This is a genomic window from Sinomonas sp. ASV322 (assembly GCF_030908245.1).
Classification (GTDB): Bacteria; Actinomycetota; Actinomycetes; order Actinomycetales; family Micrococcaceae; genus Sinomonas.
Map to the genome: position 1 here is coordinate 1 of NZ_JAVFJJ010000013.1, position 56,009 is coordinate 56,009.

The 56,009-nt window shown below is 69.8% G+C and carries 54 protein-coding genes (1 of these 54 running past the window's edge); 18 read left to right on the forward strand and 36 right to left on the reverse strand.

Annotated features, from left to right (window positions below):
* Positions 1-293: 293 nt before the first annotated feature.
* Positions 294-1,388, reverse strand: a complete 1,095-nt coding sequence (locus RBS12_RS15540) for an IS110 family transposase (RefSeq protein WP_307964926.1) — start codon at positions 1,386-1,388, stop codon at positions 294-296.
* 135 nt (positions 1,389-1,523) lie between these two features.
* On the opposite strand from RBS12_RS15540, the gene RBS12_RS15545 reads away from it, so the two are divergent.
* Positions 1,524-4,133: an HAD-IC family P-type ATPase gene (locus tag RBS12_RS15545; RefSeq protein WP_307967045.1), complete on the forward strand. Its 2,610-nt coding sequence runs from the start codon at positions 1,524-1,526 to the stop codon at positions 4,131-4,133.
* Positions 4,134-4,167: 34 nt separating this feature from the next.
* Here the strand turns inward: RBS12_RS15545 and RBS12_RS15550 are convergent, their stop codons facing one another.
* Positions 4,168-5,445: a CoA transferase gene (locus RBS12_RS15550; RefSeq protein WP_307967046.1), complete on the reverse strand. Its 1,278-nt coding sequence runs from the start codon at positions 5,443-5,445 to the stop codon at positions 4,168-4,170.
* A gap of 316 nt (positions 5,446-5,761) precedes the next feature.
* On the opposite strand from RBS12_RS15550, the gene RBS12_RS15555 reads away from it, so the two are divergent.
* Positions 5,762-6,049 (forward strand): DUF4190 domain-containing protein, encoded by a 288-nt coding sequence (locus tag RBS12_RS15555; RefSeq protein ID WP_307967047.1) that lies wholly within the window; start codon positions 5,762-5,764, stop codon positions 6,047-6,049.
* A gap of 149 nt (positions 6,050-6,198) precedes the next feature.
* Here the strand turns inward: RBS12_RS15555 and RBS12_RS15560 are convergent, their stop codons facing one another.
* The 3 genes from RBS12_RS15560 to RBS12_RS15570 form a co-directional block, all read right to left on the reverse strand.
* Positions 6,199-6,564, reverse strand: coding sequence for a VOC family protein (locus tag RBS12_RS15560; protein ID WP_307967048.1), 366 nt, complete (start codon positions 6,562-6,564; stop codon positions 6,199-6,201).
* Between the two features lie 75 nt (positions 6,565-6,639).
* Positions 6,640-8,772: a phenylacetic acid degradation bifunctional protein PaaZ gene (gene paaZ, locus RBS12_RS15565; RefSeq protein WP_307967049.1), complete on the reverse strand. Its 2,133-nt coding sequence runs from the start codon at positions 8,770-8,772 to the stop codon at positions 6,640-6,642.
* Positions 8,773-8,895: 123 nt separating this feature from the next.
* The gene (locus RBS12_RS15570) at positions 8,896-9,534 is read right to left on the reverse strand and encodes a hypothetical protein (RefSeq protein WP_307967050.1); all 639 of its coding nucleotides are present in this window, start codon (positions 9,532-9,534) and stop codon (positions 8,896-8,898) included.
* Between the two features lie 162 nt (positions 9,535-9,696).
* Here RBS12_RS15570 and RBS12_RS15575 point away from each other — a divergent pair, with 162 nt between their 5' ends.
* On the forward strand, positions 9,697-10,485 hold the full coding sequence (locus RBS12_RS15575; RefSeq protein ID WP_307967051.1) for an SGNH/GDSL hydrolase family protein: 789 nt from the start codon (positions 9,697-9,699) through the stop codon (positions 10,483-10,485).
* A gap of 9 nt (positions 10,486-10,494) precedes the next feature.
* On the opposite strand, the gene RBS12_RS15580 is transcribed toward RBS12_RS15575, so the two are convergent.
* The 4 genes from RBS12_RS15580 to RBS12_RS15595 all read right to left on the reverse strand — a co-directional run bounded on the left by RBS12_RS15580 (position 10,495) and on the right by RBS12_RS15595 (position 14,398).
* A complete protein-coding gene (locus RBS12_RS15580) occupies positions 10,495-11,244 on the reverse strand; it encodes a tyrosine-protein phosphatase (protein WP_307967052.1) in 750 nt (249 codons plus the stop codon).
* A 118-nt stretch (positions 11,245-11,362) separates the two neighbouring features.
* Positions 11,363-12,169: a 3-hydroxyacyl-CoA dehydrogenase family protein gene (locus RBS12_RS15585; protein ID WP_373886541.1), complete on the reverse strand. Its 807-nt coding sequence runs from the start codon at positions 12,167-12,169 to the stop codon at positions 11,363-11,365.
* 112 nt (positions 12,170-12,281) lie between these two features.
* Positions 12,282-13,172 (reverse strand): enoyl-CoA hydratase/isomerase family protein, encoded by an 891-nt coding sequence (locus RBS12_RS15590; RefSeq protein ID WP_307967054.1) that lies wholly within the window; start codon positions 13,170-13,172, stop codon positions 12,282-12,284.
* Positions 13,172-14,398 (reverse strand): acetyl-CoA C-acyltransferase, encoded by a 1,227-nt coding sequence (locus RBS12_RS15595; protein ID WP_307967055.1) that lies wholly within the window; start codon positions 14,396-14,398, stop codon positions 13,172-13,174. Before RBS12_RS15595 ends, RBS12_RS15590 begins: the two co-directional genes overlap by 1 nt.
* Positions 14,399-14,640: 242 nt before the next feature.
* Between RBS12_RS15595 and RBS12_RS15600 the strand changes: the two genes are divergently transcribed.
* From RBS12_RS15600 to RBS12_RS15620, 5 genes are all read left to right on the forward strand, one after another.
* Positions 14,641-15,402 carry a CPBP family intramembrane glutamic endopeptidase gene (locus RBS12_RS15600; RefSeq protein WP_307967056.1) on the forward strand — a complete coding sequence of 254 codons (762 nt, stop codon included), beginning with the start codon at positions 14,641-14,643 and terminating at the stop codon, positions 15,400-15,402.
* Positions 15,403-15,498: 96 nt separating this feature from the next.
* Positions 15,499-15,936: a VOC family protein gene (locus RBS12_RS15605; RefSeq protein WP_307967057.1), complete on the forward strand. Its 438-nt coding sequence runs from the start codon at positions 15,499-15,501 to the stop codon at positions 15,934-15,936.
* 57 nt (positions 15,937-15,993) lie between these two features.
* Positions 15,994-16,956 carry a 1,4-dihydroxy-2-naphthoyl-CoA synthase gene (locus RBS12_RS15610; RefSeq protein ID WP_373886537.1) on the forward strand — a complete coding sequence of 321 codons (963 nt, stop codon included), beginning with the start codon at positions 15,994-15,996 and terminating at the stop codon, positions 16,954-16,956.
* Positions 16,957-17,010: 54 nt separating this feature from the next.
* On the forward strand, positions 17,011-18,177 hold the full coding sequence (locus tag RBS12_RS15615; RefSeq protein ID WP_307967059.1) for an AMP-binding protein: 1,167 nt from the start codon (positions 17,011-17,013) through the stop codon (positions 18,175-18,177).
* A gap of 34 nt (positions 18,178-18,211) precedes the next feature.
* Positions 18,212-19,090: a 1,4-dihydroxy-2-naphthoate polyprenyltransferase gene (locus tag RBS12_RS15620; protein ID WP_307967060.1), complete on the forward strand. Its 879-nt coding sequence runs from the start codon at positions 18,212-18,214 to the stop codon at positions 19,088-19,090.
* 76 nt (positions 19,091-19,166) lie between these two features.
* On the opposite strand, the gene RBS12_RS15625 is transcribed toward RBS12_RS15620, so the two are convergent.
* Entirely contained in the window at positions 19,167-19,466 is a 300-nt protein-coding gene (locus RBS12_RS15625; protein WP_307967061.1) for a DUF4229 domain-containing protein, read from the reverse strand.
* A 25-nt stretch (positions 19,467-19,491) separates the two neighbouring features.
* Between RBS12_RS15625 and RBS12_RS15630 the strand changes: the two genes are divergently transcribed.
* Positions 19,492-19,752, forward strand: a complete 261-nt coding sequence (locus tag RBS12_RS15630; RefSeq protein ID WP_307967062.1) for a PLDc N-terminal domain-containing protein — start codon at positions 19,492-19,494, stop codon at positions 19,750-19,752.
* Positions 19,753-19,873: 121 nt separating this feature from the next.
* Here the strand turns inward: RBS12_RS15630 and ccsB are convergent, their stop codons facing one another.
* From ccsB to RBS12_RS15655, 5 genes are read right to left on the reverse strand one after another with little or no spacing between them, the layout of a single operon-like run.
* Positions 19,874-21,064: a c-type cytochrome biogenesis protein CcsB gene (ccsB, locus tag RBS12_RS15635; protein ID WP_373886542.1), complete on the reverse strand. Its 1,191-nt coding sequence runs from the start codon at positions 21,062-21,064 to the stop codon at positions 19,874-19,876.
* Positions 21,064-22,821: a cytochrome c biogenesis protein ResB gene (locus tag RBS12_RS15640; protein WP_307967064.1), complete on the reverse strand. Its 1,758-nt coding sequence runs from the start codon at positions 22,819-22,821 to the stop codon at positions 21,064-21,066. The genes ccsB and RBS12_RS15640 overlap by 1 nt, the downstream gene beginning before the upstream one ends.
* Entirely contained in the window at positions 22,821-23,573 is a 753-nt protein-coding gene (locus tag RBS12_RS15645) for a cytochrome c biogenesis CcdA family protein (protein ID WP_307967065.1), read from the reverse strand. Before RBS12_RS15645 ends, RBS12_RS15640 begins: the two co-directional genes overlap by 1 nt.
* 1 nt (position 23,574) lies before the next feature.
* Positions 23,575-24,183, reverse strand: coding sequence for a TlpA disulfide reductase family protein (locus tag RBS12_RS15650; protein WP_307967066.1), 609 nt, complete (start codon positions 24,181-24,183; stop codon positions 23,575-23,577).
* On the reverse strand, positions 24,184-24,852 hold the full coding sequence (locus RBS12_RS15655) for a histidine phosphatase family protein (protein WP_307967067.1): 669 nt from the start codon (positions 24,850-24,852) through the stop codon (positions 24,184-24,186).
* 211 nt (positions 24,853-25,063) lie between these two features.
* Here RBS12_RS15655 and RBS12_RS15660 point away from each other — a divergent pair, with 211 nt between their 5' ends.
* From RBS12_RS15660 to RBS12_RS15670, 3 genes are all read left to right on the forward strand, one after another.
* On the forward strand, positions 25,064-25,612 hold the full coding sequence (locus RBS12_RS15660; RefSeq protein WP_307967068.1) for a YceI family protein: 549 nt from the start codon (positions 25,064-25,066) through the stop codon (positions 25,610-25,612).
* Positions 25,613-25,864: 252 nt separating this feature from the next.
* Positions 25,865-27,097: a hypothetical protein gene (locus RBS12_RS15665; protein ID WP_307967069.1), complete on the forward strand. Its 1,233-nt coding sequence runs from the start codon at positions 25,865-25,867 to the stop codon at positions 27,095-27,097.
* Between the two features lie 18 nt (positions 27,098-27,115).
* The gene (locus RBS12_RS15670; protein ID WP_307967070.1) at positions 27,116-27,739 is read left to right on the forward strand and encodes a hypothetical protein; all 624 of its coding nucleotides are present in this window, start codon (positions 27,116-27,118) and stop codon (positions 27,737-27,739) included.
* Here RBS12_RS15670 and RBS12_RS15675 read toward each other — a convergent pair.
* Together RBS12_RS15675 and RBS12_RS15680 are read right to left on the reverse strand one after the other, a co-directional pair.
* Entirely contained in the window at positions 27,736-28,467 is a 732-nt protein-coding gene (locus RBS12_RS15675; protein ID WP_307967071.1) for a redox-sensing transcriptional repressor Rex, read from the reverse strand. The two genes, RBS12_RS15670 and RBS12_RS15675, sit on opposite strands and share 4 nt — an antisense overlap.
* Before the next feature lie 96 nt (positions 28,468-28,563).
* Positions 28,564-28,833 (reverse strand): glutaredoxin family protein, encoded by a 270-nt coding sequence (locus RBS12_RS15680; RefSeq protein ID WP_307967072.1) that lies wholly within the window; start codon positions 28,831-28,833, stop codon positions 28,564-28,566.
* Between the two features lie 48 nt (positions 28,834-28,881).
* Between RBS12_RS15680 and RBS12_RS15685 the strand changes: the two genes are divergently transcribed.
* Entirely contained in the window at positions 28,882-29,691 is an 810-nt protein-coding gene (locus tag RBS12_RS15685) for an HAD-IB family hydrolase (RefSeq protein ID WP_307967073.1), read from the forward strand.
* 386 nt (positions 29,692-30,077) lie between these two features.
* Here RBS12_RS15685 and RBS12_RS15690 read toward each other — a convergent pair whose 3' ends face one another.
* The 9 genes from RBS12_RS15690 to RBS12_RS15730 form a co-directional block, all read right to left on the reverse strand.
* Positions 30,078-30,176, reverse strand: a complete 99-nt coding sequence (locus tag RBS12_RS15690) for a 30S ribosomal protein bS22 (protein WP_003792170.1) — start codon at positions 30,174-30,176, stop codon at positions 30,078-30,080.
* Between the two features lie 152 nt (positions 30,177-30,328).
* Positions 30,329-30,541, reverse strand: a complete 213-nt coding sequence (locus RBS12_RS15695) for a helix-turn-helix domain-containing protein (protein ID WP_307967074.1) — start codon at positions 30,539-30,541, stop codon at positions 30,329-30,331.
* A gap of 138 nt (positions 30,542-30,679) precedes the next feature.
* Positions 30,680-31,819: a 3-deoxy-7-phosphoheptulonate synthase gene (locus tag RBS12_RS15700; RefSeq protein ID WP_307967075.1), complete on the reverse strand. Its 1,140-nt coding sequence runs from the start codon at positions 31,817-31,819 to the stop codon at positions 30,680-30,682.
* Between the two features lie 215 nt (positions 31,820-32,034).
* Positions 32,035-33,012: an NAD(P)-dependent alcohol dehydrogenase gene (locus RBS12_RS15705; protein WP_307967076.1), complete on the reverse strand. Its 978-nt coding sequence runs from the start codon at positions 33,010-33,012 to the stop codon at positions 32,035-32,037.
* Between the two features lie 144 nt (positions 33,013-33,156).
* Entirely contained in the window at positions 33,157-33,597 is a 441-nt protein-coding gene (locus RBS12_RS15710) for a hypothetical protein (protein WP_307967077.1), read from the reverse strand.
* Positions 33,598-33,833: 236 nt separating this feature from the next.
* Positions 33,834-35,144, reverse strand: a complete 1,311-nt coding sequence (locus tag RBS12_RS15715) for a cytosine permease (protein WP_307967078.1) — start codon at positions 35,142-35,144, stop codon at positions 33,834-33,836.
* A 31-nt stretch (positions 35,145-35,175) separates the two neighbouring features.
* Complete coding sequence (locus RBS12_RS15720) at positions 35,176-36,597, reverse strand: DUF1116 domain-containing protein (protein ID WP_307967079.1); 1,422 nt, start codon at positions 36,595-36,597, stop codon at positions 35,176-35,178.
* A complete protein-coding gene (gene fdrA, locus RBS12_RS15725) occupies positions 36,594-38,138 on the reverse strand; it encodes an acyl-CoA synthetase FdrA (RefSeq protein WP_307967080.1) in 1,545 nt (514 codons plus the stop codon). The genes RBS12_RS15720 and fdrA overlap by 4 nt, the downstream gene beginning before the upstream one ends.
* Positions 38,135-39,067: a DUF2877 domain-containing protein gene (locus RBS12_RS15730; protein ID WP_307967081.1), complete on the reverse strand. Its 933-nt coding sequence runs from the start codon at positions 39,065-39,067 to the stop codon at positions 38,135-38,137. The genes fdrA and RBS12_RS15730 overlap by 4 nt, the downstream gene beginning before the upstream one ends.
* A gap of 115 nt (positions 39,068-39,182) precedes the next feature.
* Between RBS12_RS15730 and RBS12_RS15735 the strand changes: the two genes are divergently transcribed.
* Both RBS12_RS15735 and RBS12_RS15740 read left to right on the forward strand, forming a co-directional pair.
* The gene (locus RBS12_RS15735) at positions 39,183-40,112 is read left to right on the forward strand and encodes a carbamate kinase (protein ID WP_307967082.1); all 930 of its coding nucleotides are present in this window, start codon (positions 39,183-39,185) and stop codon (positions 40,110-40,112) included.
* A gap of 7 nt (positions 40,113-40,119) precedes the next feature.
* The gene (locus RBS12_RS15740) at positions 40,120-40,737 is read left to right on the forward strand and encodes a phosphotransferase (RefSeq protein ID WP_307967083.1); all 618 of its coding nucleotides are present in this window, start codon (positions 40,120-40,122) and stop codon (positions 40,735-40,737) included.
* A gap of 27 nt (positions 40,738-40,764) precedes the next feature.
* Here the strand turns inward: RBS12_RS15740 and RBS12_RS15745 are convergent, their stop codons facing one another.
* Together RBS12_RS15745 and RBS12_RS15750 are read right to left on the reverse strand one after the other, a co-directional pair.
* Complete coding sequence (locus RBS12_RS15745; RefSeq protein WP_307967084.1) at positions 40,765-41,250, reverse strand: metalloregulator ArsR/SmtB family transcription factor; 486 nt, start codon at positions 41,248-41,250, stop codon at positions 40,765-40,767.
* A gap of 86 nt (positions 41,251-41,336) precedes the next feature.
* Positions 41,337-42,614 carry an acetoin utilization protein AcuC gene (locus RBS12_RS15750; RefSeq protein ID WP_373886539.1) on the reverse strand — a complete coding sequence of 426 codons (1,278 nt, stop codon included), beginning with the start codon at positions 42,612-42,614 and terminating at the stop codon, positions 41,337-41,339.
* 106 nt (positions 42,615-42,720) lie between these two features.
* On the opposite strand from RBS12_RS15750, the gene RBS12_RS15755 reads away from it, so the two are divergent.
* Together RBS12_RS15755 and RBS12_RS15760 are read left to right on the forward strand one after the other, a co-directional pair.
* Positions 42,721-44,133: a potassium transporter TrkG gene (locus tag RBS12_RS15755; RefSeq protein WP_307967085.1), complete on the forward strand. Its 1,413-nt coding sequence runs from the start codon at positions 42,721-42,723 to the stop codon at positions 44,131-44,133.
* A complete protein-coding gene (locus RBS12_RS15760) occupies positions 44,126-44,809 on the forward strand; it encodes a TrkA family potassium uptake protein (RefSeq protein WP_307967086.1) in 684 nt (227 codons plus the stop codon). Before RBS12_RS15755 ends, RBS12_RS15760 begins: the two co-directional genes overlap by 8 nt.
* A 136-nt stretch (positions 44,810-44,945) precedes the next feature.
* Here the strand turns inward: RBS12_RS15760 and RBS12_RS15765 are convergent, their stop codons facing one another.
* Positions 44,946-45,749 carry an alpha/beta hydrolase gene (locus tag RBS12_RS15765; RefSeq protein ID WP_307967087.1) on the reverse strand — a complete coding sequence of 268 codons (804 nt, stop codon included), beginning with the start codon at positions 45,747-45,749 and terminating at the stop codon, positions 44,946-44,948.
* A gap of 111 nt (positions 45,750-45,860) precedes the next feature.
* On the opposite strand from RBS12_RS15765, the gene RBS12_RS15770 reads away from it, so the two are divergent.
* Positions 45,861-47,372: an HD domain-containing phosphohydrolase gene (locus tag RBS12_RS15770; protein ID WP_307967088.1), complete on the forward strand. Its 1,512-nt coding sequence runs from the start codon at positions 45,861-45,863 to the stop codon at positions 47,370-47,372.
* A 250-nt stretch (positions 47,373-47,622) separates the two neighbouring features.
* Here the strand turns inward: RBS12_RS15770 and proC are convergent, their stop codons facing one another.
* From proC to RBS12_RS15805, 7 genes are all read right to left on the reverse strand, one after another.
* The gene (proC, locus tag RBS12_RS15775) at positions 47,623-48,453 is read right to left on the reverse strand and encodes a pyrroline-5-carboxylate reductase (protein ID WP_307967089.1); all 831 of its coding nucleotides are present in this window, start codon (positions 48,451-48,453) and stop codon (positions 47,623-47,625) included.
* Positions 48,454-48,994: 541 nt separating this feature from the next.
* Complete coding sequence (locus RBS12_RS15780; RefSeq protein WP_307967090.1) at positions 48,995-49,861, reverse strand: sugar phosphate isomerase/epimerase; 867 nt, start codon at positions 49,859-49,861, stop codon at positions 48,995-48,997.
* Complete coding sequence (locus RBS12_RS15785) at positions 49,858-50,877, reverse strand: Ppx/GppA family phosphatase (RefSeq protein ID WP_307967091.1); 1,020 nt, start codon at positions 50,875-50,877, stop codon at positions 49,858-49,860. Before RBS12_RS15785 ends, RBS12_RS15780 begins: the two co-directional genes overlap by 4 nt.
* A 7-nt stretch (positions 50,878-50,884) precedes the next feature.
* Positions 50,885-51,421 carry an SseB family protein gene (locus tag RBS12_RS15790; protein WP_307967092.1) on the reverse strand — a complete coding sequence of 179 codons (537 nt, stop codon included), beginning with the start codon at positions 51,419-51,421 and terminating at the stop codon, positions 50,885-50,887.
* A complete protein-coding gene (gene topA / locus RBS12_RS15795; RefSeq protein ID WP_307967093.1) occupies positions 51,418-54,216 on the reverse strand; it encodes a type I DNA topoisomerase in 2,799 nt (932 codons plus the stop codon). The genes RBS12_RS15790 and topA overlap by 4 nt, the downstream gene beginning before the upstream one ends.
* Positions 54,217-54,440: 224 nt before the next feature.
* Positions 54,441-55,229 carry a MarR family transcriptional regulator gene (locus tag RBS12_RS15800; RefSeq protein ID WP_307967094.1) on the reverse strand — a complete coding sequence of 263 codons (789 nt, stop codon included), beginning with the start codon at positions 55,227-55,229 and terminating at the stop codon, positions 54,441-54,443.
* Between the two features lie 61 nt (positions 55,230-55,290).
* Positions 55,291-56,009: the final stretch of a methyltransferase gene (locus RBS12_RS15805; protein ID WP_307967095.1), read on the reverse strand. It continues 1,018 nt past the right edge of the window; the window shows 719 of its 1,737 coding nt (coding positions 1,019-1,737); its start codon lies beyond the right edge, outside the window; it ends in the stop codon at positions 55,291-55,293.

Below are 56,009 nucleotides of genomic sequence, written 5' to 3' on the forward strand. Positions count from 1 at the left end.
CTGATATGGAGTAGTCCGCTGTCAAGTGGGCATGGCGAGGCGCCGCCGGGAGGGAGTCCTGGCGGCGCCTCTGTGCTTCGCGTGGCGGGCGCCGGCGAGCGTGTCGTTGGGCGACGCGCGGTCAGGCTGATATGCGCGGGTTGGCTACCGCAGGGCGGTGGTTCGGCTGGAGTCGGTCCGCGTGTCTAGGAGCGAACGTTGGCCCCAGGAGGGGGTCTGTTCATAGTTGCGCCGCGGGTGGCTCCACGCGCTGCCGCCGGCACCTTGCGCCGTGGCGAAGCGGCCTTCGGGAGTCAGTCGTCGTCCATGACTGCCAGGGACCAGCACCAGCCGGCCAGCTCGCGGGCGACGGCGACGTTGGCCACGGTCGGGCGCTTGCGCCGCTCGAGGAACCGCACCCACCGGGCGTGCAGGCGCTGGTTGCCCTCGTCGCCGCGGGCCCGTGCCGCGGCCGGGGCGAGCTCCCACCGGTCCCGAAGGGTCTTCCCGACCGCGTAGCGGGCACGGTGGTGCCAGGCGGCCTCGACCAGGAGGCGGCGGACGTGGGCGTTGCCGGTCTTGGTGATCGGCCCCTGCGCCCGGGACGCGCCCGAGGAATGCTCGGACGGGGTCAGCCCGACGAAGGAGCCGATGGTGGCCCCGGTGAACCGGTGCCAGTCTCCGATCTCTACCGCGAGGGCGAACCCGGTCAGCGTGCTGACCCCGCGCAGGCAGCCCAGGCGGTGTACGGCCGGGGCGAACTCGCTGCCCGCAGCGAGCTCCTCGATCGCGCGGTCGAGCCGGTCGCGGCGGGCTTTGACCGTCAGCACGGCCTCGTAGTCGGAGTCGAACGCCATCCGGGTCGCCCTCGAGCCCAGCGCCGGGGCCGCGTCCCTGCGCAGCCACGTGTCATGGGCCCCGGTCCAGGCATCGCCTCCGTCGTAGACGATCCCGTGCCGCAGCAGCAGCTTCGAGAGCCGGTGCCGGGCCCGCATCAGGTCCCCGCGGCAGTCCTCCCGCGCCCGCACCAGGTCACGCGCGGACTCCTGCTCCACGGTCGGGACCGCCACCGGGGTGACCTCGTCCAGGCGCAGCAGCCTCGCCAGGTGCACCGCGTCCCGGGCATCGGTCTTCACCCGGTCCCCCGACGGGCGCTGGAGCCGGGACGGGGCCGCAACCACGCACCTGACCCCCCGTGAGGTCAAGGCCCGCCAAAGCCCGAACCCCGTCGGGCCGGCCTCATAGACCACGGCGACCGGGCCTGGCAAGCAGGCCAGCCATGACCTGATCGCCTGCTCCGACGGGGCAAGCCTGGCCTGCACCAGCTCGCCGGTCACGCCGTCGATCGCCGCCGCGGCAACCGAACGGGCGTGCACATCCAGCCCAACACTCGTACGCTCAATGAACACCGGGGCCTCCCACGCATGTCGGATAGGCCGGGCAGGGGACTCTGCCCGGTAACCCACGAATGTGCGTGAGCGAGGCCCCGGCCCGCAACCACTCACGAAGCGGAGCGGTCACTCCATACCGTCTAGTGTTGGCCCATGGGGAATGAGGTGGGGACCAGTTCCACGATCGTCGAGCGCGGGCTGAGCGCCGACGAGGTAGCCCGGCGCGTAGCCGACGGCGCGACCAACGACGTGCCCCCTCGGGCCAGTCGCGGCACGTGGGAGATCGTGCGGGCGAACGTCTTCACGCGCATCAACGCGATCTTCGCGGTGCTCGCGGCCATCATCTTCTCCACGGGCTACCTCCTCGACGGGCTTTTCGCGGGCCTCATCGTCGCCAACAGCGTCGTCGGCATCGTCCAGGAGCTGCGTGCCAAACGCACGCTCGACCGGCTCGCGATCGTCGGGCAGGCCCGCCCGCGAGTGCGCCGCGACGGGCGCTCCGAGACCATTCCCCCGCATGAGATCGTCCTCGACGACGTGATCGAGCTCGGGCCCGGCGACCAGATCGTCGTCGACGGTCAGGTCCTCGCCGCGGATTCCCTCGAAATCGACGAATCGCTCCTCACGGGCGAATCCGATCCGATCATGAAGGGTCCGGACTCGACGGTGCTTTCCGGGAGCTTTGTCGTCTCGGGGACGGGCCTCTACCGCGCGACGAAGGTCGGCCGCGAGGCGTACGCCGCCCAGCTCGAGGATGAAGCGAGCAAGTTCACGCTCGTCAACTCGGAGCTCCGCAACGGCATCAACACGATCCTCAAGGTCATCACGTGGCTCCTGGTCCCGGCCGGGATCCTCTCCGTCTTCAACCAGCTCACCGGTCGGCAACCGCTTCCCGACGCCCTGCGCGGCATGGTCGCGGCGCTCGTTCCGATGGTCCCCGAGGGCCTCATCCTCATGACGACGATCGCGTTCGCCGTCGGAGTCGTCCGCCTCGGGCGCCGCAACTGCCTCGTCAACGAGCTCTCCGCGATCGAGGGGCTCGCGCGCGTCGACGTCGTGTGCGCAGACAAGACCGGGACGCTCACCGAGAACGCGATGGAGCTCGCCGAAGTGCGGCCCGTCGCCGCCCCAGCGAACGACGGCGCCGCCCACCTTGCGCTCGCGACGCAGGCCCTTTCGGCTCTGGCCGCAGCGGACCCTCGCCCGAACGCGAGCCTCCAGGCCATCGCTGAGGCGTTCCCCGCGTCTCCGGGCTGGCGGATCGGGACGACGCTCCCGTTTTCCTCCGCGCGCAAATATGGGGGCGCGAGCTTCGACGGTCACGGCACGTGGCTCCTCGGCGCACCGGATGTCCTCCTGCCTGCGGGGGCTGCGGCTCGCGACGAAGCCGAGGCTCTCGGTTCGCGGGGCGTGCGCGTCTTGCTTCTTGCGCGCGCGGAGCGGCTCGCCGCCGGTGGGCTCACGGGCCTCGGCGGCGGACCGGCGGGGGCGGGCTCCGCCGCCGGTGGGCTCACGGGCCTCGGGGGCGGACCGGCGGGGGCGGGCTCCGCCGCCGACGGGCTCCCGCACGGCCCCGGCGGCGGACCCGCGGGGGCGGGCTCCACCGCCGCCGGGCTCCCGCACGGCCTCGGCGAGGCGAGCTCCGCCGTCGTCGGCCCCGCGGAGCCCGGCGTCGACCCGGTCGCGCTCGTCGTCCTCGAGCAGAAGGTGCGCGACGATGCCCGCGCGACGCTCGACTACTTCGCGGCGCAGCGCGTCGCGGTCAAGGTCATCTCGGGGGACAACGCCGCGTCGGTCGGCGCTGTCGCGGGCCATCTGGGGCTCCCGGGCGCCGGCACCCCCGTCGACGCGCGGGACCTTCCGAACGACGACGCGCAGCTCGCGGGCGTCGTCGATGATCGGGCGGTGTTCGGCAGGGTAAGCCCCGCCCAGAAGCGGTCCATGGTGCGCGCGCTGCGATCGCGCGGACACACCGTCGCGATGACGGGCGACGGCGTCAACGACGTCCTCGCCCTCAAGGACGCGGACATCGGCGTCGCGATGGGGGCCGGCTCCCCCGCCACGCGCGCTGTCGCGCAGATCGTGCTCCTCGACAACAAGTTCGCGACGCTGCCGCACGTGGTCGGCGAGGGCCGACGCGTGATCGGGAACATCGAACGAGTCGCGAACCTCTTCCTCACGAAGACGGTCTACTCCGTCCTTCTCGCGCTCATGGTCGGCGTGCCGGGACTCATCGGCCTCGACGCCCTGCCGTACCCGTTCCTTCCACGGCACGTCACGATCACGGGATGGTTCACGATCGGCCTTCCCGCGTTCATCCTCTCGCTTGCGCCCAACCACGACCGCGCCCAGCCGGGGTTCGTGGGCCGCGTCATGCGGATGGCTATTCCCGCCGGGGTTGTCATCGCCGTCGCATCCTTCACGTGCTACCTCGTGGTGCGCCCCTCGGTGGCGAGCGGCGACGCAACCCAGGTCCAGGCCAGCACGTCAGCGCTCATGACCCTCATCGCCATTGCCCTGTGGGTGCTCGCGATCGTAGCCCGACCGTACGAATGGTGGAAGGTGCTCCTGGTCGGCGCCATGATGGCGGCGTCCTTCGCGATGTTCGCCCTCCCGCTCACACAGAGGCTCTTCGAGCTCGATCCGGGCAGCGCGACCTCGACCTCGGCCGCGCTCGTCTGCGCCGCGGTGGGAATCGCCGTCATCGAGCTCGGCTGGTGGGTGGACGGCTGGCTGCGGCGGGCCAAGGCAACGCGGGCCTGAACAGGAGCCGGCTGAACAGGAAGGGACGCGCGGCTCACGTCCGTGGGACCCACTCGAGCCCGGACGAACCGTAGAGCTCGGGCGGATGCGGATACTCGAGCTGTTGGCCCGAGATCAGCAGCGGTGGCGGGACGAATTCGAGGTCGCCGTACGCGCTCGCGACACGGCGCTTCGGCACCGGCGGCTCCACCCGTCCGCCCCCGAACGCGGGCGGTGCGGCGCTCAGGAGCTGGTTGGCCGTCGCGACGAGGGAAAGGTGCGCGCTCCCGCCGACGCCGCGGCGCCTCGCGGCAAGGAGCGCGACCGCGGCCGCAGCCATGCCCATCCCGGTCGCGTGGTCGAGCGCCTGGACCGGCAGCGCTCCGGGGCGCCACGCGCCGTCGTGCGTCGCCCCGTAGAGGTGCGCGATCCCGCACGCGGCCTGGACGATGCTGTCGAAGCCCCGCCCGTCCGACCACGGCCCCGCGCTTCCCCACGCGTTGAGTGAGACGACCGCGAGGTGCGGGTAGTCCCTCCGCAAGGACGCGGCGTCGAGGCCGTAGCGGGCCAGCGCGCCGCGACGATACCCCAAGAACACCGCATCGGCTGTCGACGCGAGCTCGCGGATGCTCGCGAGCTGCCCCGCGTCCGTGAAGTCCGCGAGCGCGCTGCGCTTCGCGAAACCTGTGTCGAGATGCTGGTCGAGGAGCTCCGGGAGCTGCGGCGGGTCTACGCGCAGGACGTCGGCGCCGAGAGCTGCGAGCAGCCGGGTGGCGCTCGGCCCCGCGATGACGCGCGTGAAATCGAGGATGCGGACGCCGTCCAGGGGCAAGTTCCCGTCCTGCGTCGCGGGGAGGGTGCGACGCGAGCTGACCGGGACCTCGTCGAGGGCGAACGTGATCCACGGTTCGGTCTCGGCAGCGAGGCCCATGGGCGAAGCGCCCCATTCATGACGGGTCCGGACGGCTGCCGCCACTCCGCCCGCGGCCCGCACCGTGGCCTCGACGTCGAGCGCTGTGCGTTCCCGCAGCGCGGCGTCGAGCTGGTCGGGCGCCGCGATGCCGAGCGCCGCGAGAAGCCGTGCGGCGTGGTGCGGATAGTTCGCATGGAGGCGCACCCACCCGTCCCGTGTGGAGTGGAACCCGGACATGGGCGCCCAGACTTTCGGCGGCGCGCCCGCAACGCGGAGATGGCGAATCGAGTCGAACGACGCCGCAACGAGGTCTGCCGACACGGTCACTTTGTGTCGTCGGTTCCGCGAGCGGACGACGGCGTCAAGCCCCTCAGCCAACGCGCCCACCGACCCGAGGGCGAGCGCTTCGACGTCGAGCACTCCGCCCCACCACGAGCGCGGGCCTTCCTACCAGTGCTCAGGATGGGGCCCAACCTCGACGATCGGCGCGAGCCACCGACGCAGCTCGAGCAGGTCCGTCATCACCGTTCGTCCTCGTGCATGCGTCCAGACTGGACGCGCCCGACCACTGAGGCAAGCGGCCGGCACACCACGGAGCCTCTCGCCGAGCGTGCTAGATAGTGGTTGTATCCAATTCACGACGACTCCCCAAAACGGCTTCCTCGCCAAGCGAGGCAGTGCGGCGCTCACGATCTTTTTCGGCGCGCTTGCGGGCTCGAACCAGTAAGGAACTACGTTGACTCAGCCCCCTCACTACCAGGCGCCTGATGCCCCCGCCTTCACCCCCTACGATTGGCGCGTCGGAACCAACACCCTCGCCATCGTTTCGCTCATCGGCGCGTTCTTCATTCCAATCGTCGGCGTGATCACGGGATTCATCGCGCTCGGCCAGATCAAGCGCACCGGGGAGAACGGCCGGGGACTGGCAATCGCTGGGATCATCATCGGCATTGCGGGCACGGTGCTCTGGAGCTTGGTCGTCGTCCTCAGCATCCTCGTCAGCCTCAGCACGACGACGTTCTGATCGCACCGCCCTCCTGCCGCAGATGCTCCCGCAGAAGTCGCGAGCACGCGAAAGGGCCGGGCACCCAGCCCAGCCCTTCGCCGTCGTCCGCCCCCGCCGCAACCCGCCAGAACGGGCGACCCGTCAGAACGGCGCGGCGAGGCTCGGGATCACATGTTGTACTCGATCGCTCCACCCTGGTGCAGGCAGATGATGTTGCCATCCGGATCCGCGAACCACGAGGCTTGCTCGTCGCCCATGGAAGAGATGTGCCGTGCATCCGTCTTGAGGTCGGGCAGATCGTAATCCTCGAAGCGCACGCCGTGCGCTTCGAGATCCGCCATGGCGCGCTCGATGTCATCGACGTCGAACGTCAAAGCGGTGTGGCCCGTGTGGACCGCTTGCGGGTCCACCATGAGGCCGAGCGATGCGGTTCCGTCCAGACCGAAGATTGTCATCCCGGTCGGGTCCTTGCCGCGGACAGGGAGCCCCAGCGCTCCCTCGTAGAATTCCCTGGCCCGGGCCTCGTCGGCCACTGTCAGGACTGTAGTTGTCGGGCGTGTTGCCAGATTCATGGAGCACCTCCACGAGGGGAACTGACGCCATCAATTTTAGGCTGGCCATTCCTTCGCCACGAGGGTCAGGACATCGTAGGTTGCGACAATTTCGTCGTTCTGATTTTCGATGACGGCATCCCAGCTCACCTCGCCGTACTCGTCCGTGACGCGAGGAGTGATCTGCTTCGCCGTGAGGGTCACGCGGATCGAGTCCCCGGCCGGAACCGGGGTGAGGAAGCGCAGGTTCTCGAGGCCGTAGTTCGCGAGGACCGGCCCAGGCTCGGGCGAGACGAAGAGTCCGGCCGCCCAGCTCACGAGCAGGTAGCCGTGCGCGACGATACCCGGGAAGAACGGATTCGCCGCCGCGGCTTCCTCGTTGGTGTGGGCGTAGAACTGGTCGCCTGTCTCGTTCGCGAACGCCGTGATGTCCTCGAGCGTCACTTGCCGCAGCTCGGAACGGACAGCATCGCCCACGCGGAGCTGGGCGAGAGGCTTCCGGAACGGGTGCGTCGCGGGATCCGAGGGGTCGGCAAGATGCCGGTCCGCGCCCTTGTGCCACACTCCCGTGACGGCCGTGAGCATGTTGGGCGAGCCCTGGATGGCCGTGCGCTGCATGTGGTGCTTGACCGAGCGGATGCCGCCGAGCTCCTCGCCGCCGCCCGCACGCCCCGGACCGCCGTGCACGAGGTGCGGGACGGGCGATCCGTGGCCGGTCGAGGTGCGTGCGTCCTCGCGGTTGAGCACGAGCACGCGACCGTGGTGGGACGCGATCCCAAGCGTGAGGGCCTGGGCCGTGGCCGGATCGTTCGTGCACACGGTCGCGACGAGCGATCCGGCGCCGAGCGCCGCGAGCTCGATGGCCTCGTCGATGGTCGAGTACCCGACCACCGAGGAGACCGGCCCGAATGCCTCCGTGCCGTGCAGGGCCGCGGCCCGCGCGTCGTCCCACGTGAGCACGACCGGTGACATGAACGCGCCGCCCTCGACGACCGCCTTCGAGCCACCCGCCGTCACAGCCTCGGGGGCGTCGAGCGAGCCCCACGCGATGTGGCCACCGGCCGCGACGAGCGACTCGACGGCGTCACGCACGTCGGCGAGCTGGGCCACCGACGCGAGGGCGCCCATCGTGACGCCGTCAGCGCGCGGATCCCCGATGACCACCTTCTCGGCGACGCGCGCGCCGATGGCCGCAACGACGTCGTCCACGATGTCCTGGGGCACGATCGTGCGGCGGATCGCCGTGCACTTCTGCCCCGCCTTGACCGTCATCTCGGTGACGACGGAGCGAACGAATGCGTCGAACTCGGGGGTTTCCGGCGCGGCGTCGGGCCCGAGGATCGCGGCGTTGAGCGAGTCCGTCTCGGAAGTGAAGCGCACCCCGCCGTGGACCACGTTCGGGTGGGACTTGAGAAGGTTCGCGGTCGTGGCCGAGCCCGTGAAGGAGACCATGTCGCGGTAGTCGAGCTCATCGAGGAGAGTTCGGGCGGAGCCGGAGATGAGTTGGAGCGAGCCCGCGGGGAGGATCCCGGACTCGATCATGAGCCGCACCACGGCCTCGGCCACGTAGCCGGTCGGGGTGGCGGGCTTGACGATCGTGGGGACGCCCGCGACGAACGCCGGAGCGAACTTCTCGAGCATGCCCCACGCGGGGAAATTGAAGGCGTTGATCTGCACCGCGACGCCGGGGATGCGCGAGTAGATGTGCTCGCCGACGAACGAACCGTCGCGGGACAGGACCTCCATGGGCCCGTCGACGATGACGTGGCTGTTGGGGAGTTCGCGCCGGCCCTTCGAGCCGAACGTGAAGAGGACGCCGATGCCGCCGTCGATGTCCACCATAGAATCGACCTTGGTTGCGCCCGTCTTGAACGACAGCTCGTAGAGCTCCTCGCGGCGGCCATTGAGGAACTGCGCAAGTTCCTTGAGCTTGAGGGCGCGCTCGTGGATCGTCAGCGCGCCAAGCCCGGCCTGCCCCACGGTACGGCCATGGCGGACGACGGCGGCAAGATCGAGCCCCTCGGTGCTCACCGCGGCGAGGGGCTCGCCCGTGCTCGCGTCGCGGACCTCGGCGAGCTTGCCCGCCGCGCCCTCGGCGGCCACGGCATCGTCCGAGGGTGTCCACCATGCGTCGAGCACGTAGCTCGGGACAATCGTGGCCTTCACTGGTGCTGCGGCGGCAGTGGTCATCGTCGACAGGTCCTTCCGATGCGGGGCTCGGGCCGAGGCCGGGTTCCAAGCGAAATTACTGACCGGCCGTTCGGTAACGTGTCTAGGATACACAACGGTTGTCGGCTCCGCGAGGATTGGCCGTCAGGTCGTATGCACGGCAGCCCCGCTCGCGGGCGGGCCCGGATCGCGGTCGAACTTGAATCGGTCGACAATTCCGCTCACCAGGCGAATGAGCGGCAGGACCGGCAGGAGGAGCACCTCCAAGACTGACCGTACTGAATCCTCGAGGATGGACGACGGCAAATACCACTGGCGTCCGTAGCCGTCGGTCCCTGTGCCCAGAGCGGCAACACCAGCGAGCGTTGCGTGGGCCCCGAGATTGATCACTCCTGCCCAGAAGAACACCCAGCCGTCAAGGCTCACCGACGCCGCCAAAAGGAGCACCCACGCTATCTCCGGACCGAAGACCCTCCATCGGATGGGGGCCAGCGCAGCGACCACAACGGCGCCCACCGCCAACTGCTGAGATTCCGGCCGATTGAGCCAGGCGATGAGCGCTTCAAGCCAATCGGAATCGTGCACACCAAGGAACGTCAATGTCCTTCGTGCCGCGTCCTCGGTTGCGAGTATGACGCGATTCGGCTCGGGATAATTCGCGAAGAACATGAGGAGTACACACAGCTCGACCACCTTCCCATAGGTTCGTCCCAGCGCCTCTTTGACCTTGTCTCCCAACACTTCCCCCACGAGACCCATTCCGACCGCTACTGGCTCCGCCATGTGCCTCCCCCTTCGCCGTGCATTTGCGAGCAACTACGGAGCACGCTAGTGGGCCGCTCCGATATTTCTGGCCACCCGAGATCTGCATGCCCCGAAGAGGGTCACTAAAAGCACTGCGCCGAACCTCGTCGGCCGAGAGCGCCGAGGCCTACCCTGAGCCGCATGACTCGCATAGCCCCCAGAGCAACACGCCTCGCCCGCCTCGTCTCCTCCGTGCTCGCGGCGCTTGGTCTCATCGTCGGCGCCGCGGTGCTTCCAGCCGCGGCCGCGCCCCCGCCGTCGTACGTTGCCCTCGGCGACTCGATCGCGGCGGGAACGGGCGGCGGCGCGTACCTCAATCAGTGCCTCCAGACGGCCGAGTCGTACCCTGCGCTCCTCGGGGCAAGCGCGAATCTCGCGTGCTACGGCGCCACGACATCGGACGTCGTCGCCGGTCAGGTCCCAGCCCTGCCCGCGACCGCTCGCAACGTGACGATCACCGTCGGCGCGAACGACGTCGGAGACCGCGCCGTGGCGTTCGCATGCGCGACTGGCCCGGGCTCGCCCGCCTGCCAGCAGGCGATCTACACCTCGGTCTTCATCCTGCTACCGCAGCTTCCGGCGAAGCTTGCCGCGACGATCTCCGCCGTGAAGGCCAAGGCACCCGGCGCGCACATCACCCTCACGGGGTACCCGCTCCTGTTCACGGTCTCCGGCCTGCCGACCGCCGAGCAACCGGTTGCAGCCCAGATCAACGGCGCGATCGCGCTCCTCAACGCCACGATTGCGGGCACCTCGCTCACGCACGGGGCCGCGTACGCCGATGTCACCTGGCGCTTCTTCGGCCATGGCATCGGCTCGCCGGACCCGTGGATCCACCCGTTCGTGCTGGGCGACCCCGCATCGTTCCACCCCACCGCCGCGGGATACGCGCTCGGCTACGTGCCGAGCGTCGGGCCGTTCATCCGCTGACGCGGTCGCCTACCGGCCGAGCTTGGCCCGGATCCGGCCGAGCTCGGCCTCGCTGAGGCCATGGCCGAGGAGGTACTCCTCGGCATCGATCCCCGCGGCGAAGTCCGCGAGCGCCGCCTGCCGCGCGGCGAGGAGCAACCCCAGCTCAGCCTCGTCCTGATAGCTCTCATAGGGGTGACGGGTGGGGCTGACGCGATGCCATTCGTTGATCCCGCGGACGCTCGCCTCGTCCTGCTCGGCGGCCGAGCGAGCCGCCGCCCCCGGATCCGCGAGCTGAAGCAGCAGCGTCACGATGATCCCCGTGCGGTCCCGTCCGGCCGAGCAGTGAACGACGACGCCGGCCGGCGCCTCCGCGATCGCCCGGAAGACGGCGACGATCCGCTCGGGAAAGAGCCGGACGACGCCCGCGTAGCCGCTCGGATGGTTCAGGTACGGCGGAGTGCGGTGGGCGAACACCTCGGCATGCTCTGGATGGTCGGGGTCCTCCGTCGGGCTGTTGACGACGTCGATGCCCGCCATCGCCTCGGGCCGCACCTCGGGGTCCGTCGGGCGACGGCGCCGCTCGCCCGGGTTCCGGAGGTCGATCACGGTGCGGACGCCGTCGTCGTGCATCTGCCGCCAGCCTCGCTCGGTGAGCCATTCGCTGCGGCCCATGCGGTACACGGACCCGAGCACGCGACGCGCATTGACGGCGCCCTCCCACGCGACGCCAGCGTCACGGCTGGGCGAGGCGTCACGGCGGGGCGCGGCGTCACTCATAAGGCCGAGCCTACCGCCGCGGCATCCCCGTGGCGTGGCCACATCTCACCCAACCCGTGGCCACATCTCGCCCAACCCGTGGCCGGTGGCCACGCGTCCGGCGAGAGACGGCCAGGCGTCAGCTCCAGTCGTAGAACCCCTTGCCGGTCTTGCGTCCGAGTTCGCCGTTGGCGACCTTGTCGCGCAGGATCTGGGGCGGCGCGAAGCGCTCCCCGAGGGTCTTGTGGAGGTATTCGGCGATGCCGAGGCGCACGTCGAGCCCCACGATGTCGGTCGTCCGGAGCGGCCCGACGGGGTGCTTGTAGCCGAGCACCATCGCGTTGTCGATGTCCTCGGCGCTCGCGACCCCTTCTTCGAGCATGCGCATGGCCTCAAGGGCGATCGCGACCCCGAGGCGCGAGGAAGCGAACCCGGGTGCGTCCCTCACGACGACGGCGGTCTTCCCGAGCGCGTGCACCCACTGGCGGGCGGCGGCGAGCACCTCGGGCGAAGTCCGCCCGGCGACGACGACCTCGATGAGCGTGGACGCCGGAACCGGGTTGAAGAAGTGCAGGCCGAGGAAGTTCTCGGGCCGCGCGAGCGATTGGGCGAGGTCGCCCACAGAGAGCGACGAGGTGTTCGTGGCGAGGTAGGCGTGCGGGGAGATTTCGCGCTCGACGGCGGCGAGCGCCGTGGCCTTGAGCGTCGGGTCTTCGGGGACGGCCTCGACGACGAGGTCGCAGAACGCGAAGTCGGCGTAGTCCGTCGAGGTCGCGAAGCGGTTGAGGATGGCTTCGAGGCCAACGGTCACGGCGCCGCGCTCGATCGACGCCTCGACCGAGGATTCGACGCGCCCCCGCGCCCCCTGCGCGGCTTCCTCGTCGCGTTCGACGACGACGACTTTCGCACCCCGTGTGAGGAACGCGTGGGCGATCCCGGCTCCCATGCGCCCTCCGCCGAGGACGCCGACGGTAGCGGGCAGCCCCTCCGCGAGGGGGATGCCCGGCGCGGGCTTCTCGCCGAAGGCTTCGTTGAGGGCCTCTTCGATGTTCATGGCGTCACTTCTTCCTGCTGTTCTTCTTCTCGAGAAACTGCTGCATGCGGTCGAACTTGGCCTGGGACTCGAAGAGGATGCCCTGGGCCAAGGTGTCGATAACGGGATGCGCCTCCCGGGGTGTATGGAACACGGCCTTCGAGATCCGCACGGCGAGCGGGTCCTGCCTGGCGATGCGGTCCGCGAGCGCGTCCGCGGCGCCGAGCAGTTCCTCGGGCTCGACGAGCTCGGTCACGAGTCCGGCGGAGAGGCACTCCGGGCCCGTGAGCACCCGCCCCGCGAGAAGGATGTCCTTCGCGAGCGGCTCCCCCACGAGCTCGCGGAGTCGCCACGTCGCGCCGGCGGCCGCCATGATCCCGAGGCCGGTCTCCGGGTTGCCCATCCGCAGGGCCGGGGTGCCGATCCGGAAGTCCGCCGCGTAGGCAAGCTCGGCGCCGCCGCCGAGCGCATAGCCGTCGAGCGCCGCGATCACGGGCATGGGCAGCTTGGCGATCCGGTCGAAGACCGTCGAGTTGATGCCGGCCAGGGCGTCATCACGACGGCGCTCGCGGAGCTGGGCGATGTCCGCGCCCGAGGCGAAGATCCCCTTCGCTCCGGTGTCCGCGTCCGCGGGCGTGCCCGAGAGGATGAGGACTTTCGGGTGCGTCTCGAGATGCGCGCACACCGCGTGGAGCTCCGCGACCATCGCAGCGTCGATCGCGTTGCGCACCTCGGGGCGGTGCAGCGTCGCGTGGAGACGGTCGTCGCGCTCGGCGATGAGCAGCGTCGTGAACCGGGACGCGTCGAGGCGCGCCCCGCCGTCGTGCGCTGACTGTGCACCCCCGGCATTGGCGGACGACGACGGTCCTGCGCCGTCCGCCGTCGTCTCCCCCGCCGCGGTGGTTGCCTCCCCCATCACACGCCCTCCACGAGAAGCGCCGTGCCCTGGCCCACGCCGACGCACATCGTGGCGAGGCCCAGCTTGCGCCCCGCCCCGGCGAGCTCGCGCTCCATCCGGCCAAGGAGCGTCACGACCAACCGCGAGCCAGAGGAGCCGAGCGGGTGACCGAGCGCAATCGCTCCGCCGTCGGCGTTGACGATCTCCGGCTCGAGCTTGAGCTCGCGCATGACCGCGAGGGACTGGGACGCAAAGGCCTCGTTGAGCTCGACGGCGCCGAGGTCGCCGACCGAGAGGCCCGCACGGTCGAGCACCTTGCGCGTCGCGGGCACGGGGCCCATGCCCATGATCTCGGGGGCGACGCCGGCCGAGGCTCCGTCGAGGATGCGGGCGCGCGGGGCCAGGCCGAAGCGTTCGACGGCGGCCTCCGACGCCACGATGATGGCCGACGCGCCGTCGTTCAGGCTCGACGCGTTCCCGGCCGTCACCACCGTGCCGCCCTTCACGACGGGGCGCAGCCCCGAGAGGACCTCCATCGTGGTTCCGGGCCGCGGCCCCTCGTCCGTGTCGACGACGGTCTGCGCACCCTTCCGCCCCGCCACGGTCACCGGCACGATCTCCTCCGCGAACCTCCCGGCCTCGATCGCCGCGAGCGCCCGCTCGTGCGAGCGGACGGCGAACGCGTCGCAGTCTTCGCGCGACGTCTCGAACACGCGCGCGACCTCCTCGGCCGTCTCCGGCATCGAGAACGTCGCCTTGCCGTCGCGCGAGAGCTCGCCGGAGAGGAACGCAGGGTTCGTGAAGCGCCAGCCGATCGAGGTGTCGAACACGGCGCCGGGCTTCGCGAACGCCTTGTCCGGCTTCTCCATGACCCACGGCGCGCGGCTCATCGACTCGACGCCGCCCGCGACGACGACGTCGGCAGCCCCAGCCTTGACCATGTGGCTGGCCATGATGACCGCCGAGAGGCCGGAGGCACACAGCCGGTTGACGGTGATGCCGGGCACGCTGTCCGGATACCCGGCCAGAAGCCACGCCATGCGCGCGACATTCCGGTTCTCCTCCCCCGCGCCGTTCGCGTTGCCGAGGATCACCTCGTCGACGGACGCCGGGTCCACCCCAGCGCGTTCGACGGCGGCGCGCACCGTGAGTGCCGCAAGATCGTCGGGGCGGATGGACGAGAGGGCGCCGCCGTAGCGGCCCACGGGCGTGCGGGCACCGCCGATCAGAAAGGCCTCAGCCATGAGCACATCCTTATGCGTAGGGATCCCGGCCAAATTACCGACCGTTCGTTCTATAAAGATTACCCGCGGCTGGCTGAGGGTCAACCCATGACGACGACGAGTGGTGGCAAGGGCCGCGAGAGGGGCGGCCGCGGCCGAGACGCCTTGTGGCCGAAAAGAACGCCGTAGGAGGCCTTCTCGGCCATAACGCGTCCTCCGGCACATCCGGAACGCAAGCGGGCGCCCGCTCGTTCCATCGCTAAATGAGGACTCTCGACTCCATGCCCAGGCCCCGCAGACCGCGCCCCGGCAACCCCGCGCCCGGCAGCCGATTCGGGCGCTTCACGGCCACCGATCTCCTCGCCGTCGTCCTCTACGTCGCACTGCCGCTCGCCGTCGTGCTTCTGCCGCTCAACCGCGCGACGTGGATTCGGACGAATCCGGTCGTCGCGTCGTACCTGCTCAACCTCGCCGTGTACGGGGTCGTGTTCGTCGTGGCGGCTGTCTCAGCGCGGGCCTACTTCGCGCGCGATGTCCGGATCCTCGCGTCTCGCCCCTGGTTCACGGCCGGAATCCTGCCGGTCATGCTCATCGCGATGCTCGTCGTCACGGCAATCCTCGTGACGCTCGCGGGCGGGATCCAGGTCTCGAGGAACCAGGAGGACATCGAGGCCGTCGCGCAGGGCGTCCCCTGGTGGTTCACGGCGCCGCTGCTCGTCGTGGTCGGCCCGTTCGTCGAGGAGTACGTGTTCCGGCACCTCATGATCGGGAAGCTGAGCCTCTTTCTCAACCGCTGGTTCTGCTACGCCATCTCGATAATGCTCTTCGCGTCCCTGCACATCGTGGGACGCGACGACTTCACGGTCCAGGCGCTAGCGCCCTACCTGGGGCTCGGCGGGGTGCTCGTGTTCGCCTACGTGTGGACGGGCAACAACCTCGCATTCAGCGTCTCGCTGCACGCCCTCAAGAACCTGCTCTCCGTGGTGCTCATGTACACGCTGGACCTCTCGGCCGTCCAGCCGTAACCGCAAGACCGCTCCATGAGAGACGTGGCCAGGCAGCGGACGCCCCCTGTCCGCTTCGCCCTTCCCGGACCGCCAAGCCGGGCCTAGCGTTGAGGCATGGCATACGACATCCAGATCGTGGTCGACTCGCGCGACCCCCACGCCCAGGCCGATTGGTGGGCAGAGACGCTCGGCTGGGCCGTCGAGCCGAGCAACGAAGAGTTCATCCGGCGCATGATCGCCGAGGGCTTCGCGACCGAGGAGGAGACGATGGTCTACCACGGCATGCTCGTGTGGGCGAGCGCCCAGGCCATCGCCCCCGAAGACGAGCTGGACCGCAAGGACCGCCGGCGCATCCTGTTCCAGGTGGTGCCCGAGGGGAAGGCGGTCAAGAACCGCGTGCACTGGGACGTCCGCCTCGCGGGCGACGACAAGGATGTGATCCGCGCGAAGCTCGAGGCAAGGGGCGCGACGTTCCTCTGGGAGGCGGCCGAGGGACCGCACTCGTGGTACACCATGGCGGACCCCGAGGGGAACGAGTTCTGCATCTCGTAAGCCGCATGTCGTCTGGGCCAGACGGGGATGTCGGCCGCCCCGACTAGACTTTCAGCCGTGACCTCCTCCGCCGCGACCGCCCTGCCCGAGAAAGTCTCCGACGTCTTCGACCCCCTGCGCTGGCGCGTCGTCGAGGGCTTCGACTTCGCTGATCTGACCTATCACCGGCAGGTGGAACGAGACGTGGCGGGCACGATCGTGCGCGACCTTCCAGCCGTCCGCATCGCCTTCAACCGGCCGGAAGTGCGCAACGCGTTCCGGCCCGGAACGGTCGACGAGCTGTACCGGGCGATGGACCACGCCCGCATGACGCCGGATGTCGCGACCGTCCTCCTCACGGGCAACGGGCCGTCCCCCAGGGACGGCGGGCATGCATTCTGCTCGGGCGGAGACCAGCGGATCCGCGGGCGCGAAGGGTACAAGTACGCCTCGGGAGACACCGCGGAGACGATCGATCCGGCAAGGGCCGGCCGCCTCCACATCCTCGAGGTCCAGCGGCTCATGCGGACCATGCCCAAGGTGGTCATCGCCGTCGTCAACGGCTGGGCCGCGGGCGGCGGGCATTCGCTGCACGTCGTCTCCGATCTCACGATCGCCTCGCGGGAGTACGGCAAGTTCAAGCAGACCGACGCGACCGTCGGCTCGTTCGACGCGGGCTACGGCTCCGCACTCCTGGCCCGCCAGATCGGGCAGAAACGCGCCCGCGAGATCTTCTTCCTGGCCCGCGAATACTCGGCCGAGGACATGGTCGCGGTGGGAGCGGTGAACGAGGCCGTCGACCATGCGCGCCTCGAAGACGTCGCACTCGAGTACGCGGCGGACATCGCCCGCCAGTCGCCGCAGGCCATCCGTATGCTCAAGTTCGCGTTCAACCTCGCCGACGACGGGCTCGCGGGCCAGCAGGTCTTCGCGGGCGAGGCGACCCGCCTCGCGTACATGACGGACGAGGCCGTTGAGGGCCGCGACGCGTTCCTGCAGAAGCGCGAGCCCGACTGGTCCGAGTTTCCGTACTATTACTGACTTGCACGCACCCGCCCGCCCCAGGCGCCCACCAACCCGGCCGAAGGAACACCCATGAGCCTCGACCCCGTCCTCAAGGCCCTCGCGGCAGCCCTCGCCGACGAGGGGCCCGCCGTCGAGTTCGGCCCCGCGGGAACCGGAGCTTCCGGCGCGTGGCGCGTGTGGCATCCGACGACGGCGGTGGGCTCGCTGCCTGAGGGGACGGCCGTCGTCGTCCGCACGTCAGGGTCAACCGGGACGCCCAAGGCGACGGCCCTCACGGTCGACGCGCTCGCGGCGTCGTCGGCCAGCACCGCCGTGGCGCTCCGGGGCGAGGGCCAATGGCTCCTCGCCCTCCCGCTCGAATACATCGCCGGCGTCCAGGTGCTCGTGCGTTCCCTCTTCGCGGGCACGAGGCCCGTCGAGATGAGCCTCTCGTCGGGCTTCAGCCCCGAGGCCTTCGCGGACGCGGCGGAGGAGCTCACGGACCCCGTCCGCTTCACCTCCCTCGTGCCCACTCAGCTGCGGCGGCTCCTCGAGGACCCCGGCCCGCGCGTGTCGAAGGCGCTGCGGCGCTTCAACGCCGTCCTCGTCGGCGGCGCGCCCATTCCCCCGGGCCTGCTCGAGCGCGCGGGCGAGGCCGGCGTCCACGTCGTCACGACCTACGGATCGGCCGAGACCTGCGGCGGCTGCGTCTACAACGGCAAGCCGCTCGACGGCGTCTCCGTGCGGATCGCGGACGACGGGCGCATCCACCTCGGCGGCGAGGTCGTCGCCGCCGGCTATGTGGGCGACCCCGAGCGCACGGCCGAGCACTTCGTGGAGGAGGGCGGCGAGCGCTGGTTCGTCACCTCCGACCTCGGCGAGATCGGCGAGGACGGCCGCCTGCGGGTGCTCGGGCGAACGGACGACGTCGTCATCACGGGCGGCGTCAAGGCCTCCGCCGCACAGGTCGCGCGCGGCCTCGAGGCGATCGACGGCGTGCGCGAGGCGTTCGTCGCGGGCGTCAGAGACGCCGAATGGGGTCAGGCGCTCGCCGTCGCGGTCGTGCTGTCCTCGCCGCAGCGCTCCCCCGGCGGGCTCGACGCGGTGCGAGCCGACGCCGTCGTCCGCCTCGGCCGGCTCGCACCCAAGACGTGGCTCGTGGTCGACGAGCTGCCGCTCCTGTCGAACGGCAAGCCGGACCGCCAAGCTCTCTGCGAGGCCCTCTCCCGCGCGCACGCCGCGCGGCGCAAACCCTAACCCCACCGACTCCCCAACTCGTCAGGAAACCCCCGTGGCAACATTCGCCCAGTGGGTCCAGGGCGCCCGCCCCCGGACCCTCCCCATGGCCGTCGCGCCGGTCATCGTCGGAAGCGCGGCCGCCTTCGGCCTCGGCTCGTTCAGGCCCGTCAACGCGGTCCTCGCGGCCCTCGTTGCCGTCATGCTCCAGGTCGGCGTGAACTACGCGAACGACTACTCTGACGGGATCCGCGGGACCGACGACCATCGGGTGGGCCCCTTCCGGCTCGTGGGCGGCGGGGCGGCCGCTCCGGGCGCCGTCAAGCGGGCCGCGTTCCTCTCGTTCGGTGCGGCGGCCCTGTTCGGGCTCGCGCTTGTCGCGCTTTCGCAGACGTGGTGGCTCATCATCGTCGGTGCGGCGAGCGTCCTCGCGGCCTGGGGCTACACGGGGGGCAAGCGGCCCTACGGGTACCTCGGCCTCGGGGACCTGTTCGTGTTCGTGTTCTTCGGCCTCGTCGCGACCCTCGGCACGACGTACACGCAGGCGCTCACGCTGAGCCCGGCCTCGTGGGCGGGGGCCATCGCGACGGGGCTCATCGCGGACGCGCTGCTCATGGCCAACAATGTGCGGGACATCCCCACGGACCGCGTGGCGGGCAAGCGGACCCTCGCCGTCCGGCTGGGCGACCGCGCCGCACGCCTCTCGTACCCCGTGATGCTCGGCGTCGCCGTCGTCGCCGGGCTCGCGCTCGCCCCGTCGAATCCGTGGATGCTGCTCGTGCTCGCCCTCGTCCCCGCATGCGTTGCGCCGGCGCGGACGATGCTCTCGGGCGCCGCCGGACCGGGCCTCATTCCCGTCCTTCAGCAGACGGGCTTCATCAATCTGGGCTTCGCCGCCCTGTTCGCCGTCGCGTCCGTGCTGGGGCGCGGGTAACGCTACGGGGTACCGCCGCGCGACGCCGACCGCGCAGCGCGTCGGGACGCGCTCACGTGCAGGGTTCGCAGGTCGGTCACGCCTCGGCGGGGCCGCCCTCGCCCTCGGCCCGACGCTGGGCCTCGTCGATCGAATCCTCAGCCTCGGCGTCCTCCTGCTCGCGCGACGAGGTCACCTTCTTGCGCCCGCCGAACACGTCGCTCACGTCGGACGCCGCGGCATTCCGCTGTCGGTTGAGGAACAGGAAGCTCACCGCGAACGCAATGATGACCGCGTACACCGCCGAGAGGACGCCACCGATGCCGAGCAGCAGGAACACCACGAACGGAATCACGAAAAGGGCCGCACGGATGAGGGTGTACTTCAAAAACGCCACTAGCCAAGTTTACTAAACTAGCTCTATGGCCCGTCTCCTGCCCGTCATCGTCATCCTGGCGGCATGGCTCTACGCGATGGTGGACTGCGCTATGGCCGACCGCGCGGCAGTGCGCGGCCTGTCCAAGACGTCGTGGTTCCTCATCACGATCCTTCCCGTCATCGGAACCCTTCTGTGGTTCATCTTCGGCCGGCCGCGGCGGACCGCTCCTCCGACGTCGGGCGACACGCGGGGGCGGCGCCCGGTGGCTCCGGACGACGATCCCGACTTCCTCCGCGGGCTCTGAGCCTCGGCCGGGGCGGACGGCACAAGCTACGAGGCGCCCTTCCCCGCAATGGGGCCGCTGGCCCGCGGCACAATAGCGGCGAAGCGGCACAGACGCGGAGGGGGCAACCCTGGTGCGGCGGTCAGCCCGCGCTCACGCCGCCGTACGAGTGGAGGCCCGTGAAGTAGATGTTCACGACCGTGAAGTTCACGATGATGCACACGTAGCCGACGATCCCGAGCCACGCCGCGCGGGTCCCCGTCCATCCACGAGTGGCCCGCGCATGCAGGTACGCCGCGTAAACCACCCAGATGACGAAGCTCCAGACTTCCTTCGTGTCCCAGCCCCAGAACCGGCCCCATGCCTTCTCGGCCCAGATCGCGCCGAACATGACCGTGAGCGTCCAGCCGACGAAAGCGATCGTGTTGATCCGGTAGGAGAGCGTCTCGAGCGTGAGCGCGCTCGGCACGAGCCGCATGAACCCGCCGTTGTCGAGGCCGCCCGCGGCGATCTTCGCCTCGCGGCGCGACTGGACGAGCTGGAGGACGGCCATTGAGAACGTGATCGTGAAGAGCGCCGAGGAGAGCACGGCGATCGAGACGTGGATGACGAGCCAGTAGCTCTGGAGCGCGGGCACGAGGTGCCCCACGGGCGTCCAGAAGGCGACAGCGGCGGCGACCATCATGACGACGACGAGGCCGAGGACGAACGTGCCGAGGAAGCGGAGATCACGCTTGATGAGGGTGATCAGGAAGACCGCCGTCACGAGGAGTGCACCGGTCGTGCAGAACTCGTACATGTTGCCCCACGGCACGCGCCCCGCGGCGATGCCTCGCGTCACGACCCCGGCCACATGGATCGCGAGGCCGAGGATGCTGAGCGCGACTCCGACGCGCGCGGCATTCCGCCGCGCCGCGTAGGCGAGCCCCCCGTCGGCCACGGCGGCCCGGCCCGAAGCGCCCCGGCCTGGAGCGCCCCGGCCTGGGGCGGGCGTGGCTGGGGCGGGCGTGGCTGGGGCTAGGGCGGGTGGGGCGGGAGATTCGTGCGACGGCGCAACCCGGCTTCCGCCGTCGGACGTTCCCTCCGCGTCGCTCGTCGTCGCCGATTCGGCTCCCCCCGCCATCGCGGGCACGGCTATCGAGGGCACCTTCGCGGCGGCCGTCGTGCCGGCTTTCGAACCGGCTTCGGCGAGCCGGGACGCATCGCGCTGGGCCGTCTTGCCGCTCGTCGCCATGTCCCACGCGAAGGCGAGGAACGCGATGACGTACGTGCCAGCGGCGAGGAGCATGAAGAGTTCGCTGTACTCGCCGAGCGTCTGGTTGATGGGTCCCATCACAGGCCCTTCCCTGAGGTTGACTGAGAAGTATTATCCGCCGCGTCCTCCGGCAGCCCCCATGCCTTCGTGAGAAGCTCGCGCACCGCGCGCCCCTCGCCCGCGAGGCCGTGGTCCTCGCCGCGCGCGAGGAGGCCGTACTCGACCATCGTCCGGCCGTCCTCGTGGTCGCCGAACCGAACCCACAGGCGGCGCCGCGGCACGAAGAGCGACGCGATGAGCCCGGCGAGGGAGAACAGCGCGAAGCCGAGCGCCCACGTCTGGCCGGGGTTGTGGTGGATGTCGAGGCCCACGTAGCGCTTGAGGCCGTCGAAGCTGATGGAGCCCTGCCCGTCCGGAAGCGAGTACGACTGCCCCGCGCTCAGCACGATGCCCTTCGCCGGGAGGTCGCGGCCATTGACCTGCTTGAGCTTGGAGACGTCGAGCGCGTAGACGTTCTGCGGCGTGCCCTTGTCGAGGCCGAGGTCGCCCACGTAGGAGTTGAGGCTCAGCTGAGGGTTGAGGGGATCGGGATCGGCGCTGAAGGACACGCCGTCCTGGCCTTTCACGGCGGTCGGCAGGAAGAAGCCGACGAATCCGAGCTGGGTCGGCTTCGCGTCCGGGGCCTTGATGACGATCGTGGACGTGTAGACCGTGTCCATGGTCTGGGCCGGAATGGGGCCCTGGTAGGCGATCTTCCCGTCGCCGCCGCGCACCGTGACGACGGGCGCGTAGCCGTTGCCGACGAGGTACAGGTCGGTGTCGCCGATGCTCAGGGGATCGTTGACCTTGAGGTCCTGATCCTTCGCCGCGGACTCGGGCGAATCCTTGGTCGTGACGTGCGCCGTGAAGTCGAGCGGCTGGCCGAACTTGCCGGGCGACTCGCGGTCGTAGCGCACGTCGAACTTGTCGAGCTTGATGGAGTAGGGCTTGAGCCACGACGACTGGAAGTCGGTCCCCGGATTGAACTGGTCGTAGCCCACGAGGGTGTTCACGAACGTGTCCCCCTCGACGAGGATGCGCTGCCCGCTGTAGCCGAAGAGGATCCCGACGGCGACGGAGACGAGCACGCCCACGAGCCCGCCATGGAAGCAGAGGTTCCCTAGCTCCTTGAGATAGCCGCGCTCGGCACCCACCGAGGCAAGGGCGTTACGTCGGCGAGCCCCGCCCGAGCCGGCGGGCCCAGCGTCCGCCGAGCCGGCGCCGCGCTTGACAACGTCGGCGCCCGCTGAGTCGTCGCCGCCCACAGGAGTTCGCAGCTCCACTCGGTAGCCGCGCTTCTTGAGCAGCGCCGTCGCCTGCTCGGCCGCCACCGCGGAGCCCAGTCCTTGCTCGGCCGGGACCACGAGCGTCCCGTAGACGGGAAGCCGCGAGAGGCGCGCCGGCGTGCGCGGGGGCTTGGACCGCCATGCCTTCCAGTGCGCGATCGCCCGGGGCACCACACAGCCGATGAGCGAGATGAACAGGAGCAGGTAGATCGCCGAGAACCAGACGGACGAATAGACGTCGAACACCTGGAGCTTGTCGAGGATCGGCCCGTAGTCCGCGTGGTCCTTGAGGTACTGGGTCACGACGGCCGGATTGATCGGACGCTGCGGGAACAGCGAGCCCGGAACGGCGGCCACCGCGAGAAGCAGGAGCAGGAACAGCGCCGTGCGCATGCTCGTGAGCTGGGTCCACGCCCAGCGCAGCGTGCCGAGGATCCCGAGGGCGGGGAGGGCGACGTCGTCGCGCTTCGCGTTGCGCGGCTTCTTGGAGTTCGGTGTCTTCAGGCTCATCAGATGGGCGGCCTCACGGTTCCGATCCACAGCTGCAGCTGGGAAATCCAATGGCTCCACACGCCCGAGACGATGAGCACGCCGATGAGGATCAGCATGCCGCCGCCGAAGGCCTGCAGTGCCCTGCGGTGCTTCTTGAAGAATTTGAGTGCGCCCATGCCGCGGCGGAACGCGAGGGCGATGAGGAGGAACGGCACGCCGAGGCCGAGGCAGTAGATAAATGTCAAAAAGGCGCCCTTGTAGGCGGTCGGACCGTCCGTGAACGCGAGCAACTGGACCGAGGCGAGGGTCGGACCGATGCACGGGACCCAGCCAAGCCCGAAGGTGATCCCGAGGACGGGCGCGCCCCAGAGGCCCGCGGGCGGCTTCGCATGCACCCGCGCCTCGCGCTGGAAGATCCCGAGCCCGCCCATGAACACGATGCCCATGAGGACGACGACGATGCCCAGCACGCGCGTGAGCCACACCTGGGAGGTCGCGAGCCACGAGCCGAGCTGGCCGAACACGGCCCCCGTCGCGACGAACACCACCGTGAAGCCCAGCACGAAGAGCCCGATGCCCGCGACCATGCGGCCGCGCTTCTGCTTCTCGAGATCCACGCCCGTGAGGCCCGTGACGTAGCCGAGATAGCCAGGAACGAGCGGGAGGACGCACGGCGAGAGGAACGAGACGATGCCTGCTAGCAGTGCAACGGGTATGGCAAGCAGAAGAGAGCCGTTCAGGACGGCCTCACTGAAGCTGTTCGCGCCCACGCTACTCGGCCGCCGCAGACTCGATGAGCGCCTTGAGCGTGCCCTTGTCGAGCTCGCCGAGGATGCGCGCAGAGACACGCCCCTGCTTGTCGAGGACGAGCGTCGTGGGGACGGCCCCGGGCGGGACCATGCCGGAAACCGCGAGGAGGACTCGGCCGTCCTGGTCGTTGAAGCTCGGGTACGTGATGCCGAAGTTCTGCTCGAACGCCTCGGCTGTGCCCTTCTCGTCGCGCAGGTTCACGCCGTAGAACACGACGCCCTGAGGGGCGAACTCGTCGTGGAGCTGTTTGAGGCTCGGCGCCTCGACACGGCACGGCGCGCACGACGCGAACCAGAAGTTGAGCACCGTCACGTGGCCCGCGAAGGACGCCGAGCCCACCGTCTTGCCGTCGTAGAGCGTCCCCGTGAACGCGACCGGTGGCTTGCGCTGGTCCTTCGCGTATTCAGTGACCGAGCCGTCGCCCGCGACGTAGTTCTTGTTGTCGCCCGCGCGGGCCTGCTGGGCGAGCGGATCGTTCGCGGCACAGGCCGAGAGTCCCCCGAGCGCGATGGGGAGGGCGACGGCGAACGCGAGGATGCGTCGGCGGGACGGATGGACTGGGCTCGCCATTCAGGCTCCCGGAGTGGTCGCGGCGCCGGGGAGGAGGGCCGCGGCGGGCTCGGTGTAGCGGATGGAGACGACGGCGCCCGTCGTGGTATCGACGGTGAGGCTCGTGAGGGAGGCAAGGGTGCATTCGCGCTTGCGCGGATCGTGCCAGAGCGCGCGGCCTTCGGCCTTGAGCCGGGTCGCCCAGATAGGGAGCTGGTGGGCCACGAGGATCGCCTGCGCGCCATCGCCTCCACGTTCGACGGCGGTGCGCGCCGCATCGACGACGGCCGCCAGGACGCGGGCCGCCTGGGCCTCGTACGGCTCGCCCCACGAGGGCCGGAACGGGTTCACGAGATAGCGCCAGTGGCGCGGCTTCGCGAGCTCGGCGGGATTGACCTTGAGGCCCTCGAAGTGATTCTCGGCCTCGATGATGCGCGGTTCCGTCTCGAGCTCGAGGCCGAGGGCGGCGGCGGTCGGGGCCGCTGTCTCCTGCGCACGGGTCAGAGGCGACGCCGCGAGCAGGACGATGCGGGCGCCGTCGTGCGCTTGCTCGGCAAAGTGCTCGGCGACGCACTCCGCCATCTGGCGCCCGCGCTCGGAGAGGTGGTACTCCGGAAGTCGGCCGTAGAGCACTCCGGCGGGGTTGTGGACCTCGCCATGGCGCAGCAGATGGACGGTGGAAGAAGGCATGGCATCCAGTTTCTCAAATGTGGGAGGCTGCGGAGAAATCACCTGGGTGGCCCGGACTGCCTCCGCCCCTCATTCTACAGACAGTAGAACTACTCGCCCTTCCCGAGAGTTCCCTGTGAAATATGACACAGACGGTAGCGGAAGATGCATTTGCATGGATATGCTGAGTTCATTGATTGACACCTCAACTAACTATCGAAGGAGAACCCCCGTGACTGTCCCCACTGGCATCACCCCCGGCATCTGGACCCTCGACATCGCCCACAGCGACATTGCGTTCACCGTGCGCCACGCCGGCATCAGCAAGGTCCGCGGCCGCTTCACCGACGCCGCCGGAACGGTCAACGTCGGCCACAGCCTCGCCGAGACGAAAATCGAGGCCACCGTCAAGACCGCCTCATTCGATTCGGGCGACGTCAACCGCGACGGCCACGTCAAGGGCGCCGACTTCTTCGACGTCGAGGAGTTCCCCGAGATGACGTTCGCCTCGACGGCGATCGAGCACAACGGCGAGTCCTACGACGTCACGGGCGACCTCACGATCAAGGGCGTGACCCAGCAGGTCACGATCGAGACCGAGTTCAACGGCGTGGCGGTGGACCCGTTCGGCACCACCCGCGCAGGCCTCTCGGGCGAGACCACAATCTCCCGCAAGGAGTTCGGCCTCACGTGGAACGCCGTGCTCGAGGCCGGTGGCGTGCTCGTGAGCGACAAGGTCGTCATCTCCCTCGACCTCGCGTTCACGGCCCCGCAGGCCTGATCTGCGGCTCCGCCCTCGCGGCGACAACCTCTTGCAGCGCCGGTCCGGGTTCGCCCGGGCCGGCGCTGCGCGTTCCTGACCGGTTGTTATGTCCCAATTCGTTCGGGACGCGGCGCGGCTGCTCCCGACACGAGGCCGACCGTCCGAGAAGTGGACCGGAACGCCGGGCCATCCGCGGGTGCGGCCGGTATGGTGGGCAGTGCGGGGACGGGACAGGTGCCGCTCCGTAGGAGCCGACCGGAGGACCAGGCCATGCCCACGTCATCAGAGCAGCCCGACGAGCCACGCGACGAGGCCTCGGCCAACGAGCCGCGGCGCGCCCCGGCTGGCCCGCCCGCCGAGCCGGCTTCCGGGGAGTCGCAGCCCGCCGAGCCCGGGGAACCCACCGCACGCGAGGAGCAGCCCACCCCCGCGGAGACGAGTGAGCCCGCCGGCAGTGAAGCGTCCGTCGGTGAGGCGTCCGCCAGCGAACCGGCCGCCGGTGAACAGGCCGCCAGTGAGCCGGCCGCCGGTGAGGCGTCCGCCAGCGAGCCCGCCGCCGGTGAGGCGTCCGCCAGCGAGCCGGCCGCCAGCGAACAGGCCGCCAGCGAGCCGGCCGCCAGCGAACAGGCCGCCAGCGGGCCGAATCCCCCGGCGCCGGGCGAGCCACGGCCTGCCCCACGCTACGGGCAGTACGCACCCGGCTTCGAGCCGCAGCAGCAGCCCGCTCAGCCGCCCCAGTTTCCGCAGTATGGGCAGCAGGCGCCAGGCTCGGGGCAGCAGGGTCCTGCTTATGGCCAGCCGCCCTACGGCCAACCCCAGCAGTACGGCCAGCAGCCGCCCCAGTACGGCCAGCCCCCGCAATACGCCCAGCCACAGTACGGCCAGCCCCAGCAGTACGGCCAGCCACAGTACGGCCAGCCCCCGCAGTACGGCCAGCAGCCTCCCCTGTACGGCCAGCCGCCGGCCCAGCCGTACGGCTATGGGGCCACTGCGCGGGTGCCGGGCCCGAACGCGCAGCGGGCCGCAGTCAACATCGCCTTTTGGCTCCTGATCGCGACGGCGGCGGCCGAGGTGATTTTCGGCGTCGTCGGCCTCCTGATCAATCTCGGAAGCACGAGCGTTCTGCGTACGGTGTACGACGAGCAGACGGCAGGCCGGCCGGCGTCGTTCACGTACGAAGAGTTCAAGAGCATCGTCGTCGCCGTCCTGTGGATCACCTTCGGGGGAGCAGTCGTCAACGCGATCGTCGTCGGACTCTGCGCGTTCTTCCTCCGCAAGGGGCGACGGTGGAGCCGCATCCTCGGAACCGTCTTCCTCGGGCTCTCGCTGCTTTCCTTCTTCAGCGCGGGATTCTTCGCACTCATCACGATCGCGCTGGCCGTGGTCGCGATCATCATGTTGTTCCGCCCGGGCGTGACCGCGCACATCAACGCGCACAACACGTTCGAGAACCCCTACACGCCCGGACCTCCGCGGACGTTCGGCAACCCCTACGGCCAGTAGCAGGAAGGGCAGGAGACAATGTCAGAAGGCCAGTACCCGGGCGGGCAGCATCAGGGCGGGCAGTACCCTGGCCCGTGGCCGAGCCAGCTCCCGGCCGGTTCGTTCCCGGGCATGCCGCAGAAGCCGGTCGTCCCGAAGCCCACGACGATCAAGGTCGCGTTCTGGCTCCTCATCGCGACCGCCGTCGTCCCTCTCGCGTTGGTGCCGTTCCTCGCCCAGGTCCTCGACCAGAGCTTGGCGTTGGCTCTGGCCCAGGCGTCCGCCCAGTCGAAGCGCGCGCTTCCCCCGGGGTTCTACCAGGACATGATGGCGTTCATGGTCCCGATGCTGTGGATTAGCTCGATCATCGGCGTCGCGATCGAGGTACTGCTCGCCCTCGGCATCTGGACGGGCCGGAACTGGGTCCGCATCCTGCTGACGGTCCTTGTCGGGCTGAACTTCCTGGGCTCGGTCTTCGGCTTCGCAATCTCGGTGGCGCTCCCGGCCTACCCGGGCGGGATGTACCTCCGCATGGCGCCCATCTACGTGTTCTCGTTCGCGATCGGGGCAGCGAAGATCGCGGCCCTCGTGCTCGCGTGGCTCCCGGCGTCGAACGCGTTCTTCGCGATGTCGAAGGCCGCCCGCACGGGCTACCTCCGCTAGTCGGACGCGGCGCCCTCGGCGGCCTCGCCGTGCTCGTCCTCCCCAGTCTGGCCGCCTGACTCGCCCCGCTGGGCGTGATACGCGAGGATCTGCAGTTCCGTCGCCATGTCGACCTTGCGCAGCGTGACCCCGCGCGGAACCTGAAGGATCGTGGGCGCGAAGCTCAGGATGCTCCGCACGCCTGCCGCGACAACGCGATCGCACGCCTGCTGCGCGGCCGACCCCGGCAGCGCGAGTACGGCCATGTTGGCCCGGGTGCGGTGGAAGATGGCCTCGAGATTGGCGGCGTCCGTGACGCGGAGCCATCCGACTTCGTTCCCGATGATCTGCGGATCGGTGTCGAGGAGCGCCACGACCTCGAAGCCACGTGTCTCGAAGCCGCCGTACCGGGCCAGGGCCCGCCCGAGATTTCCTGCGCCGACGATCGCCACGCGCCAGTCCCGCGTCAGTCCGAGGGCCGCAGAGAGGTGCTGGAGAAGGTTCTCGACCTCGTACCCGACGCCGCGCGTCCCGTACGAGCCGAGCTGTGAGAGGTCCTTCCGGAGCGTCGCCGAGCTCACGCCCGACGCATCCGCGAGCTCCTCAGAAGAGACCCGCTCGACACCCTCCGCGACAAAGCCGTTGAGTGCGCGCAGGTACACCGTGAGGCGGGCGACGACGGCGCCCGGGAGCCGCTTGGCCGTCGGCTCGGCGGGCACCTCGTCGGGCGATTTCGCATGAGTCGTCACGGCACGTCCCTCCTCGCGGTCAGCCCGCCGCCTCGCGCGGCGCGTTCTTTGTCGGCCCGAATCACTCTAGAACTGCCCGCTCGCGCCGCCAAAACGTCAATCCGCGGCGGCCGCGCGGGCCACAGCCGCCGCGACAGTGCGGCGGAGCCTGGCTTCGTCGATGCGCCAGAAGTCGCGCTGCACGCCGTCGACCAAGACCACAGGGACCTCCTCGGCGAAGCGCTCGGAGAGTTCGGCGTCGTCGTCAATGAGCCGTTCGCTCCATGGAAGGCCCGCGTCGGCCGCGACACGGCCCACGACGTCGCGCGCCGCCTCGCACAGGTGGCACTCGCGGCGGGTGAGAAGGACGATTTCGGGGGTGCCCATGGATCCACGGTAGCCGGTCCTCGGGCACGGAATCGCTAGACTCGGATCATGCCCGTCGAGAAGAACGTGCCTGTAGCGGTGCGCCCGCTCCCCCAGGCCCGGCCCGCCGAGGCCGCGTTCTTCGACGTCGACAACACGCTCATGCGCGGTGCAAGCCTCTTCCACGTGGGGCGCAAAATGTACGAACGCGGCGCCTTCACCCTCCGCGAGGCCGCGGGTTTCGCGTGGAAGCAGTTCGCGTTCCTGCTGCGCGGGGAGAGCCTCGATGACGTGCAGTCGATCCAGAACTCGGCCCTCTCGCTCGCCGCGGGAATCCGCACCGAGGACGTCGCGACGGTCGGATATGAGGTCTACGACGAGATGATCGCGTCGCGGATCTGGCCCGGGGCGAAGGCGCTCGCGGAGCAGCACCTGCGTGTCGGCCGCAGAGTGTGGCTTGTGACGGCGACGCCGATCGAGATCGCGTCGGTCATCTCGGAGCGGCTCGGCCTCACGGGGGCGCTCGGCACGGTTGGCGAAATCAAGGACGGCGCGTACACGGGGCGGCTCGTGGGCGAGATCCTGCATGGCAAGGCCAAGGCCCACGCCGTCGAAGAGCTCGCCGAGCGCGAGGGCCTCGACCTCTCGCGGTGCTGGGCCTACTCGGACTCGCACAACGACATCCCGCTCCTGAGCCTCGTCGGCCACCCCGTCGCGATCAATCCGGACGCGAGGCTGCGCCGCCACGCCAACGCGCACAACTGGCCCATCTACGACTTCCGCGCGGGCCGTCGCGCCGCAACGCTCGGCCTCAAGCTCGCGACCGTCGGCGGCGCGGTCTACGGGCTGTGGCGGAGCTACTCGCGCTTCCGTCGGTAGACCCCGCGGCCGGGCCCCGGCACCGACTGGCCACGCGCCGGCCGGACCCGCGAGCCGACTGGCCACGCGTCGGACGGACCCTGCGGGCCGACTGGCCACGCGCCGGCCGGACCCGCGAGCCGACTGGCCACGCGCCGGACGAGAGGTGGCCACGCGCCTAGGGAAGACGGGATACGGCGGAGAAGACGGCGACGGGCCGTCTTCTCGGCCACACACCGTCTCGGGCACACGGGATCGCCGTGAGACGGGCGCACGGGATCGCCGGGAGACCGGCGCACGGGATCGCCGGGAGACCGGCGGCCGGAGGAGCAGCCCGGCAACGCGAGGAGGCCCGCCCCCACACGGGGACGGGCCTCCTTCACGTGCCTCTCGACGAGGCGCGCCAGCTACTTCTTGTTGCGGCGCTGGTGACGAGTCTTGCGAAGCAGCTTGCGGTGCTTCTTCTTGGCCATGCGCTTGCGGCGCTTCTTGATTACCGAACCCACAGAAGTTCCTTACAGTTGGTGTCTCCGGTGCCGCTGGCCGGGGGCCCTGAGGGCCGCTTGCAACCAACTGCTGGTGACGTGACGTTAAACGTTCCTGAACAGGATACAGCACCGAATCGGGAGGCCGGACCGGCCGGAACCGCGAGGCTCCGCTAGGCTGTTTCGCTGTGGCCGTCCACCGCGGAGCGGCGCACGAACTCGTCGACGGCTGCCTCGGGGACTCGGAACGAGCGTCCGAAGCGCACTGCGGGCATTTCCCCGGAGTGGACGAGGCGATACACGGTCATCTTGGAGACGCGCATCATCGCCGCAACCTCGGCGACCGTGAGGAAGCGAGTATTCGCGAACTCCCCCGAACCAGCCATTTCAGTTTCCTTTGCCTGCCGTCGGTACGCACCTTGGAGGTTTTTCCGACGGCCCAGCTCCTGCGGGTGCCCTCACGGTGCTTTGTGCTAGCTACTGTAGTTGCTGGAGGGACTGTTGTGAAAGTGCATTTTCCCATGTCACTCCCCGATTGACCGCGCAGACCTCCTCGAGCGCGTAGCCCCCGCGAGCTGGCCCAGCACGCGGACCGTGACCTCCCACTCCATGCACGCGTCCGTGACCGACTGGCCGTACACGAGCTGATCCCGCCCCGCGTCGCGCTCGGCGCGGTAGACGTCAGTGTCGAGCTTCTGAGCGCCGCCCACGAGGAAGCTCTCGAGCATGACGCCGGCGATGGCGGCGCCGCTCGGTCCCGCGGCGGCGATCTGGGCCCCGATCTCGAGTGCGACCTCGGCCTGACGATGGTGGTTCTTGCCGCTGTTGGCGTGGCTCGCGTCGACGACGAGGCGCGGGTTGAGACCCTTCGCGGCCATCGTGACGGACGCCGCGGTGACGGATTCGGCGTCGTAATTCGGCCCGGTCGCGCCGCCGCGCAGCACGAGGTGAGTGTCCGCGTTGCCGGACGTTGCGACGAGAGCCGCGCGGCCGTCGTCGTCAATTCCCAGGAAGGCCTGCGGAGCGGACGCGGCGCCGCACGCGTCGATTGCGACCTGGAGCCCGCCGTCGGTGCCGTTCTTGAAGCCCACCGGCATGGAGAGGCCCGAAACGAGCTGGCGGTGGATCTGGCTCTCCGCGGTGCGGGCGCCGATCGCACCCCATGCGATGGCGTCCGCGGTGTACTGCGGCGAGATCGGTTCGAGGAACTCGGTGGCCGTCGGCAGCCCAAGCCCGAGGACGCCGAGCAGCACCTCGCGCGCGGCCCGGAGCCCGGCGGCGATGTCGTGGCTGCCGTCGAGATGGGGATCGTTGATGAGGCCCTTCCAGCCGACCGTCGTGCGCGGCTTCTCGAAGTACGTGCGCATCACCACGAGGAGGTCCTCGCGGTGTTCGCGGGCGACGGCGGCGAGCCGGCGCGCGTAGTCGAGGCCAGCTTCGGGGTCGTGGATCGAGCAGGGGCCGACGACGACGAGGAGGCGATCGTCGACGCCGTCGAGCACGGCGCGGACCTCGTCGCGCGCGCGGGCGACGGTGGCCTGGGCCTCGGCCGTGAGCGCCAGGTCGGCGAGCAGCTCGGCCGGGGTCGGAAGGGGCGTGAACTCGGCGACGCGAGAGTTGCGCAGCGACGATTCCGAAGCGGGGTTGAGGGTGGGGGTGCTCATGGGTCCTGTCTCTCCGACAGACCCCGAGCGTTCAGAGCCTGCCTGGAACGGCGAAGGGCAGGGACGGTGTCCCTGCCCTGTCGGCTCTGAAGGTTGATACGCGTGAATCTACGCTTGGCCCTCCAGAGCCAACGCAAAATACGCATACCAACGCTTGGTCATGCATGCACCATACGGGCTCGCCAGCCGGCGGCGCAATTGTGACTCGAGGCCAGTCAGGGGATCGTCAGGACGACATTGCCCACCTTCTGCTGGCTCTCGACGTACCGCGTGGCTTCGACCACCTCATTCATGCCATAGACGCGATCGATGACCGGGTGATACTGCCCCGCCTCGACGAGTTGTCTGAGCAACGCGAGATCCTGCTGTGGAGTCGTCGATCCCCACGAGGCCCCGACCCTCTTGGTGCCTGCCAGCCTGGTCAGCGGCACGAGCAGCGCATTGATGGCGCCGTCCGTTGGCAGGTACCAGCCGTCAGGGTTCAGTGACGCCTTGCAGTGCGCGAACGAAAGCTTGCCGACGGCGTCGAAGATCACGTCGTACTTCTTGCCGCTCTTCGTGAAGTCCTCTTGCGTGTAGTCGACCAGCTCTCGTGCCCCGAGGGTGCGCACGAGGTCGAAGTCCTTGGCTTGGCACACCGCGGTGACGTGGGCACGGCGGTGCGACGCCAGCTGTACCCCCGCGGTGCCGATCGACCCTGAGGCTCCGAAGACCAGGACGTCCGATCCGGGCCGCAGGCCAGCTTGCCGGAGGCACCCGATCGCGTTCAGGAAGCCGTCCGCGATGCCAGCCGCCTCTTCGAAAGTCGCATTCAACGGCTTGCGCGCGACTCGTGACCGCTCCCGCACCGTCACGTACTCGGCATTGGCCCCGAAGCGAAGACCGCTCACGCCGAAGACACGATCACCCGGCGTGAATTCGCGGACCGCGGACCCAACCTGCTCTACCTCCCCCGAGTATTCGCTGCCGATGATGCGCTGGCGCGGTCCCCGGATGCCGAACACGAGGCGGCTGACAAGGCTGATCCACGGTCCGTTGCTCGCGTTGGCCTCGCGGGTGTGAACATCCAGGCGGTTGACGGCAGCCGCCCGGACCTTGACGAGGATCTCATCGCTCGCCGGCTCAGGCTTGGGCACCTCCTCAAGGCGCAAGACATCCGGCGGGCCGTAATGGTCGTAGACAACGGCCTTCATTCGAGGTGCCCGCCGAGAGGCTGTGTCGAGGTGCCCGACGGCCTTCGACCCATCGGCGGCTGCGAGCTGGCCCCGCTCATGAGTCGAGTGTGGGAAGACGGCCGCCAGGTGTCAACGAATGGCGAGGCGACGAATGGCCCGCCCCTATGGCCCCCAGCTCGACGCCGAGACCCCAGTTGCCGAGATCCCCGTCGCCCAGGTCCCCGCCGAGGCGTCTGCCGCAGGGTGGAATCCTCGCGGGGAGAGCTTCCGGGTCCACGCACAGCCCCGGACACGATCAGTCGCGTAGGACGCCCTGCTGGGGGGAGCAGCGTCGTGCGAGGACGCGTGATGCTCGGCGGCGACCCGCGCCACGAGGACCACCTGTCGGTCCGCGAACGAAAGCCCCGCCCAGACGGCCTCGGGCAGCGCATCGACGGCCCGCGCGAGGCCCATAGCCTGCTCTGGCTCAGGCCGTGCGACGAGGCCCAGCGCGAGGAGCCGAAGGTCCTCCGGAACGGACGACACACTGCCGAGAACAGCGATCGCGTCGCGGAACACAGCATACGGTCGCAGCGCTGCCAGCGCCTCCACTTCGTCGTTCACGACGGCCCCCTGTCGCTCCCAGAGCCCATAGCCCCGGTGTTTGAGTGGATAGTAGGGCCTCGGCGTAATCGAGAGCAATACTTCAGATAGACAAACCGGGCGTCTGGTTGGCAGGCCGGGGCGCTACCAAACGGAATTCGCCTTGATGCCCTGGGCAAGTGCGCACGCGGACAGGAGCCCCGGCACAGCGTCGCGCGGTTCAGCGCGTGCGTGCCGGGGCTCCTGACGAGGACGGATCAGACCTTCACGGGCGTCCGGGCGGTCACGGTCTCCGCCACGACGTACGCGATGATCGCGACGACGAGCCCGCTCACGGCGTCGGAGAACTCTGGAGCGAGCCAGTGCACCGCGCCGCCCGCCGCTGCGCCGACAGCCCACGCGATGAACGCCGTCGGCCGTGCCTTTGTCACCGCGCGCTCAGCCGAGCGGCGCCACAGGACGATCTGGTCCGCGATGAGCACGCCGCCGAGCGGCGGCACGAAGATGCTCAGGACGATGAGCCAGTCGAGGAAGTGGTTCCACACTCCCGCGAGCGCGGCGACGACGCCGAGCACGCCGAGGATGAGCGTCATGATCCGCATCTTCGAGCGCGTCAGGTGCGACCAGCCGAGCGCGCCGTTGTAGAGGCAGTGCGTGCACACCGAACCGAGGTTCACGAAGACGAAGACCGCCGCGAGCGCGCTCAGGAGCACGCCCTGGCCGTCCGTGAGTAGTGGCAGGAAGTTGCCGCCGACCTTCTCGGCCCCGGCGATCGCGCCGGCCGCGACGATGACGCCGCCCGTGAGCTGGGCGATGAGGCTCGCGACGGGAAACGCCGTCGCGGTCGCCAACACGGCCTCGCGGCCGTTCTTGGACCAGCGCGTGAAGTCGGCCGTCATGGTCCCCGAATCGGCGAACGTCGCCATGATGAGCGAGACGGCGGCACCGAACGTGAGGGCCCCTCCGCCGACGCCTGCGTACGACGCAATCGCACCCAGGCTGTGGGTCTGCGACGCGATGACGACGGCGGTGATCGCCGCGATGATGAAGAGCGGCGCCGCGACGGCGCCGAGCCACGAGAGGGCTCGGATGCCGAGATACGTCACCGCGATGAAGGCGATGCCCGCAAGGACGACGACGAGCTGTTCGTTCCAGCCGAAGGCCTGGTTCGCCGTCGCTCCCGTCGCGCCCGTGTTGAACGCGAACCAGCCGACGACGATCGTCGCGAGGAAGCCGGACGCGAGGGTGTAGCCGATCGTGCCGAACGTCTTGGTGGCCTGGAGCGCGAAGCTCTCGCCCGTGCGGCCTGCCCGGTAGCTGAGCAGGCTCACGTAGACGAACATCACGAGATTGGCCACGACGATCGCCGCGAGCCCTCGCCAGAAGCCGAGGAGGGCGACGACGAGGCCGCCCGGCACAGCGTTCGTGAGGATCATCGGGAAGCCGAACCACACGGCCGAGACCGTCAGAAGCGACTTGCGCCGGCTCTGGGGGACGGGCTCGTGCTCGAACTCGGACTCGAGCTCGACGGCATGGGTTTCTTGGGGGGTCTTTTCCTGGGTTGTCATGGGTGTCCTTCGGACGGGGGATGGAGGTGGCTCACGCGAGCTTGTCCGCGAGGGCGACGATCGCCTTCGCGAAGGCCTCGGCGGGCGGATGGGTAATGCCGGCGCCGATCATGCCGATTCCCGCGTCCTTGTGGGCGATCGCGGTGTTGATGATGGGAAGGATGCCGGTCCCGATGACCTTGCGGACGTCGATGCCGGTGGGCAGGCCCTGGAAGCCGAGGGACGGGATGGTCACGTTCGGGTTCTCGGCGGTCGTGATCTCGGCCATCTCCTTCGTGTAGGAGACGGCTTCCTCGACCGTTCCGCCCACGAGGGCCACGATGGCGGGAGCAGCGGCCATTGCGAAGCCGCCGAAGCCGTACGTCTCGGTGATCGCGCTGTCCCCGATGTCGAGGCCCGAGTCCTCGGGCTTGTAGCCCGCGAACATGGGGCCGACGACCTTCTGTGCGGGCCCCGTGAACCAGTGGTTCCCCGGGAACCCGCTCACGCGGATGCCGAATTCGACGCCGTTGCGCGCCATCGTCGTCACAATGGTAGAACCTTCGATGCCGTGCGCGGCGTCGAGGGCGGCCTTCGCCGTCGCCATCCACGTCGGGCCGGAGAAGTAGTCCGAGCACGCGATGAACTCGAAGACTTCCTTCTTCTGCTCGGTCGTGAAGCTCGTCTGGATGAGCGACGGCGCGAGGGCTTGAAGGAGCAGCACGGTGCCGGCGATGTTGCGGTTGTGCGCTTCGTCGCCCATGTGGAGGGCCTGCGCGAGGAGGAGGCGGAGGTCGACCGGCCCGCCGATCTCCAGGGCCTCCTTGAGCATGGGGCCGAGCACGTCCCGCATCCAGTACAGGCGCGTGAGGACGCTCTCGTCGTTGGCGCCCATCCGGAGGATCTTGGCGAGCTGTTCGGAGAGGTTCGTGAACGCGACGTTCCCGTGGGTCTCGTTGCGCACGATGTGCATGTACATGGACGCCGACGTCACGCCCGCCATCGAGCCGACGCAATCGTGCTCGTGGCACGGCGAGAACGTGATCTGTCCCGAGGCCGCGACCTTCTCGGCCTCCGCGAGGTCGGCGGCGAGGCCTTCGAAGACGATCGCGCCGAGCACGGCGCCCTTCATGGGGCCGGACATCCGCTCCCACGTGATGGGCGGGCCAGCGTGGAGGATCGTCGTCGGCGTCATCCCGGGCACGACGTCGAGCGCGCGCCCAAAGCCGACGAGCATGGGCTGCGCCGTGATGATCCGCTCGACCGCCTCGGCGTTCGCGGCCTCGATGCGCGCGGCGACGTCGGGCGCCTCGAGCGCGTCGAGGGCCGCGATGACCGTGGGGTCGCCGCCTCCGGGCGGCGTCCAGTCGAGTGTCGTGACCTTCGTGCCCTGGGCTTCGAGGTCCTCCTCGAACATGGTCAGCCCGACGTTGATGACGTTGAGTTCGCTCCCGAAGAGTTCGGTGATGCTCATGCGTTGTGCCCCTTCCGGACGATGGCGCGGGCGTACTGGCCCGTCTCGGTGCTGCTGCGGGTGACGGTGACCCCGACGGATTCGAGCGCGGCGATCTGCGCGGCCGCGTTCGGCGTGTCCCGGTCGGTCCCGAGGACGTAGCCGACGATCTCGAGGTGCCGGCCGGCGTCGGCCGCGATCTTCTTCGCCTCGGTGATGGCCGGGATCGTCACGCCGACGGGATCCTCGTGCGCGCCGAAGCCGAGCACGAAGTCCATGACGACGGCCGCGACGCTCGGATCCTTGGCCTCCTCGACGAGGCGCGCGAGGCGCAGCGAAGGATCGATCATGGGGTGCGGACGGCCGTTCGTGAACTCGTCGTCGCCGAAGTCGAGGAACGTGTGGCCCTTGCTCGGGCTGCCTGCAGCGAGGACGAACGCAGGATCCTTCTGGATGTTGCTCCACACGTCCTCGCCCGCGTCGAGGAGCGCGAACATCGACTCGTCGCACAGCGTCCCGCCGCAGAAGAGCCCACGGACGTAGCGCTGCTCGGGCGCGAAGCCCGCACGCGCGGCGTCGGCGCGGGCGACGTCGAGCCCCGGCACTGACGCCTCGGGGTCGCCCGCGAGGCGCACGGCCTGGAGAGCCGCATCCTGGCTGCTCGCGGCGAAGTGCCCGCCGGCCGCCGCGACCGCGGCCTCGGAGCCGCCGATGAAGTAGACCACGACCGGCTTGCCAGCCGTGGCGATCTCGGCGAGGACCTTCTTCTCGACCGACGGCGCGGGCGGCTTCGAGACGAGGACGATCGCCTCGGTGCCCGGATCGGCCGCGAGCGCGCGGATGCCATCGATCATCATGACGCCGCCGACCTGCTCGCTGAGGTCGCGGCCGCCCGTGCCGATGAGCTGCGAGATACCGGCGCCGAGCGCGTGGATGCGCACGCTGACCTCCTGCGAGCCCGTGCCCGACGCGGCGACGACGCCGATCGTTCCGGGCCGCACGGCGTTCGCGAAGCACAGGCCGACGTTGTTGATGATCGCGGTCCCGCAGTCGGGGCCCATCATGAGGAGTCCCTTCTCGTGGGCGAGGGCCTTGAGCGCCACCTCGTCCTCGACGGGCACGTTGTCGCTGAAGAGCATGACGTGCAGGCCGTTCTCGAGGGCCTTGCGCGCCTCGCGCGCGGCGTACGCGCCGTTGACCGCGATCACGGCGAGGTTTGCGCCGTCGTTGGCCTGCGCCGCCGTCGTGATCGTGCGGTAGGTGACATCCGCGGCGCCGCCGGCGGGGGCCTTGCGGACGAGCAGCTCCTCGATCGCGGGCACGAGCTCCTCGGGCGCGACGCCGGCCTCGGCATCGACGACGATCATGAGATCGCCGTTGGTCGCGGCCTCGAGCTCGGGAGCGAGCAGCCCGACGCTCTTGAGGACCTCCTTGTTCTTCTCCGTGCCCATCGCGACGAACGCCTGGCTGACTCCGGCGATCGCGTTCGCCTTCGTCGAGATCGACATCAGGGAGACCGAGTCGATATAGGTGTTCTTCTTGACCAATGCGGTGACGCTCACATGGAACCTCTCAGTTCGTTTTCCAAGCGGAGCCCGGCCACGAGGCCGGACAGGATGTCGGTCCCGGACGTGTGGCCGATGCTCAGCACTCGGTCTACCGGGGTCCGAAGATGCTCGGCGAACCGCGCGTCGTCCCCGTGCGGGGCGGCGAACACGCGGTTCAGGATGCCGAGCAGGCTTTCGCGCGCGCGGCCGGCGACGGCTTCTTCGAGCGTCGCGCGGCTCACGAGGGTCGTGTGGTCGGGGCACGCGTCGAGGACGGCGCGGATGGCGCGGCCGACGGCGACGAGGCGGCTTCCCGGCACAGCGGCGACGAGGGCGAGCCCCACCATGAAGTCGTCGCCGGCCGGGGTGAGGCCCGGGCCCAGGCCGAGGAGGCTTCGAGCGGCGAGGCTGGCGGCGCCGTCGTCGTTCGCGCGGACCGCCTGGGTGAGCCGCTCGCATCCGGCCCGCAGCCGCCGGCCGAGCTCGGCCTCGATCGGCGAGGCGTCGGCTCGCGGGGGCACGACTCCCCCGGGCACGCCGCGCGCGTCGAGAAGGCCCTCAAGCGCCGCCGTTCGGCGGGCGAGGAGGTCGGTGGCCACCGCGGCAGCCGAAGACACAGTGGCATGCCATTTCTGACAATGACGCAGATCGAGGGCAATGCCCGGGGCGCCTTCGACGGCGATGTGGCCGGAGTCAAGGACGACGACGGCGCCCACCTCGACCCCGAGGCGGCGCCAGTCCGCGACGTCCGTCCGGACGCTCCACGGAGCATCGTCGAGGCCCTCCGACGACAGTGCCACGAGCCTGTCCGCGGCGAGAACGTTGAGAACGCGGCGGAAGACCGAGTGGACGGGGCCTGTCATCGGCGCCTTGTCGAGCGCGGACGCGAGGCGGGCATCCAGGGACAAGGCTCGGCACACAGGTGCCCTGAGCTGTGTGGCCATCGCCCTCCTCACGACGCGAATGCCGCTGATGCGGCCGGGACGGCGAAGGTTCCATTCCCTCGAAAAAGGTATACCATCTAAGCGATCCGGTACAGGGACATCGAAGGAGACACCCATGCGAGTTGTTGTGGCGCTCGGCGGCAACGCCCTCGCCCGCCGCGGTGAGCCGATGACGGCCGACCGCCTGCGCGCGAACGTCAAGGCGACCTGCCAGGCCCTCGCGGGCCTCGCCCGCGAGCACGAGCTCGTCATCACCCACGGCAACGGGCCGCAGGTCGGCCTCTTGGCGCTGCAGAACCTCGCCTACCAGGACGTCGCCGCGTACCCGCTCGACATCCTCGGCGCCGAGACGCAGGGCATGATCGGCTACGTCGTCCAGCAGGAGCTCACCAACGCGCTCGCCGGGGACCGCGAGGTCGCGGCCGTCATCACGACGACGGTCGTCAGCGAAGACGATCCCGCGTTCGAGCGGCCCACGAAGCTCATCGGCCCGCAGTACTCGGCGCAGGACGCGGCCGAGGCCGCCGCCGAATACCGCTGGACGATCGCGAAGGACGGCAAGGCGTTCCGCCGAGTCGTCCCCTCCCCCGACCCGGTGCGCATCGTCCAGACGCCGCTCGTCCGGCTGCTCCTGGAGAACGGGCTGCTCGTCGTGTGCGTCGGCGGTGGCGGCGTTCCGGTCAAGACCGACAACAAGGGCCGGCAGACTGGGATGCAGGCCGTCGTCGACAAGGACCTCGCGAGCGCGGCCCTCGCCGCCGAGCTCGAGGCGGACACGCTCATCATGCTCACCGACGGCGACTACGTGAGCGAAAACTGGGGCACGCCCGAGCAGCGCGACATCCTCACGGCCTCCCCCGAGGCGATCTCGCAGCTCGCCTTCGCCGAGGGCTCGATGCAGCCGAAGGTCGACGCCGCGATCCGCGTTGCGAAGGCGGGCGGCCGCGCCCTCATCGGCCCGCTCGACCGCCTCGACGACCTCCTCGCGCGCAAGGTCGGCACCGAGATCCGGCCAGACGTCGCCGAGGGGATCGTGTACGTCTGATGCCCTGATGGGGGCGGCCAAGGCCCCCGAAACCGGGGGCATTCGTCGCTGGAGACCTCTGTGGCCGAGAAGACGGACCGAGGACGTCTTCCCGGCCACAAGGCGTCTTCCGGCAGCCCCACAGGCCTGCGATGCGTCCGCGGCACCGGAGGCGGGCCAGCACAGCTGGTTCCGCGGCGCCCCGCCCGCCCATTACGACGACGAAACTCGCCGCTGCCTGCGAGCCCTTGAGGGACGCGTCGACATCGTGGGGGCCTCGGCCGTCTGGGACGCCGCGGTCGGGGCCGATTGGGCCGGCGACCCGGTGTGGTTCCACGGCGACATCGCGGCGGGAAACCTGCTCGTGGCAGACGGCGCGCTCGCGGCCGTGATTGACTTCGGTTCGTGTGGGGTCGGCGATCCGGCCTGCGATCTTGTCATCGCCTGGACGATGTTCACGGGCGAGAGCCGAGAGGCATTCCGGCAGGCAGCCGCTCAGGACGATGCGATGTGGGCCCGGGCCCGCGGCTGGGCGCTCTGGAAGGCACTGCTGGGCCTCGCCGCATCCGACGGCAAGGACCCCCACGATGCCTCGAACCACCGGATCATTGCCGACGTGATCGAGGAGTACTCCAGGACGCGCTGAGAACCACGCCGGTCCTCCGAGCGCCGCTTACCCTTGCTGGCGGCCCGGCTCGCGCCGGCGCCACTTGGGAAGGTTCGCGATGATCTCGGCGGCGCCCTTCGCAGCACGCTCGACCGTCCGCTCGACCGTGCGCTGGAGCTGCTGCGGCCGAGTCTCGCCGTCGTCGCCGCCGGGCACGGAAGCCGCGTAGGCCGCCGCGGGGACTCCCCCGGCCACCGCCGCGGGCGCACCCGCGACCTCGACGGCGGGAGGCGCCGTCGTACGCAGCGAGGTCAGCCAGCCGCCCACCTCGGCGAGGGGCTCGAGCCGCAGCCCGTAGAAGCGCTTCTGGCCCTGGGCGCGCGTTGTGACGAGGCCCGCGTCGCGCAGAACCCTGAGGTGCTTCGACACCGTGGGCTGGCTCGCGTCGAGGGCATCGACGAGTTCGCCCACCGCCTTGTCGCCGGCGCGCAGCTCCTGGAGGATGTCCCTCCGGGTCTGATCCGCGATGACGGCGAAGATGTCTGTCACCATGCTTCCAGACTACCGACCCTGCGCGCCGAGCGCGCCCCGCCGTCCAGCCGCTGAGCCGGATCCGGGGCAAGTGAGACCGTACTCGCTCAGTCGAACCATGGGTCGAGTCCGTGGAGCGGGAAGGCCTCCTTGCGCGTCGCCATGATGGCGCGGTCGACGGCGTCGTTCGGGTTGAAGCCGACGTCCCACGAGCGCCACCAGATGTCGGCGTCGTCGCCCATCGTCTCGGGCGGTGTCTCGCCCGGACCGAGCCGCTCGGGGAAGGCCGCAAGCACGTAGTCGCGCCACGCGGCCGGGGTCTCCGTGCGCAGGGGAATGGGGTGGCCCGCGGCGACGCCGACGAGATGCGTCCATACGCGCGGGACGACGCGGACGACGTCGTACCCTCCCCCGCCCGTCGCAAGCCACCGGTCGTCGCAGTGACGCGCGGCGAGGCGCGAGATCGTGAGCGCGGCCTCGCGCTGAGCGTCGACGCTCGTGCGGAGGTTCGTGAGGGGGTCGAGGGCATGCGAATCGCAGCCGTGCTGACTCACGATGGCGTCCGGCCGGAACGCCTCGACGAGCGGCGGGACGATCGCATGGAACGCGCGCAGCCACCCGGCGTCGCCCGTTCGCGCGGGAAGCGCGACGTTGACGGCCGCGCCCAGCGCATCCGGGCCGCCCACCTCGTGGGCGAATCCGGTTCCCGGGAAGAGGGTGAGCCCGCTCTCGTGGAGCGAAATGGTCAGGACGCGCGGGTCGTTCCAGAAGATCGACTGGGTGCCGTCTCCGTGGTGCGCGTCCGTGTCGATATACACGACGCGAGAGAGCCCGCCGTCGAGGAGCCGCCGGATGGCGAGCGCGGCGTCGTTGTAGATGCAGAAGCCGCTCGCGTGGTCGGCCGCGGCGTGATGCATTCCGCCCGCGAAGTTGACGGCGTGCTGGGCGCGGCCCGCGAGGATCGCGTCCGCGGCCTCGAGGGACCCGCCCGCGATCCTGGCGCTCGCCTCGTGCATGCCCGCGAAGGCGGGATCGTCCTCGGTCCCGAGGCCGCGCTCGGGCGCCGGGTCCGTCGGGTCCTCGCTCACGCGGCGCACCTCGGCGATGTAGTCGCGCGTGTGGACCATGGCGAGTTCGTCGTCGCTCGCCTCGCGAGGGTCGACGACGACGACGCGCGGCAGGGCGAACAGCCCCAGTTCCTCGCACAGCCGCGCTGTCATCGCGAGCCGGCCGGGATGCATGGGGTGACTCGCGCCGAAGTCGTAGGCGAGGAGCGCCTCGCCCCACGCGACCTGTGTCGCGTACTCGATGCGCCGGATGTTCTGCGGGGCCCGCGAATCGGCCGACGCTTCCGGGCTCGGCGGCGTCGGTGCGGCGTCGGACATACGCTCAGGCTACCCGACGCTCATGATTTACTGGTCCGGTACGGCCATCGGCCGCTCCGGCACAGCCAAAGGTCGAAAAGCAAGCCCGGCACGAGGGACGGTTTAAGTGGCACAGACGCAGTCGTCGTGGCGGCCTTCGCCGCGCCACGAGGGCCTTGGGCCGCTGACCGGGCTGCGCGACTTCATCGACCGCCTCGCGGCGTCGTCTCCCGCGCGTCTGGCCCTGCTCTCGTTCACGGGCGTCATCCTCGTCTTCACGCTCGTCCTCACGCTCCCGATCTCCTCCGCCGACGGTCAGGTCACTCCCCTGCACGAGGCCCTCTTCACCGCGGCGTCGGCCGTGTGCGTCACGGGCCTCACGGTCGTTTCGACGGCCACCCACTGGTCTGCGGTCGGGCAGGTCGCGATCCTCGTGGCCATCCAGGTCGGCGGCTTGGGCATCCTGACCCTCGCGTCCGTGCTCTCGCTCGCCGTGAGCCGTCGCCTCGGCGTCCGGGGCAAGCTCATCGCGCGGGAGGCCATGAACAACGCCGGGCGCCTTGGCGAGGTCGGCGGCCTCCTCCGCATCGTCGTCGCCACCTCGGCCGCGGTCGAAGCCACGCTCGCCCTCTTCCTCACGCCAGCGTTCATGGCCCACGGCGAAGATTTCGGGCAGGCCCTGTGGCACGGGGTCTTCTACTCCATCTCGTCGTTCAACAACGCCGGGTTCACCCCGCACAGCGACGGCGTCGTCCCGTACCAGTACGATCTGTGGATCCTCGTGCCGCTCATGGTGGGCGGATTCGTGGGGAGCCTAGGCTTCCCGGTGCTCATGGTGTTCCTGCGGTTCAAGGCCCGCGTGCGCCTGTGGACGCTCCACGCGAAGCTCACGGTCGTCGTTTCCTTCATCCTGCTCGCGCTCGGGGCGTTCCTGTGGGGCGCCATGGAATGGGACAACGCGCGCACCATCGGCGGCATGGCGCCCAGCGAGAAGATGGTCCAGTCGATCTTCGCGTCCGTCATGACCCGCTCGCTCGGCTTCAACCTCGTGGACATGAACCACCTCGAGCCCTCGACGATGCTGCTCTCGGACGCCCTCATGTTCGCGGGCGGCGGCTCGGCCTCGACGGCAGGCGGCATCAAAGTGACCACGGTCGCCGTCATGTTCCTCGCGATCGTCGCGGAAGCCCGCGGCGACCGCGACGTCCGCGCGTACGGCCGGACGATCCCCGAGGGCGTCATGCGCGTCGCGATCAGCGTCATCGTCATGGCGGCGACGCTCATCATGGTCGCGTGCTCGCTGCTCCTCGCGATCTCGGGCCAGAGCCTTGACCGCGTCCTGTTCGATTCGATCTCCGCGTTCGCGACGGTCGGCCTCAGCACGGGCCTCGCCGCCGAGCTTCCGCCCGAGGGTGTCTACATCCTCACGGCACTCATGTTCTTCGGCCGCGTCGGCACAATCACGATGGCCACCGCTCTGGCCCTCCGCCAGCGCAGCACCCTGTACCACTACCCGGAAGAGAGGCCGATCATTGGCTGACAAGACTCCCGCGGGCCGGCCCAACCCGAACGCCCCGGTTCTCGTGATCGGCCTCGGTAGGTTCGGCTCCGCGACGGCTCAGCAGCTCGTCAAGCAGGGCCGCGAGGTCCTTGCGATCGAGCGGGACCAGGAGCTCGTCGAGACGTGGGCTCCCGTCCTGACCCACGCCGTCCAAGCGGACGCGACCAACCTCGAGGTGCTGCGGCAGCTCGGGGCTCAGGAGTTCCAGTCCGCCGTCGTCGGCGTGGGTACCTCGATCGAGTCCTCGGTGCTGATCACGGCGAATCTCGTGGATCTCGGGATCGAGAACATCTGGGCGAAGGCGATCACGACCTCGCACGGCAAGATCCTCGCCCGCATCGGCGCAAACCACGTCATCTATCCGGAGACGGACGCAGGCGTCCGCACGGCCCACCTCGTGAGCGGACGCATGCTCGACTTCATCGAGTTCGACGACGACTTCGCGATCGTCAAGATGTACCCGCCGAAGGAGACACAGGGCTTCACGCTCGCCGAGTCGCAGGTTCGGGCGAAATACGGCGTGACGATCGTAGGGGTCAAGAGCCCTGGCGAGGACTTCACGTACGCGCAGCCGCACACGAAGGTGAGCGGTCGCGACATGCTCATCGTCTCGGGGCACGTGGACCTGCTCGAGCGCTTTGCCGCGAGGCCGTAACCGTCCAGGGGTCACCTCCCGCGGGTGCGGTAACGTCCAAGGGTCACCTCCCGCGGGTGACCCCCCCCCCGCTCAACCCACGGAACGTGACCCCTGAACGCGGGTCAACCCACGGAACGTGACCCCTGAACGCGGGTCAACCCACGGAACGTGACCCCTGAACGGGGGTGCGGGTCCGGTCCCACAGGGCCCGCAGCGACGCCGCGACCCGCTCGGGTTCGACGCGATGTGGGGGATCGAAATGATGCCGTCCCGCAAAGACCTCGAGGCGGAAATCGGGGAACACGCCCGCGAGCCGCTCGGCGATCTCGCCGTAGTCATCGGGGTTGGAGAGGGCACCGAGGGCGAAATAGACCGGCCTGTCGAACCGAGCGAGGGCATCGCGGTCGAGGTCGTAGGTTTCGAAGGTCCGGATGAACGCCCGAATCCCAGCCGGCCTGAGGGCCATCCACGGCGGCTGGTCGCCGCCTCGCACGGGTAGCCCGGCCGTCACACCAGGCCGGACGCCGAGCTTGACGAACTCGGCCATGAACTCGGCCGGCGGCAGCACGTCGAGCTCCCGGTACCGTTCCCATAGAGCCCGGTGGGCCGGGCTCCACCCCCAGCTCCCCGCCCACGCGGGCTCAAGGAGCGCGAGGCTTTCGAGCCGCGCGTGATGCTTCGCCGCGAACGCGAGCGCCGAAGCCCCGCCGCCCGAATAGCCGACGAGATGGAACGTGTCCCAGCCGTGTGCTTCGGCTTCGCGGAGCACGCCGTCGACCTCGGTATCGAGGCTGTAGTCCGGGGGCGGCGTGGGGCCCGCGTAGACCTCGAGGTCCTTGACAAGTGCCTCGACGCCGTCGCCAAGCGCTTCAACGAGCGCGCCGTACGCGAGAGCGGCTGGGAGAACGCTCCCGGGCAGGAGGACGGCACGATGTGGGCTGTTGCTCTCTCCATTCATTTCACCAGTGTCCGGCCGAGGCCGCGTGCGCCGCATCGCGCGTTCGCGCTATTCAGGGGCGACGACGCGCGATCCCTATCCCCCGACCGCGCCGGAAGCCATGATCGAAGCATGACGCCTGCGCTGCGCCTCGCCGAGTTCATCGCTGCCATCTCGCTCGCGACCGACCTCGGCATGGGCCAGCCTCTCGAACAGGGCCTCCGGACGTGCCTCGTGTCGCTCGAGCTCGCCGACGCCGCGCGGGTCGAGGAGCACGTCCGCCACGAGGTCTTCTACACGGCCCTCCTGCGCTTCCTTGGCTGCACGGCCAACGCGCACGAGACTGCGGCCGTCGGCGGAGATGACCTCGCCTTGCGCGCCGCAATTGCCCCCGTGCTCGGTGCAACGCCACCGGCTTTCCTCAAGGAAGTCCTCCCAGTGCTGGGTCGGGGTCTTCCGGCCGCGCGGCGCGCCGCGCTCGGGGCGAGCTTCCTCGCCACTGGTCCGGCCCGGATGCGTGGGGGCGTGCGCGCTCACTGCGAAGCGGCCGAAATGCTCGCGACCCGGCTCGGGCTCCCCGCGGCCACGCGCGCGGCGCTCGGCGCGGCCTTCGAGCAGTGGAACGGGCACGGCTTCCCTCAGGGGGTCCGGGGCGAATCCATCCCGCTCGCGGCCAGGATCGTGTTCATCGCGCGCGACGTCGAGGTCATCGCGCGGCTGCGCGGCGCCGACATCGCGCGCGCTGTGCTGCGCGAGCGCGCGGGGAGGTCGTACGACCCAGCGCTCGCGCGGGCGGCCCTCGGAAGCCTCGGCCAGCTTCTCGAGGCCGCGCGAACTGAGATGCCGTGGGACGTCGCCCTCCGGCGCGAACCGAAGCCCGTCGCCGAGATCCCCGCCGAGCAGATCGACGACGTCCTCGCCGTGTTCGCGGACTTCGCCGACCTCAAGGAGCCGGAACGGGCTGGCTTCTCGCGCGACATCGCGGCCCTCGCGGCGGAGGCAAGCCCGGACCACGCGCCGCTCCTACGGCGCACGGGCCTCGTGCAGGACCTTGGGCGCGTCGCCGTTCCGAACCGTCCGGACGGGGGCCGCGAGTGGTCCGCCGCCGATGACGAGCGGCTTCGGCTTCACCCGTACTACAGCGAGCGCATCCTGTCCCGGATCACGACGACGGCGCCGCTTGCCAGAATCGCGGGAATGCACCACGAGCGGGTGGACGGCTCGGGGTACTACCGGGGCGCCGCCGACGGCGAGATCCCCTGGGACGCGCGCGTGCTCGCGGCCGCGACGTCCTTCAGGGAGCTGCTCGCGGGCACCGCCACGGCGCCGTCGCTCGCCGCGGCAGCCGATACGCTCGCGGGCCTCGCACCCGAGAAGCTCGACGCCGACGCCGTCGACGCCGTCCTCGCTGCGGCAGGAGTTCGGGATCGCCGCACCCGCCCCGAGTGGCCTTCAGGGCTCACGGAACGAGAAGTCGACGTGCTGCGCCTCATCTGCCGGGGCGCCACGAAGAAGGACATGGCGGCGGCTCTCTTCATCGCGCCCAGCACGGCGGATCATCACATCCGGCACATCTATGCCAAGATCGGGGTCTCGTCGCGCGCCGCGGCGACGCTCTTCGCCGTCGAACGCGATCTCCTGTAGCGGCGGTGTCTCCCTGCAGAGCGGTGTTGGCCGCGGCAACCGGCCGCCGGTCTCCCCAGCTTCTGCGCCGGTCTCCCCAACTTCTGCGCTGCTCCGACCCGCAGCACTGCGCGTCGGGGGGCGTGAGGCGCGTCATCACAGGGCTAGGCGAGGTGTCCGGACACGAGCCGCGCGCCGACAGCTCCGGAAACTGGGGAGATCGGACATGAACCTGGGGAGATCGGTCGGCGAATCCCCGCGGCCGCGCGGATCAGGCGAGTTCGCGAGTGATGTCTTTCGAGCGCTCGGCGGCGGCACGCGCGCCGTCGGCGATGATGCCCGGCAGGCCGCGCTCGTCGAACGTCGCGATCGCACGCTCGGTCGTCCCGTTCGGGCTCGTGACCGCCCGGCGCAGCGCCGCAGGGTCGGCACCCGGCTCGGCGAGCATGTACCCCGCGCCGACGACCGTCTCTCGGGCCAAGATGAGCGAAAGCTCCGGGTCGAGCCCGAGCTGTGCGCCGGCGTCGGCCATCGCCTCCGCAAGGTAGAACGCGTAGGCCGGGCCCGAGCCGCTCACGGCGCTCACGGCGTCAACCTGTTCCTCGGGGACCTCGACGACGAGGCCGAGGTTCCCGAGGAGCTCCTTGACGTGGTCGATCTGGGCGCGGGTCGCGTTCGTCCCACCGGACACCGAGACGACGCCGCGGCCGACGCGCGCGGGCGTGTTCGGCATCGTGCGGATGACCGGCTGGCCCGCGGGGAGCGCGCGCTCGAGCTGCTCGATCGAGACCGCGGCGGCCACACTCACGACGACGGCGCCGTGCGGCAGAGACGGGCCGACCTCGGCCGCGAGGGCGGCCACGCCAGCGGGCTTGACGCCGAGGATGACGAGGGACGCGCCGCGCACGGCCTGCTGATTCGCGTCCGACTCCTCCCCCGTGGCCATGGCCGTCACGCCGTAGCGCTTGGCGAGCTCATCGGCACGCTCGGCGCGCCGCACAGTGGCCGTGACGTCTGTCTTCTGGATACCCGCGGCCAGAAGGCCGGCCAAGATGGCCTCGTTCATGGACCCGCAGCCAAGGAAGGCGATCTTGTTGCTCATGCCCCCATCCTGCCAGCCACGGGGCCGGGCGCGCATTCCCAGCTTCTTCCCATCGTGGACTGGGGATACTCCCAAGAATGCGACCTAGTGTTTTTGATACCTCACAGGGTGCGAGTGATGGAGCGGCCGCTTCCCCCAAGTGGCCGCACGGCGCTGGCAGCCGCGGATATTGGTCCCCCACCTTCCCGCCGCTGCCAGCGCCTTACTCATATCCGGCACTCGAATCCGGGACCAGTTCGGGACCGGACTCCCAGCCTTTTCCCAGCGTTATCCCGGCTTCGATTCAGGTACGCACGGGTATAGTCGTCTCACTCATTAGGTGCGAGTGATGGACCTTCCGATTCGTCGGAAGGTCCGAGCGCCGGACGAGCGCAGGAAACTCCCCCCCAATGTTTCCTGCGGAACTCGTCCGGCGCTTACCTTTTAAGCGCCGCCCCGGCGGGAACGCGTCGGCCGAAGGGCCTGAGCGCAGCTCCGCCGCGGCGACGTCGGGCCGGTCCCCTTGTCCGGCCGCACTCCGTGAGGACGAGCCCCGACGCGGCTATCGCGTGCGCTGCTCCGCAGCCGTCCACTCGGGCCGCGCGACGTGCCCGAGGTGTTCGCGCGCGAAGTCGAGCACGGCCGCGAGCATCTGCTCGCGCTCTCCCGCGGCCTTGGCCTTGCGGGTGCTCACCTCGGCGACGACGACGCCGTCGAACGCCGAATCCGCCAGGAATTGGAGGCACTCGGCCACACGCTGAGTGCCCTGCCCCGGGAGGAGGTGCTCATCGCGGAACGACCCGCCCGACCCGTCCGTGAGGTGGATGTGGCGCAGCGAATCGCCGAGCGCCTTGAGGGATTCGAGACTGTCTTCGCGAGCAGTCGCGGCATGGGAGAAGTCCCACGTGACGTCGCGGTAGCCCTGGCCTACCGGGTCCCAGTGCGGCAGGTAGGCGCGCGTCTCGCGCCCGCGCACCCGCCATGGGTACATGTTCTCGACAGCGATATGGACCTCGAACTCGTCGGAGAGGTCGCGGATGCCGATCGGGAATCCCTCCGCGTAGCCGCTCTGCCACCGGAACGGCGGGTGCACGACGACGGTGTCGCACCCCACGATCCGGGCCATCTCGCACGAACGCCGGACCTTGGTCCACGCGCCGCCCCACACCTGCTGGGTGAGCAGGAGGGTCGGGGCATGGATCGACACGATCGGCTGGTCGTAGCGCTCGGAAAGATGGATGAGGGCGTCGGGATCCTGGCTCGCGGAGTTGTTGGTCACCATGACCTCGACCCCGTCGTAGCCGAGATCGGCCGCGCACGCGAAGGCGTCGTGCACGCTGAGCGGATAGACGGACGCGCTCGACAGGCCGATCGGAACCTCGGGAACGGCCTTCGACTTCCGCCACTCGGGCACGACGCCGTCGATCATCGCGCGCTCCCCACCGGGTGCTGAAGCTCGATGCGCCGCCGTTCGCTCGCAATCGGCTTGATGTGCTCGGGCGGGGCCAGTGGGCCGTCGAACACGAGCTGATCGAGGCGCCGCAGGATGAGGCCCTCGCGGAGCGCCCACGGGCAAATCTCGAGCTCGTCGACCTCGAAGAGCTCCAGCGCGGCCTCGGCGACGAGGGCTCCCGCGAGGACTTGCAGGGCGCGCGCGTCGGAAACCCCCGGCAAGTGCACGCGGTCCGCCGCGGACATCGCCGAGATGCGCTGGGTCCACAGTCCCAGATCCGTGCGCTCGAGCACGCGCCGCACGTACGGGCCGGCTCCGCTCGGGGCCGCTCCGGCGATGCGCGCGAGCGAACGGAAGGTCTTCGACGTGCCGGTCACGAGCGTGGGCTTGCCGAGGCTTTCGAAGCTCCGCACCACAGGCTTGAGCGTCGAGCGGATGTACCGGCGCAGCTCCTTGACGCTCTTGGCGCTTGGCGGGTCCTCGGGCAGCCAGTCGCGCGTGAGCCGCTGTGCGCCGAGTGGCACGGACGCCGCGATGTCGGGGAGCGAATCGTTTCCCATGGCCATCTCGAACGATCCGCCGCCGATGTCGAGGGAGAGGATCCTCTCGCGCCCCCATCCGTACCAGCGACGTACCGCGAAGAACGTCATCGCGGCCTCTTCGCGGCCCGTGAGCTCCTGAAGAGTCACATTGGCTTCACGATGAATACGCTCGATGACCGCTTCGCCATTCCGCGCCTCGCGGATGGCCGACGTGCAGAACGCGAGCAGGTCCTCCGCCTCGTGGCGGCCCGCGAAGTCCCACGCCTCGAGCACGAAGTCGATGAGCTCGCGCTGGCCCGTCTCGCTGATGCTCCCGTCGTCGTCGAGGTGTTTGACGAGGGAGAGCGGCCGCTTGTGCGACGCGAAGGCCACAGGCTGTGCGCCGGGGTGGGCGTCCACCAAAAGAAGGTGCACGGTGTTCGAGCCGATGTCGAGGACGCCTAGACGCATGAGCCCATTATTCCCCGCTGGCCCCCGCCGATTGTCCTCCGGTCCCATTCATTTCGTCTGAGGTGGCAGGTCGGAAATCTCGAAGGACTGCCGCGACGTGCTCGGCGCTCAGCTCGAATCCGAAGGCCGCCCCGGGATTGAGCACGAGCCCGAGCTCCGTCCCCAGGTTCTGCAGGAGCACAGCACCCTGGGTCGTCACGACGGTGGGCGCATGGTCAAGAAAGCCCGGCCGGATCCGCGCTCTGTCCGTGAACGCCGCGACGAGGGGCTTGCCCTCGCCATTCGTGAGCACGAGAGGCTCCACGAATTCGGTTTCGCCCGGCACCGGCTCGGGAACCAGCAGGCACACAAGGCTGTTCAGGAACGCAAGAACGGATTTCTGCCCGTCGTCGTCCGTGCCCGACGCGGTGGCCGCCTCGAGCGCCTCCTCGAGCTGGTTGAGCGGCTTCGGGTCGAGGTGCGGAGCGAACGACGACGACGCGCCGCCTCCCGCGTTCTGCTCGGCGGCGCTCTCGGTCGGCTCGGCCCCCGCCTGCCCGGTCATTTCGCCCTCGCCTTCGCACGGGTGCCGCCGTTCGACGCGCGCCCGGCCGGCCGCTTGGCCGGACCCTTCGCGCGCTTCTCGGCGAGGAGCTCGATCGCGCGTTCGCGCGTGAGCTCCTCGATCGGGGTGGCGCGCGGAACCGTGATGTTCGTGACGCCGTCGGTGATGTACGGGCCGAAACGGCCCTCCTTCACGACGATCGGCTTGCCCGACTCTGGGTCGTCGCCGAACTCCGCGAGAGGCGCCGCGGCCGTGCGCCCGCCGCGCGTCTTGGGCTGCGCGTAGATCTTGAGCGCGTCCTCGAGGGTGATCGTGAAGATCTCCTCTTCGCTCCCGATGGAACGGGAATCCGTGCCCTTCTTGAGGTACGGGCCGAAGCGGCCGTTCTGGACCGTGATGACGTTGCCCTCGTCGTCCTTGCCGAGCGCCCTCGGGAGGCTCATGAGGTTGAGGGCGTCCTCGAGCGTGACCGTGTCGATCGTCATCGACTTGAAGAGCGACCCCGTGCGCGGCTTGACCTTGACGGGCTTCTTGGGCGGCTTGGGCTTGCCGTTCTTGTAGTACTCGACGGGCTGGGCCGCGAGCTGCTCGGGGGTCAGCTCGGGGATGACCTCGGTGACGTACGCGCCGTACCGGCCGTTCTTCGCGACCACGGTGTGGCCCGTGAGGGGATCCGCGCCGAGGACGCGCTCCTCGGGGCCCGCGCTCTCCATGAGCTCGCGCGCCTTGTCCGCCGTGAGCTCGTCAGGGGCGAGATCATCGGGGACATTCGCGCGCTCGGGCGCCGTGCCCTCGGGGGCTCCCGGCGGGAGGGGCTTCTCGAGGTACGGGCCGTACTTGCCGACGCGCAGGACGATGCCCGGCGCGATCTCGACCGAATTGACCTCGCGCGCGTCGATCTCGCCGAGGCCGTTGACGATCGTCGTGAGCCCGGGCTTGCCCTCGACCCCGAAGTAGAACGCGCTCAGCCACGCCGAGCCGGGCTGCTCGCCGGCCGCGATGCGGTCGAGGTCTTCCTCCATCTCAGCGGTGAAGTCGTAGTCGACGTAGTCGTGGAAGTACTCCTCCAGGAGACGCACCACGGAGAAGGCAATCCAGCTCGGCACGAGGGCGTTGCCGCGCGAGCGGACGTAGCCGCGGTCCATGATCGTGGAGATCGTCGCGGCGTAGGTCGACGGTCGGCCGATCCCGCGCTCCTCGAGCGTCTTGACGAGGGACGCCTCGGTGTACCGCGGGGGCGGGGAGGTCTGGTGCCCGTTTGGGGCGAGCTCGCGGACGTCGAGCCCTTGGCCCTTCGCGAGGACGGGGAGGCGCCCGCCGTCGTCGGCGCCGCTTCCCTTTCCGGCAGAGCCGTTCTCGGTGTCCTCGCGGACCTCGTCGCGGCCCTCCTCGTAGGCCGCGAGGAAGCCGCGGAACGTGATGACCGTCCCCGAGGCGGTGAACTCGGCGTCGCGGCCCGCAGCCGCTCCGCTCGTCGCGACGGCACCAAGGCGCACGGTCGCGGTCGAGCCCTTGGCGTCCTCCATCTGGGACGCCACGGTGCGCTTCCAGATGAGCTCATAGAGGCGGAACTCGTCGCCGCGGAGCTGGGTCGAGACCTGGGCCGGCGTACGGAACGAGTCGCCTGCGGGGCGGATGGCCTCGTGGGCCTCCTGGGCATTCTTGGCCTTCGACGCGTACACACGCGGCCGCGCCGGCACGAAGTCCGGGCCATACAGCTCCGAGGCCTGACGACGGGCCGCGCTCACGGCCTGATCGCTCAGCGCCGTCGAGTCCGTACGCATATAGGTGATGTAGCCGTTCTCGTACAGGCGCTGGGCAACCTGCATCGTGACTCGCGCCGAGAAGCGCAGCTTGCGCGCGGCCTCCTGTTGGAGCGTCGACGTCGTGAACGGTGCCGCCGGGCGCCGGGTGTAAGGCTTCTCCTCGACGGAACGGACCGCGAACGGGGCGGCCTCGAGGCCCTCCGCTAGCGCGCGGGCAGCGGCCTCGTCGAGCAGCACCGCGTTCTTCGTGGTGAGCTGGCCCCGGTCATTGAAGTCTCGTCCCGACGCGACCTTCTGGCCGTCCACGGCGGCGAGGCGGGCCTGGAAGCTCTGGCGCGCGTCGCCGTCGCCCGACCTTCCCTGCGTCAGAGGACCCTGAGGTGCCAGCGTCGCCATGAGGTCCCAGTAGTCGGCGGCGCGGAAAGCCATGCGCTCACGTTCGCGCTCGACGACGAGGCGAGTCGCGACTGACTGGACGCGGCCTGCCGAGAGGCCGCCCGCGACCTTGCGCCACAGCACAGGTGAAATCTCGTAGCCGTAGAGCCGGTCCAGCACGCGACGGGTCTCCTGCGCGTCGACGAGCGACTCGTCAACGTCGCGGAGCTCCGCCATGGCCCGCTGGATCGCTTCCTTCGTGATCTCGGGGAACGTGAGACGGTGCACGGGCACCTTGGGCTTGAGCACCTCGAGGAGGTGCCACGCGATGGCCTCGCCCTCGCGATCGCCATCGGTGGCGAGGAAGAGCTCGTCGGCGTCCTTGAGCTTCGCCTTGAGCTCGGCGACCTTCTTCCTCTTGTCGGGCGAGACGACGTAGTACGGCTCGAAGTTGTGCTCAATGTCTACCGCGAACTTGCCGAGGGAAGTCTTCTTGAGCTCCGCGGGAAGGTCCGACGGCTGCGGCAGGTCCCGGATGTGGCCCATCGACGCGTCGACCTCGAAGCCGTCGCCCAGATACTGGGCGATGGTCTTGCTCTTGGCCGGCGACTCCACGATCACGAGCTTCTTGCCGGATTTAGCCTTCGTGGCCACTCTTCTCCTTGAGGACAACAACGGGTGCTGGTCGGCCGGCATAGCGGGCCGACCGAAGGCGGGCGGTTCACAACCGCCGCGCAAGTCCATAGTTCACCATACGACGGCTCTGGGCATGCAACTTCCGCCCGCGCTCTGTGGATAACCCCGTCATCCGGGAAAACACGGCTCGGACCATCCCGCCCCCAACGCCCGGCGAGGGCAGGACAAGTAGGCCCCAGCCCTCACGCCGTCGACTCGAGCGGCCGCTCGTCGCCGTCGCTCTCGTGCCCGCCCTCGTGCTCGTGCTCGCGGGCCACGCTCGTGGTCCCATAGGCGGAGGCCGGGTAGCTCTTGGCTGCCGCAGCGGTCTTCGCCGAGGCGGAGCGGGAGGCTGGCCCGCGGCCCTCGTGCGCGACCTCGCGGACCTCGGGCAGCATGGACCACAGGACGTACATGCGCTCGGTCTCGGGCGGGGCGGCGCCCTCGCTGCTCTCCTCGGCCTCGGCCGAGGCCTGATCGAACTCGTCGAGGAGGTCCGACATGCGGCGCTTGAACTCGGCCCGCTGCTCAAGCGTGAGTTTGAGCACATTGCCGGAGACCATCATGACGGGCGACTCGTCCGGCTCTCCGCGCCGACGAGCGGCGTCGCGATGCTTGGCGTGGCTCGCGATGCGCTTGCGGAGCGAGTCGAGCTCCATGTCGACGATCGCGAGCCCCGGCGTCTGCCCGGTGGTCGCGGTGTCGAGATTGAGGTCGGTGCCAGCCGCCTTCCACCGCCGCTCGCGGCCGTCCCCGTCGTTGGGTGCATCGACGACGATGCCCCACTTCTTGAGCGCGCGCAGGTGATAGCTCATGGCGCTCGGCGTCAGTCCGGTGAACGCTGCGAGCTCGGTGGCTGTCCAGCTCTTCTGGCTCGAGTACAGCTCGTTGATCGCGGCGAGGCGGGCACCATGGGCGAGTGCCCGAATGGCCTTGGGGTCCGTGATCCGCACGGGGTTCTCGGTGCGGGGACTGCGCTTCTTGTCGGTCATGTGCTTCTTACGTTGTGGGGTGGGGCAGTAATTTACGCCACATCCCTCCAAGGATGTCAAACTATGCCTTCATAAGGAACCCGTCCTCCGTCAATTCCCGGATCTCTCGCAGCAAACCGTGCGAGAACTCCTCGTCGTCCCGGCCCAGGAGGGCCCCCAACGCCGCAGCAATCTGGCCGGCCGCGAGCTCGCCGTCGCACGCGGAGATGAAGCCAGCCTGCTCGGTGCTCAAAAGCGCCGTACGGCGGAAGCCTGCGCCCTGCCGCACCAGAACGACGCCCGGGTGTTCTGCGCCGGGGCGCTGATGACGTTCCTCGGTCACGTCGTCGGCGATCACGAGATGCACCGCCGCGAACTGGGACGGGCCAAGTGAATGGAGCCAGTCGGCTCGTTCGACGGCGGCCTGCCAATGCGGGCCGATCGGCTGTTCGATCGGATGCGTGAGGCTCTCGAATCTGTTCAGCCGGGCCTGGTCGGGCGCCGTCCGGCGGAACCACATCATCCCGAAGCCGATTCCCTCCGTGCCCCTCGACGCGAAATCGTCGAGGTAGGCAGCGTAGGACTTCGCATAGGCCTCGGGGTCCAGCTGCTCGGACGCGTCCTGAAGCCAGGTCTCGGCGTACTGCTCGGGGCCCACGAGCTCGCGCTGGAGGACCCACGCGTCGAGGCCCTCCGGCACCCACGAGCGCACCCGGTCATGCCACTCGCCGCCCGCGCGCACCTCCCAATTGCCGAGGAGCTGGGCCGTGCCGCCCTCGGCAAGCGCGTCCCAGAGGCTCG

Bases quoted from the DNA above. Each gene is read 5' to 3' on its own strand.
- RBS12_RS15570 (WP_307967050.1), bottom strand. From the start codon at position 9,534: ATGGCGGAGCCAGTAGCGGTCGGAATGGGTCTCGTGGGGGAAGTGTTG.
- RBS12_RS15765 (WP_307967087.1), bottom strand. From the start codon at position 45,749: ATGAATGGAGAGAGCAACAGCCCACATCGTGCCGTCCTCCTGCCCGGG.
- RBS12_RS15670 (WP_307967070.1), top strand. From the start codon at position 27,116: ATGTCAGAAGGCCAGTACCCGGGCGGGCAGCATCAGGGCGGGCAGTAC.
- RBS12_RS15545 (WP_307967045.1), top strand. From the start codon at position 1,524: ATGGGGAATGAGGTGGGGACCAGTTCCACGATCGTCGAGCGCGGGCTG.
- RBS12_RS15595 (WP_307967055.1), bottom strand. From the start codon at position 14,398: ATGGCTGAGGCCTTTCTGATCGGCGGTGCCCGCACGCCCGTGGGCCGC.
- RBS12_RS15615 (WP_307967059.1), top strand. From the start codon at position 17,011: ATGAGCCTCGACCCCGTCCTCAAGGCCCTCGCGGCAGCCCTCGCCGAC.
- RBS12_RS15735 (WP_307967082.1), top strand. From the start codon at position 39,183: ATGCGAGTTGTTGTGGCGCTCGGCGGCAACGCCCTCGCCCGCCGCGGT.
- RBS12_RS15700 (WP_307967075.1), bottom strand. From the start codon at position 31,819: ATGAGCACCCCCACCCTCAACCCCGCTTCGGAATCGTCGCTGCGCAAC.
- RBS12_RS15580 (WP_307967052.1), bottom strand. From the start codon at position 11,244: ATGAGTGACGCCGCGCCCCGCCGTGACGCCTCGCCCAGCCGTGACGCT.
- RBS12_RS15695 (WP_307967074.1), bottom strand. From the start codon at position 30,541: ATGGCTGGTTCGGGGGAGTTCGCGAATACTCGCTTCCTCACGGTCGCC.
- RBS12_RS15650 (WP_307967066.1), bottom strand. From the start codon at position 24,183: ATGGCGAGCCCAGTCCATCCGTCCCGCCGACGCATCCTCGCGTTCGCC.
- RBS12_RS15790 (WP_307967092.1), bottom strand. From the start codon at position 51,421: ATGACCGGGCAGGCGGGGGCCGAGCCGACCGAGAGCGCCGCCGAGCAG.
- RBS12_RS15640 (WP_307967064.1), bottom strand. From the start codon at position 22,821: ATGAGCCTGAAGACACCGAACTCCAAGAAGCCGCGCAACGCGAAGCGC.
- RBS12_RS15750 (WP_373886539.1), bottom strand. From the start codon at position 42,614: ATGTCCGACGCCGCACCGACGCCGCCGAGCCCGGAAGCGTCGGCCGAT.
- paaZ (WP_307967049.1), bottom strand. From the start codon at position 8,772: ATGACCACTGCCGCCGCAGCACCAGTGAAGGCCACGATTGTCCCGAGC.
- RBS12_RS15800 (WP_307967094.1), bottom strand. From the start codon at position 55,229: ATGACCGACAAGAAGCGCAGTCCCCGCACCGAGAACCCCGTGCGGATC.
- proC (WP_307967089.1), bottom strand. From the start codon at position 48,453: ATGAGCAACAAGATCGCCTTCCTTGGCTGCGGGTCCATGAACGAGGCC.
- RBS12_RS15585 (WP_373886541.1), bottom strand. From the start codon at position 12,169: ATGGGAGCCGGGATCGCCCACGCGTTCCTCACACGGGGTGCGAAAGTC.
- RBS12_RS15715 (WP_307967078.1), bottom strand. From the start codon at position 35,144: ATGACAACCCAGGAAAAGACCCCCCAAGAAACCCATGCCGTCGAGCTC.
- RBS12_RS15730 (WP_307967081.1), bottom strand. From the start codon at position 39,067: ATGGCCACACAGCTCAGGGCACCTGTGTGCCGAGCCTTGTCCCTGGAT.
- RBS12_RS15605 (WP_307967057.1), top strand. From the start codon at position 15,499: ATGGCATACGACATCCAGATCGTGGTCGACTCGCGCGACCCCCACGCC.
- RBS12_RS15770 (WP_307967088.1), top strand. From the start codon at position 45,861: ATGACGCCTGCGCTGCGCCTCGCCGAGTTCATCGCTGCCATCTCGCTC.
- RBS12_RS15720 (WP_307967079.1), bottom strand. From the start codon at position 36,597: ATGAGCATCACCGAACTCTTCGGGAGCGAACTCAACGTCATCAACGTC.
- RBS12_RS15630 (WP_307967062.1), top strand. From the start codon at position 19,492: ATGGCCCGTCTCCTGCCCGTCATCGTCATCCTGGCGGCATGGCTCTAC.
- RBS12_RS15600 (WP_307967056.1), top strand. From the start codon at position 14,641: ATGAGGACTCTCGACTCCATGCCCAGGCCCCGCAGACCGCGCCCCGGC.
- RBS12_RS15705 (WP_307967076.1), bottom strand. From the start codon at position 33,012: ATGAAGGCCGTTGTCTACGACCATTACGGCCCGCCGGATGTCTTGCGC.
- ccsB (WP_373886542.1), bottom strand. From the start codon at position 21,064: ATGGGACCCATCAACCAGACGCTCGGCGAGTACAGCGAACTCTTCATG.
- RBS12_RS15785 (WP_307967091.1), bottom strand. From the start codon at position 50,877: ATGCGTCTAGGCGTCCTCGACATCGGCTCGAACACCGTGCACCTTCTT.
- RBS12_RS15575 (WP_307967051.1), top strand. From the start codon at position 9,697: ATGACTCGCATAGCCCCCAGAGCAACACGCCTCGCCCGCCTCGTCTCC.
- RBS12_RS15740 (WP_307967083.1), top strand. From the start codon at position 40,120: ATGGGGGCGGCCAAGGCCCCCGAAACCGGGGGCATTCGTCGCTGGAGA.
- RBS12_RS15655 (WP_307967067.1), bottom strand. From the start codon at position 24,852: ATGCCTTCTTCCACCGTCCATCTGCTGCGCCATGGCGAGGTCCACAAC.
- RBS12_RS15780 (WP_307967090.1), bottom strand. From the start codon at position 49,861: ATGATCGACGGCGTCGTGCCCGAGTGGCGGAAGTCGAAGGCCGTTCCC.
- RBS12_RS15665 (WP_307967069.1), top strand. From the start codon at position 25,865: ATGCCCACGTCATCAGAGCAGCCCGACGAGCCACGCGACGAGGCCTCG.
- RBS12_RS15680 (WP_307967072.1), bottom strand. From the start codon at position 28,833: ATGGGCACCCCCGAAATCGTCCTTCTCACCCGCCGCGAGTGCCACCTG.
- RBS12_RS15745 (WP_307967084.1), bottom strand. From the start codon at position 41,250: ATGGTGACAGACATCTTCGCCGTCATCGCGGATCAGACCCGGAGGGAC.
- RBS12_RS15685 (WP_307967073.1), top strand. From the start codon at position 28,882: ATGCCCGTCGAGAAGAACGTGCCTGTAGCGGTGCGCCCGCTCCCCCAG.
- RBS12_RS15590 (WP_307967054.1), bottom strand. From the start codon at position 13,172: ATGGGGGAGGCAACCACCGCGGCGGGGGAGACGACGGCGGACGGCGCA.